The organism is Streptomyces sp. NPDC001933 (assembly GCF_042890955.1).
GTDB lineage: Bacteria > Actinomycetota > Actinomycetes > Streptomycetales > Streptomycetaceae > Streptomyces.
In genome coordinates, this window is record NZ_JBIASS010000003.1 from 398398 (window position 1) to 452572 (window position 54175).

At 71.4% G+C, this 54175-nt stretch carries 42 protein-coding genes and 2 tRNA genes (1 of these 44 cut by a window edge); 16 read left to right on the forward strand and 28 right to left on the reverse strand.

Features of this window, described 5'->3' with window-relative positions; all coding sequences use genetic code 11:
- Both hisN and ACFYY7_RS09600 read left to right on the forward strand, forming a co-directional pair.
- A protein-coding gene (gene hisN, locus ACFYY7_RS09595; protein ID WP_376311987.1) for a histidinol-phosphatase crosses the window boundary here: on the forward strand, positions 1-340 show its 3' end. It extends 461 nt beyond the left edge of the window; only the last 340 of its 801 coding nucleotides appear in the window; its start codon lies beyond the left edge, outside the window; its stop codon occupies positions 338-340.
- Positions 341-567: 227 nt separating this feature from the next.
- The gene (locus ACFYY7_RS09600; protein WP_388659122.1) at positions 568-972 is read left to right on the forward strand and encodes a cyclic nucleotide-binding/CBS domain-containing protein; all 405 of its coding nucleotides are present in this window, start codon (positions 568-570) and stop codon (positions 970-972) included.
- A gap of 75 nt (positions 973-1047) precedes the next feature.
- Here ACFYY7_RS09600 and ACFYY7_RS09605 read toward each other — a convergent pair whose 3' ends face one another.
- Positions 1048-2499, reverse strand: coding sequence for a catalase (locus ACFYY7_RS09605; RefSeq protein WP_388659125.1), 1452 nt, complete (start codon positions 2497-2499; stop codon positions 1048-1050).
- A gap of 161 nt (positions 2500-2660) precedes the next feature.
- Between ACFYY7_RS09605 and ACFYY7_RS09610 the strand changes: the two genes are divergently transcribed.
- The 4 genes from ACFYY7_RS09610 (at position 2661) to ACFYY7_RS09625 (ending at position 6217) form a co-directional block, all read left to right on the forward strand.
- On the forward strand, positions 2661-3080 hold the full coding sequence (locus tag ACFYY7_RS09610; RefSeq protein ID WP_356088433.1) for a Fur family transcriptional regulator: 420 nt from the start codon (positions 2661-2663) through the stop codon (positions 3078-3080).
- Between the two features lie 319 nt (positions 3081-3399).
- Positions 3400-4110 carry an ABC transporter ATP-binding protein gene (locus ACFYY7_RS09615; RefSeq protein WP_388659776.1) on the forward strand — a complete coding sequence of 237 codons (711 nt, stop codon included), beginning with the start codon at positions 3400-3402 and terminating at the stop codon, positions 4108-4110.
- A complete protein-coding gene (locus ACFYY7_RS09620) occupies positions 4107-4976 on the forward strand; it encodes an ABC transporter permease (protein WP_388659128.1) in 870 nt (289 codons plus the stop codon). Before ACFYY7_RS09615 ends, ACFYY7_RS09620 begins: the two co-directional genes overlap by 4 nt.
- Positions 4977-5077: 101 nt before the next feature.
- A complete protein-coding gene (locus ACFYY7_RS09625) occupies positions 5078-6217 on the forward strand; it encodes an ABC transporter substrate-binding protein (protein WP_388659131.1) in 1140 nt (379 codons plus the stop codon).
- Between the two features lie 53 nt (positions 6218-6270).
- On the opposite strand, the gene ACFYY7_RS09630 is transcribed toward ACFYY7_RS09625, so the two are convergent.
- From ACFYY7_RS09630 to ACFYY7_RS09645, 4 genes are all read right to left on the reverse strand, one after another.
- Positions 6271-6344: transfer RNA gene (locus ACFYY7_RS09630), tRNA-Met, on the reverse strand.
- A 101-nt stretch (positions 6345-6445) separates the two neighbouring features.
- A complete protein-coding gene (locus ACFYY7_RS09635) occupies positions 6446-8557 on the reverse strand; it encodes a tetratricopeptide repeat protein (protein ID WP_388659135.1) in 2112 nt (703 codons plus the stop codon).
- A gap of 213 nt (positions 8558-8770) precedes the next feature.
- A tRNA-Met gene (locus ACFYY7_RS09640) sits at positions 8771-8844 on the reverse strand.
- 52 nt (positions 8845-8896) lie between these two features.
- The gene (locus tag ACFYY7_RS09645) at positions 8897-11866 is read right to left on the reverse strand and encodes a UPF0182 family protein (RefSeq protein WP_388659779.1); all 2970 of its coding nucleotides are present in this window, start codon (positions 11864-11866) and stop codon (positions 8897-8899) included.
- A 137-nt stretch (positions 11867-12003) separates the two neighbouring features.
- Here ACFYY7_RS09645 and ACFYY7_RS09650 point away from each other — a divergent pair, with 137 nt between their 5' ends.
- A complete protein-coding gene (locus ACFYY7_RS09650; protein WP_388659138.1) occupies positions 12004-12564 on the forward strand; it encodes a PPA1309 family protein in 561 nt (186 codons plus the stop codon).
- A 40-nt stretch (positions 12565-12604) separates the two neighbouring features.
- Here the strand turns inward: ACFYY7_RS09650 and ACFYY7_RS09655 are convergent, their stop codons facing one another.
- The 4 genes from ACFYY7_RS09655 to ACFYY7_RS09670 all read right to left on the reverse strand — a co-directional run bounded on the left by ACFYY7_RS09655 (position 12605) and on the right by ACFYY7_RS09670 (position 15861).
- The gene (locus ACFYY7_RS09655; RefSeq protein ID WP_388659141.1) at positions 12605-13693 is read right to left on the reverse strand and encodes a PDZ domain-containing protein; all 1089 of its coding nucleotides are present in this window, start codon (positions 13691-13693) and stop codon (positions 12605-12607) included.
- A 143-nt stretch (positions 13694-13836) separates the two neighbouring features.
- Positions 13837-14007, reverse strand: coding sequence for a hypothetical protein (locus ACFYY7_RS09660; protein ID WP_266729825.1), 171 nt, complete (start codon positions 14005-14007; stop codon positions 13837-13839).
- A gap of 128 nt (positions 14008-14135) precedes the next feature.
- Positions 14136-14597 carry a molybdenum cofactor biosynthesis protein MoaE gene (locus ACFYY7_RS09665; RefSeq protein ID WP_388659145.1) on the reverse strand — a complete coding sequence of 154 codons (462 nt, stop codon included), beginning with the start codon at positions 14595-14597 and terminating at the stop codon, positions 14136-14138.
- A 121-nt stretch (positions 14598-14718) separates the two neighbouring features.
- The gene (locus tag ACFYY7_RS09670; protein ID WP_266729827.1) at positions 14719-15861 is read right to left on the reverse strand and encodes an SDR family oxidoreductase; all 1143 of its coding nucleotides are present in this window, start codon (positions 15859-15861) and stop codon (positions 14719-14721) included.
- Between the two features lie 192 nt (positions 15862-16053).
- Here ACFYY7_RS09670 and ACFYY7_RS09675 point away from each other — a divergent pair, with 192 nt between their 5' ends.
- Both ACFYY7_RS09675 and ACFYY7_RS09680 read left to right on the forward strand, forming a co-directional pair.
- Positions 16054-17520, forward strand: coding sequence for a zinc-dependent metalloprotease (locus ACFYY7_RS09675; RefSeq protein WP_388659146.1), 1467 nt, complete (start codon positions 16054-16056; stop codon positions 17518-17520).
- The gene (locus tag ACFYY7_RS09680; RefSeq protein WP_388659149.1) at positions 17517-18062 is read left to right on the forward strand and encodes an NUDIX hydrolase; all 546 of its coding nucleotides are present in this window, start codon (positions 17517-17519) and stop codon (positions 18060-18062) included. The genes ACFYY7_RS09675 and ACFYY7_RS09680 overlap by 4 nt, the downstream gene beginning before the upstream one ends.
- 81 nt (positions 18063-18143) lie before the next feature.
- Here ACFYY7_RS09680 and ACFYY7_RS09685 read toward each other — a convergent pair whose 3' ends face one another.
- From ACFYY7_RS09685 to ACFYY7_RS09700, 4 genes are all read right to left on the reverse strand, one after another.
- Positions 18144-18899 carry an AIM24 family protein gene (locus ACFYY7_RS09685; protein ID WP_266729830.1) on the reverse strand — a complete coding sequence of 252 codons (756 nt, stop codon included), beginning with the start codon at positions 18897-18899 and terminating at the stop codon, positions 18144-18146.
- A 19-nt stretch (positions 18900-18918) separates the two neighbouring features.
- Complete coding sequence (locus tag ACFYY7_RS09690) at positions 18919-19599, reverse strand: AIM24 family protein (protein ID WP_388659152.1); 681 nt, start codon at positions 19597-19599, stop codon at positions 18919-18921.
- An 11-nt stretch (positions 19600-19610) separates the two neighbouring features.
- Positions 19611-21248, reverse strand: a complete 1638-nt coding sequence (locus tag ACFYY7_RS09695; RefSeq protein ID WP_388659155.1) for a TerD family protein — start codon at positions 21246-21248, stop codon at positions 19611-19613.
- A gap of 107 nt (positions 21249-21355) precedes the next feature.
- The gene (locus ACFYY7_RS09700; RefSeq protein WP_388659158.1) at positions 21356-21979 is read right to left on the reverse strand and encodes a M48 family metallopeptidase; all 624 of its coding nucleotides are present in this window, start codon (positions 21977-21979) and stop codon (positions 21356-21358) included.
- 240 nt (positions 21980-22219) lie between these two features.
- Here ACFYY7_RS09700 and ACFYY7_RS09705 point away from each other — a divergent pair, with 240 nt between their 5' ends.
- Both ACFYY7_RS09705 and ACFYY7_RS09710 read left to right on the forward strand, forming a co-directional pair.
- Entirely contained in the window at positions 22220-23365 is a 1146-nt protein-coding gene (locus ACFYY7_RS09705; protein ID WP_388659160.1) for a ThiF family adenylyltransferase, read from the forward strand.
- A 41-nt stretch (positions 23366-23406) separates the two neighbouring features.
- A complete protein-coding gene (locus ACFYY7_RS09710) occupies positions 23407-24876 on the forward strand; it encodes an ABC1 kinase family protein (protein ID WP_388659161.1) in 1470 nt (489 codons plus the stop codon).
- 75 nt (positions 24877-24951) lie between these two features.
- On the opposite strand, the gene ACFYY7_RS09715 is transcribed toward ACFYY7_RS09710, so the two are convergent.
- From ACFYY7_RS09715 to ACFYY7_RS09735, 5 genes are all read right to left on the reverse strand, one after another.
- Positions 24952-25173, reverse strand: coding sequence for a hypothetical protein (locus tag ACFYY7_RS09715; protein WP_388659164.1), 222 nt, complete (start codon positions 25171-25173; stop codon positions 24952-24954).
- Positions 25174-25383: 210 nt separating this feature from the next.
- The gene (locus ACFYY7_RS09720) at positions 25384-25707 is read right to left on the reverse strand and encodes a hypothetical protein (RefSeq protein WP_124717384.1); all 324 of its coding nucleotides are present in this window, start codon (positions 25705-25707) and stop codon (positions 25384-25386) included.
- Positions 25708-25739: 32 nt separating this feature from the next.
- Positions 25740-26108: a WhiB family transcriptional regulator gene (locus tag ACFYY7_RS09725; RefSeq protein ID WP_266729837.1), complete on the reverse strand. Its 369-nt coding sequence runs from the start codon at positions 26106-26108 to the stop codon at positions 25740-25742.
- A gap of 174 nt (positions 26109-26282) precedes the next feature.
- Complete coding sequence (locus ACFYY7_RS09730; protein ID WP_388659166.1) at positions 26283-26618, reverse strand: hypothetical protein; 336 nt, start codon at positions 26616-26618, stop codon at positions 26283-26285.
- Between the two features lie 165 nt (positions 26619-26783).
- Complete coding sequence (locus ACFYY7_RS09735; protein ID WP_388659169.1) at positions 26784-28979, reverse strand: ATP-dependent DNA helicase UvrD2; 2196 nt, start codon at positions 28977-28979, stop codon at positions 26784-26786.
- Between the two features lie 305 nt (positions 28980-29284).
- Between ACFYY7_RS09735 and ACFYY7_RS09740 the strand changes: the two genes are divergently transcribed.
- Positions 29285-29539 (forward strand): mycoredoxin, encoded by a 255-nt coding sequence (locus tag ACFYY7_RS09740; RefSeq protein WP_388659172.1) that lies wholly within the window; start codon positions 29285-29287, stop codon positions 29537-29539.
- 76 nt (positions 29540-29615) lie between these two features.
- On the opposite strand, the gene nudC is transcribed toward ACFYY7_RS09740, so the two are convergent.
- Both nudC and ACFYY7_RS09750 read right to left on the reverse strand, forming a co-directional pair.
- Complete coding sequence (gene nudC, locus ACFYY7_RS09745; protein WP_266729841.1) at positions 29616-30563, reverse strand: NAD(+) diphosphatase; 948 nt, start codon at positions 30561-30563, stop codon at positions 29616-29618.
- Between the two features lie 44 nt (positions 30564-30607).
- Positions 30608-32002 carry a dipeptidase gene (locus ACFYY7_RS09750; protein ID WP_388659174.1) on the reverse strand — a complete coding sequence of 465 codons (1395 nt, stop codon included), beginning with the start codon at positions 32000-32002 and terminating at the stop codon, positions 30608-30610.
- Between the two features lie 183 nt (positions 32003-32185).
- Here ACFYY7_RS09750 and ACFYY7_RS09755 point away from each other — a divergent pair, with 183 nt between their 5' ends.
- On the forward strand, positions 32186-32935 hold the full coding sequence (locus ACFYY7_RS09755; protein ID WP_388659177.1) for a hypothetical protein: 750 nt from the start codon (positions 32186-32188) through the stop codon (positions 32933-32935).
- 9 nt (positions 32936-32944) lie between these two features.
- Here ACFYY7_RS09755 and ACFYY7_RS09760 read toward each other — a convergent pair whose 3' ends face one another.
- The 3 genes from ACFYY7_RS09760 to ACFYY7_RS09770 form a co-directional block, all read right to left on the reverse strand.
- On the reverse strand, positions 32945-36406 hold the full coding sequence (locus ACFYY7_RS09760; protein ID WP_388659180.1) for a UvrD-helicase domain-containing protein: 3462 nt from the start codon (positions 36404-36406) through the stop codon (positions 32945-32947).
- 76 nt (positions 36407-36482) lie between these two features.
- Entirely contained in the window at positions 36483-39902 is a 3420-nt protein-coding gene (locus tag ACFYY7_RS09765; protein WP_388659183.1) for an ATP-dependent helicase, read from the reverse strand.
- Between the two features lie 422 nt (positions 39903-40324).
- Positions 40325-40759, reverse strand: a complete 435-nt coding sequence (locus ACFYY7_RS09770; protein WP_388659186.1) for an MGMT family protein — start codon at positions 40757-40759, stop codon at positions 40325-40327.
- 245 nt (positions 40760-41004) lie between these two features.
- On the opposite strand from ACFYY7_RS09770, the gene ACFYY7_RS09775 reads away from it, so the two are divergent.
- The 3 genes from ACFYY7_RS09775 to ACFYY7_RS09785 all read left to right on the forward strand — a co-directional run bounded on the left by ACFYY7_RS09775 (position 41005) and on the right by ACFYY7_RS09785 (position 47198).
- Entirely contained in the window at positions 41005-43782 is a 2778-nt protein-coding gene (locus tag ACFYY7_RS09775; RefSeq protein WP_388659189.1) for a lysylphosphatidylglycerol synthase domain-containing protein, read from the forward strand.
- A 121-nt stretch (positions 43783-43903) separates the two neighbouring features.
- Entirely contained in the window at positions 43904-45508 is a 1605-nt protein-coding gene (locus tag ACFYY7_RS09780; RefSeq protein WP_388659192.1) for an alpha/beta hydrolase, read from the forward strand.
- 109 nt (positions 45509-45617) lie between these two features.
- Entirely contained in the window at positions 45618-47198 is a 1581-nt protein-coding gene (locus ACFYY7_RS09785) for an alpha/beta hydrolase (RefSeq protein ID WP_388659195.1), read from the forward strand.
- A 74-nt stretch (positions 47199-47272) separates the two neighbouring features.
- Here the strand turns inward: ACFYY7_RS09785 and moeZ are convergent, their stop codons facing one another.
- From moeZ to ACFYY7_RS09810, 5 genes are all read right to left on the reverse strand, one after another.
- Complete coding sequence (gene moeZ, locus ACFYY7_RS09790) at positions 47273-48451, reverse strand: adenylyltransferase/sulfurtransferase MoeZ (RefSeq protein WP_388659198.1); 1179 nt, start codon at positions 48449-48451, stop codon at positions 47273-47275.
- An 85-nt stretch (positions 48452-48536) separates the two neighbouring features.
- On the reverse strand, positions 48537-49367 hold the full coding sequence (locus ACFYY7_RS09795; RefSeq protein ID WP_388659200.1) for a spherulation-specific family 4 protein: 831 nt from the start codon (positions 49365-49367) through the stop codon (positions 48537-48539).
- The gene (locus tag ACFYY7_RS09800; protein WP_072483872.1) at positions 49355-50320 is read right to left on the reverse strand and encodes an NAD(P)-dependent oxidoreductase; all 966 of its coding nucleotides are present in this window, start codon (positions 50318-50320) and stop codon (positions 49355-49357) included. Before ACFYY7_RS09800 ends, ACFYY7_RS09795 begins: the two co-directional genes overlap by 13 nt.
- 151 nt (positions 50321-50471) lie before the next feature.
- Entirely contained in the window at positions 50472-51602 is a 1131-nt protein-coding gene (locus tag ACFYY7_RS09805) for a hypothetical protein (protein WP_388659203.1), read from the reverse strand.
- Positions 51603-52134: 532 nt separating this feature from the next.
- Complete coding sequence (locus ACFYY7_RS09810; protein WP_388659781.1) at positions 52135-53970, reverse strand: DUF3492 domain-containing protein; 1836 nt, start codon at positions 53968-53970, stop codon at positions 52135-52137.
- Between the last annotated feature and the right edge of the window lie 205 nt (positions 53971-54175).

A 54175-nucleotide genomic window follows, 5' to 3' on the forward strand; every position in this document is an offset into this window, starting at 1 on the left:
GGAGCGGATCGCGGACTCCTCGTTCGCGTACGCCTCGCTGAGCGGCTGGGAGGAGCAGGGCCGCCTCGACGGATTCCTGGACCTGACGCGGGCCTGCTGGCGCACGCGCGGGTACGGGGACTTCTGGCCGTACATGATGGTCGCCGAGGGGTCGGTGGACATCTGCGCGGAGCCCGAGCTCTCGCTCTGGGACATGGCCGCCAACGCGATCATCGTCCAGGAGGCGGGCGGGAGGTTCACGAGCCTGGACGGGGTCTCCGGTCCGGGCGGCGGCAACGCGGCGGCATCGAACGGGCTGCTCCACCACGAGCTGCTCGGCTACCTGAACCAGCGCTACTGAACCGGCGCGGCTGAGCCCGCACTGCTGAACCGGCTCCACCGGCCCGGATCGCATCGGATCGCATCACCGGACCGTGTTCCCGAGGGGCGTCGCGCGCTGTCGCACGCCCCTCGGTGCGCTTCACTCCCCTTGTTCCGCCCGCACATCGGTGCAACTCTGAGAGTCCCCCCGCTTGTGAATTTGTGAATCGGCTCACATGGCCGTTCACCAAGGAGGTGGCTCCCTTCATGCTCGTCCGTGACGCCATGAGCACGCTGGTCCTCACCATCGGGCCCGCCCATACACTCCGCCAGGCCGCCCGGCTGATGTCGGTCCGCCGCATCGGGGCCGCGGTCGTCCTCGACCAGGACAACAGCGGGCTCGGCATCCTCACCGAACGCGACATCCTCAACGCGGTCGGCTCCGGACAGGATCCGGACGTCGAGACCGCCGCCGCCCACACCACCACCGATGTGGTCTTCGCCTCGCCCACCTGGACCCTGGAAGAGGCCGCGGAGGCCATGACACACGGCGGGTTCCGCCACCTGATCGTGCTGGACGGCCACGGGCCCGTGGGCATCGTCTCCGTCCGCGACATCCTGCGCTGCTGGGCGCCCATCAGGCGCCACCACCACGCGGAACTCATAGGCTGACCCCGGCGTGAACGACCGGTGGGCCGGTCTCCCCCGAAGAGGAGACCGGCCCACCGCCGGCGGCAGCCGCCCGGATCAGCCGCGAAGGGCCTGGACCGCGGCCTCCAGACGCTTGCCGAAGTCGCCGTCCGCCTGGCGGAAGTTGTTGATCGCGCGCTCGGCGATGTCGTCGCGCGAGACCTTGACGATGAACCCGGCGAGGTTCTCGATCAGCCGGGCCTTCTCGTCCTCGGAGTAGAGCCGGTAGAGGTTTCCGGCCTGCACGAAGTCGTTGTCCTCGGCGTGGCTCGGGGCCGCGTGCGTGGCGACCTCACCGGTGACGGTGGTGGGCTCCCACAGCGGACGGTCGGTCTGGGCCGGACCGCCGAAGCTGTTCGGCTCGTAGTTCTTCGCGCCCTTGTGGCGGCCGTCGTACAGGTAGCCGTCCCGGCTGTTGGTACGCGCCTCGGTGGCGTGCGGACGGTTCACCGGCAGGTGGTCGGCGTTGATGCCGACGCGGTAGCGGTGGGCGTCGCCGTACGCGAAGAGACGGCCCTGGAGCATCTTGTCCGGGGACGGACCGATGCCCGGCACGAAGTGCGCGGGGCTGAAGATCGACTGCTCGGTCTCCGCGAAGATGTTCTCCGGGTTCCGGTTGAGCTCCAGCTTCCCGATCTCGATCGGCGGGTAGTCCGCGTGCGGCCACACCTTGGTGAGGTCGAAGGGGTTGAAGCGGTACGTGGCCGCCTCGGCCGCCGGCATGATCTGGACCTGCACCGTCCAGGACGGGAAGTCGCCGCGCTCGATCGCCTCGCGCAGGTCGCGCTGGTGGCTGTCCGGGTCCTCACCCGCGAGCTTGTTGGCCTCGGCCTGGGTGAGGTTCTTGATGCCCTGGTCGGTCTTGAAGTGGTACTTGACCCAGAAGACCTCGCCGGCCTCGTTGTTCCACTGGAACGTGTGCGAGCCGTACCCGTTCATGTGGCGCAGCGTGGCCGGGATGCCCCGGTCGCCGAAGAGCCAGGTCACCTGGTGGGTGGACTCGGGCGACAGACCCCAGAAGTCCCAGACGTTGTCCGCCTCCTGCGAGCCGGTGTACGGGTCGCGCTTCTGGGTGTGGATGAAGTCCGGGAACTTGATGGCGTCCTTGATGAAGAACACCGGGGTGTTGTTGCCGACGAGGTCGTAGTTGCCCTCTTCGGTGTAGAACTTCAGCGCGAAACCGCGGGGGTCGCGCACCGCGTCGGCCGAGCCGAGGTTGCCCGCGACGGTCGAGAAGCGCAGGAAGGTCTCGGTCTGCTTGCCGACCTCGGAGAGGAACTTGGCGCGCGTCCACTGCGAGACGTCACGGGTCAGCGTGAACGTGCCGTACGCGCCGGCGCCGCGGGCGTGCACGATGCGCTCCGGAATGCGCTCACGGTTGAAGTGCGCGAGCTTCTCCAGCAGCGACTGGTCCTGCACCAGGACGGGACCGCCGACGCCCGCGGTCTGGCTGTTCTGGTTGTCGGCGACCGGCGCGCCGGCCTCCGTGGTGAGCGGTCCCTGCGTCACGTGCGCCTCCTGCGTCGTTCCTGCACATTCGTCTCGAACTGCACAGCCTGTCCCTTGGCGTATGCCGTTGCCGATCCTACAATGGACTTAGTCCAAGTCAAGCGGACATCCAAAGTCACACCCGTTCGGGACCTGGTCCCCTCACTGTTAGGCTTGTTTCCATGAGTGACCTGTTGGAACGACTTCGCGGACGCGGCTGGCGCATGACTGCGCAGCGGCGCGTCGTGGCCGAGGTCCTCGACGGGGACCATGTGCACCTGACGGCCGACGAGGTCCACGCGCGGGCCGTGGCCAAGCTGCCCGAGATCTCCCGCGCCACCGTGTACAACACGCTGGGCGAGATGGTGTCGCTCGGCGAGGTCATCGAGGTCTCCACGGACCGCCGCGCCAAGCGGTACGACCCGAACGCACACCGCCCCCATCACCACCTCGTCTGCGCGAGCTGCGGCACGATCCGCGACGTGCACCCGGCCGGCGACCCGATGGCGGACCTGCCGAGCGACGAGCGCTTCGGCTTCACGGTGTCCGGCGTCGAGGTCACCTACCGAGGCATCTGCCCCAACTGCGCGGCGACCGGCTGAGCCGGACGAGCGACGGAAGGCCCCGGTGCGAGCGTCATTCGCACCGGGGCCTTCCGCGTGAATCCCCGCAGGGAACGACGCACCTCCCCGCCACCGGCACGTGCGCACCCCCTTCCCGAATCTGACGGGTAGTCATATCGTCTGCGGCGATCACCTCCGCCCCGCGGCGGATCCGCACCTCGATACGCGCGAGGAGAGACCCGTGGGAGTTCCGCACCCGCCCCCACCCGCAACCGCAGCCGAACCCGCCCCCGCAACCACCCGTCCCAAACTCCGCGCCGACGCGCTCACCCGCTCGTTCGGGCGCGGCGCCAAGGCCCTGCCCGCCCTCGGCCCGCTCGATCTCTCCGTCGCACCGGGCGAGTTCACCTGCATCGTCGGCCCGTCCGGCTGCGGCAAGTCCACGCTGCTCAGGATCGCCGCCGGACTGCTCCGCCCCAGCTCCGGCGAGCTGTCCATCCGTACGACCTCGCCCCGCCCGGCGGCGATGATCTTCCAGGACTACGGCATCTACGACTGGAAGACCGTGCTCGCCAATGTCCGGTTCGGCCTCGACATCCAGCGCGTACCGCGCAAGGAGGCCGATGCCAGGGCGCGCGACTGGCTGGCCCGGATGGGGCTCTCCGACTTCGCCGGGGCTTATCCGGCCACCCTCTCCGGTGGGATGCGGCAACGGGTCGCGATCGCCCGCGCCCTGGCCGTGGAACCCGAGATGCTGCTGATGGACGAGCCGTTCGCGGCGCTCGACGCCCAGCTGCGCACCATCCTCCAGGACGAACTGCTCGACCTCACCCAGACCACCCGCACCACCACCCTCTTCATCACCCACAGCCTCGAAGAGGCGATCGTGCTCGGGGACAGGGTGCTGGTGATGTCCGCCAGACCGGGGCGGATCATCGCCGAGCGCCGCCCGCCGTTCGGCCGGCCGCGCACCGGCGAAGTCCGGTCGGCACCCGAGTTCACCGCGCTGAAGAGCGAGTTGTGGGAGCTCCTGCGCGGCGAGGTGCGCAGGGAGGCGGTCCCGGCATGACCGTCACCGTGAACGCCACGAAGTCCGAAGACGGCATCCTGATCCGCAGACCGGGCCCGCAGGAACTGCACCCGGTACGCACCCACCGCAGGCGCCGCACCCTGGAGATCGCGCTCGCCGTCGCCGTACCGCTGCTCCTCGTGCTGCTCTGGCAACTGGCCGCCGCACAGTCCTGGATCGACGCCCGGGTCTACCCCGCCCCCTCCACCATCCTGGCGGACGGCCTGGACCGGGCGGGCGCCGGTGAACTGTGGCCGGACGTGTGGGCCACGCTCAAGCGGGTCCTGGGCGGCTATGCGATCGGCACCGTCGCTGGGTACGCCCTCGGCCTGCTGATGGGCTCGCTCTCCCTCGTACGGGCGGCGCTGGAGCCGTTGCTCGACGCCCTGTACGTCGTACCGAAACTGGCCCTGCTGCCGGTCTTCCTCAATATGTTCGGCCTCGGTGAGGGACCGCAGATCGCCCTGGTCGCCGCGACCGTCTTCTTCTTCGTCTGGATCTCCACCATGGCGGCCGTGCTCGCCGTCCCGGTCGGCCACCGTGATGCCGGTCAGGTCTTCGGAGCCTCGCCCTGGCAGATGTTCCGCCATGTGCTGCTTCCCGCCTCGCTGCCCGCGGTCCTGGTCGGGGCACGGATCGCGGCAGGAGTGGCGGTACTCGTCATCGTCGCCTCCGAACAGATCGCCGCGGCCGACGGTCTGGGCCATCTGATCTTCGACTCCCGGGCGCTGTTCCAGAACGACGTGATGTTCGTCGGCATCGTGTGTGTGGCGGTCCTCGGTGTCGTCTTCTCCGAAGTGGTGCGGATCGCCGGACGGCTGCTCACGCCGTGGGCCCCGCGCGACCGCGGCCGCGGCCGGTCCTGAACGGCTCCCCACACTCCTCAACGGCCGGTCCCGAACGGCTCTCACGCTCCTCGACGGCCGGTCCCGAACGGCTCTCTCCACGCTCCTCGTACGGAGGCACTGTGCGTACCCACACCCTTTTCACCCGCACCGCCGTGCTCGTCGCGGCATCGCTGCTCGGCGCGGCAGGCTGCGCCGGGCAGGAGTCCGGCGGCGACGGTGCCGCCGCGCCGCGCACCGTCCGGCCCGTCGCGGGCTGCGGCGCCGGCAGCTGGACCGACCCGGCCGAACTCGCCCCCGACCGGAAGGCCGCCCGCTGCGACAAGGGCGCCCCGGCGGCCCAGCCCCTGTCGAAGCGGCGGAAGATCACCGTGGCCACCGGCACCCTGAGCGCGGAGTACGTCGCTCCGCTCCAGGTCGCGTTGGCGAAGGGCGAGTTCGCGAAGGAGGGGCTGGACGTCGAGCTGAAGGTACTTCCCACCCCGGACGCCCTGCCGCTGCTCGCCAAGGGCGACGTGGACGCCCAGTGGGCGGCTCCCGAGGCAGCCGTGATGAACGGCATCAACGGCGGCTTCGACATCAAGTGGGTCGCGGGGAACTTCTCCCCCGACCCCACCTCCAAGAGCGGCCTGTGGGTGCGTCTCAAGGACGGCGAGAGCGCCGATCACGTCGAGATGGCGGGCCGGAAGCTCGGCACCATGATCGGCAAGGGCTCCGTCATCGCGTACCCGATGGACACCTCCCTGAAGAAGCACGGCGGCGGCCTCGACAGGATCAGCTTCCAGCAGCTCGGTTCCGCGGATGTGCTGACCGCGCTGCAGAACGGCGGCGTGGACTCCGCCTGGCTGCTCGACCCGATCTGGCGCAAGGTGGACGGCGACACGAAGTACGCGTTCCTGGGCGGCCAGCCCGTCGGTGAACCGCTCGGCGGCCTGCTCTTCGGCCCGACACTGCTGAACAAGGACCCGGACGCGGGTGTCGCCTTTCTCCGCGCCTACATCCGGACGGTGAACACCTACTTCGCCGGGGACTACAAGTCCGATCCCGCGTTCGTCGCCGAGCTGGCGAAGCTGATGAAGACCGACGAGGCCACGCTGCGGTCGACCCCGTCGATGCGGATGGACTGGGAGATACGGAAAGGCACGACGGACCGGCTGCAGGAGGCGTACGCCGATTCGGGCGTCTCGAAGGGCGCCCCGGTGCCGGAGTCGAAGGCCGTCGACCGGGCGATGTACTCGGAGGCGGTGGGCCACAAGCTCTGACGCAATACACAGAAGGCCGGATCCTCTGAAAGGATCCGGCCTTCTGTCTTCAGTAGCGGGGACAGGATTTGAACCTGCGACCTCTGGGTTATGAGCCCAGCGAGCTACCGAGCTGCTCCACCCCGCGTCGTTGTGTTTAGAACTGTACGTCACCGCTGCCGACCAGCGCAAATCGATTCCGGGGGCGCCGGGGGTGACCCACCCCCGGCGCCCCGGCCGGCCTCTGCCCTACGCGGTCAGCTCCTGGTGCAGCGCCTCCAGCAGCCGGGCCGCCCGCTCGGCGACCTCCGCCGGGCCCAGCTCGACCGCCCGCGCGCACCAGCGCTGCCCCTCGGTGAGCTCGCCCCGGCGGGCGGCCAGCAGGGCGAGGCGCAGGGCCGCCCGCCCGTGCCCGTCGTTCGCGGCCCGGCTCCACCACAGCGCGGCCTCGCGCTCACTGCCCTCGCGGGCGAGCAGCAGCCCGAGGTTGAAGGCGCCGTTGCGGCTGCCCGACTCGGCGGCCTCGCGGTACCAGCGGGCGGCGCTGTCCACGTCGCCCCGGGCCGCCGCGAGCATTCCGACCCGTACCTGGGCGCGGCGGTGCCCCTGCTCGGCAGCCCGCTCGTACCACTCCTCGCACTCGGTCTTCTCCGGCATCGGCTCCCCGAGCGCGGGGGGGCCGGGCGGCGGCTGCCGCGAGTCCAGCACCCCGGCCAGCCGGAAGGCGGCCTCCGCGCTGCCACCACCCGCCGCACAGCGCAGATGGCGCTCCGCCTCCTGCTCCTCGCCCTGGTGCAGCAGGGCCATGCCGACCTGGAGGGCGGCCTCGGTGTGGCCGGCCGCTGCGGCACGCTCGTACCAGACCAGTGCCGCACGGTCCTCGTCGCGCCCGGCGTACAGGATGCCGAGGTTGAACGCCGCGTCGACGCTGCCCGCCTCGGCCGCCTTGGAGAACCAGGGCTCGGCGCCGGTCGCGTCGCCCGCCTGGAGCAGGAGCACGGCCAGTGCGTTGGCGGCCTCGCGGTGGCCCGCGTACGCGGCGCGGCGGTACCACTGCTCGGCCTGCGGCGTACGGTCCTGGGCCGCGCAGAGCAGGCCGAGGTTGTAGGCGCCATTGACGTCGCCAGCGTCCATCGCGGCGCGGTACCAGCGCTCGGCGGTCTGCTGTTCGCCACGGGCCGCGTGCAGGGCGCCCAGCGCGTTGGCGGCGTTCCCGTCGCCGTCCTGGGCCGCGCGAAGCCACCACACGGCGGCGCTCTCCTCGTCGCCCGCGTCACGCAGCAGGAAGCCGAGCGCGCAGGCGGCGCGCGCCTCGCCCGCCTTCGCGGAGATGAGGTACCAGCGGCCGGCCTCCTTGGGCTCGCCGCGCTGTTCGAGGATGGCGCCGAGGTGCAGAGCGGCACGCCGGTGGCCGCGCGCGGCGGCCTGCCGGTACCACTGCTCGGCCTCGCCCACCCGTCCCGTCGCCGGACCCGCCACCGGGCCGTCGTCCCTGCGTGCCACGGGTCGGCCGGTCGCGCCGGGGCGGTCACCGGCGCCGGGGCCGAGCCCGGGGCGGCCGAAGGCGTCGTGCGGGTCGTCGGCGGCGTTGCGGTCCAGCATGCGCGCGAGGCGGTACGCGGCCTCCCGGTGCCCCTGCTCGGCGGCGGCGCGCAGCCAGCGCTCCGCGCCGACGTCGCTGCGGTGTTCCAGCAGGTCGGCCAGGGCGTACGCGCCCAGCGCGTGGCCCTGCTCGGCGGACTGCCTCAGCCAGTACTCGGCGCCGGGCTCGTCGCCGCGCTCGCGGTAGTGGCGGCCCAGCGCGTGCGCCGCGGCGGCGGAACCCGCGACGGCGGCGATGCGCCACCAGCCGGCCGCGTCGTCGATGTATCCGCGCTGGTGGAGCAGGACGCCCAGGTTGTTGGCCGCGGCCCGGTCGCCGTCCGCGGTGGCCCCGCGCAGATAGGGCTCCGCGCCGTCCAGGTCGCCGCGGCGCAGCAGCAGGGCACCGAGGACGCTCATCGACGCGGTGTCCCCGGCATCGGCGGCGCGACGGTGACGCGCCTCGCTCTCGGCGCTCTCCGGGCTCTCGGCGCTACCGGGGGCCTCCGTGGCCCCGGTGCTCCCGTCGGCCCTGGCGCTTCCCCTGTTCTCTGTGAACTCCGTGCTCTCGACGGTCGCGGCACACCCCGCAGTCTCGGCAGTCTCGGTCGCCTTGATGATCTCAGGTGTCTCGGGTGTCTCAGGTGTGTCAGTGGTCTCGTTGCCCTCCGCGAGGGAAACACCAAAAGCCGCATTCGTCGCATTATCAGACCGATGAACGCGACGTTGCACAAACCGCCCTGTCTCCAACAGAGTTGCCCTGTCCCCCATAAATACCATCGTCGCACCGCCTGCCACCCGCGTACACCTGGTATAGCGCGGCCAGTTAGGTCACTTCAGCGTTTTGTCGACATGCCCACAGAGAGATAAGTCAAACACGTCCGGAGCCAACTCGTGCCCCGCGAACCGCACTTCACGCACCTTGCACAAGAAAGTCGCCGTGACACGACGAAGGCCCGGATCCTCGAAAGGATCCGGGCCTTGGTCTTTCAGTAGCGGGGACAGGATTTGAACCTGCGACCTCTGGGTTATGAGCCCAGCGAGCTACCGAGCTGCTCCACCCCGCGTCGTTGTGGTGAAACCGTACCACGATGCGGGGGCGAGCCTTTACCGGGTTACTCAGCCGCCACTGTCAGCGCCGGATGGTTTGCCTTCCTTGTCGGCACCATCCGCCTTGTCCGCAGTGCTCGCGTTGCTCGCGCCGTTCCCGCCGCTCGCGTTGTTCGCACTGCCCGACTTGGGCTGGGCGGCCGCTGCACGCTGGAGCGCGTCCTGCAGATCCGCCTGGGCCTTGCCGTAGGCGGCCCAGTCCTGCTCCTTGAGGGCCGCCTCGCCCTCCGAGTAGGCCTTCTGCGCATCCGCGATCGCCTTCTTCAGCGCCGCGTCACCGGTGGCCGGCGGCTCCGTGGTGCCCGGGGGTCTGGTGGTGTCCGGCGGGGTGGTGCCGGAGTCCGTCACCCCGAAGACCGCGTTGAGCGCCTCCCCGAGGCTGTTCTCGAAGACGGTCTTCGACCCGTACGAGGCGGCGACCTTGCGCAGCAGCGGATAGTTCTGCGTGCCACCGCGCGTGTACACCGGCTCGATGTAGAGGAAGCCCCCCTCCAGCGGCACGGTCAGCAGGTTGCCGTACTCGATGTCGGAGTCGGTTCCCTTCAGGTTCCTCACGAACTCGGCGACGTCGTCGTTGCCGTTGAGCTCGCTCTGTACCTGGCCCGGGCCCTTCACCGTGGTGGTGACTCTCAGCAGCCTTATCGTGCCGTAGTCCTTGCTGGCCGCATCGGCGTCCACCGCCATGAACGCCCCGAGGTCGGGCCGCCCCTTCGGCGTGAAGGTCGTCGTCAGCGAGAACTTCTGAGCCGTCTGGTCCGGCATCTTTATGCTCAGGTAGTACGGCGGGACGGCACCGGACTCCTTGTTGGTCGGGTCGTCCGGGACCTGCCACGCGTCACTGCCGCTGTAGAACTGCGCGGGGCTCGTGACGTGGTAGCGGGTGAGCAGTTCGCGCTGCACCTTGAACAGGTCCTGCGGGTAGCGCAGGTGGTCCATGAGCTCCTGCGGGATGTCCGCCCTGGGCTCCACCGTCCCGGGGAACGCCTTGCGCCAGGTCTTGAGGACCGGGTCCTCGGTGTCCCACTCGTAGAGCTTGACCTTGCCGTCGTAGGCGTCGACGGTGGCCTTCACCGAGTTGCGGATGTAGTTGACCTGGTTCTGCTGGGCGACGACCGCACGCTGGTTGGTGGTCAGCGAGTCGGCCGTGGTGTCACCGAGCGTCGTACGGGAGGCGTACGGGTAGCCGTTGGTGGTGGTGTACGCGTCGACGACCCACTGGATGCGGCCGTTCACCACGGCCGGGTAGGCGTCGCCGTCGATGGTCAGCCACGGGGCGACCGCCTCGACGCGCTCCTTGGGCGTGCGGTTGTAGAGAATCCGCGAGCCCTCGCCGATGGCCCCCGAGTAGAGGATCTGCGGCTCACTGAACGAGACGGCGTACGCGGCGCGGTTGAACGCGTTGGAGAGACTGACCCCGCTGTCGCCCTTGTAGCTGGTGGTCTTCTCGCCGTCCTCCTCGTAGTCGAGCTCCTTCTGGGGCCCGCCGACGATGGAGTACTGCTCGGTCTTCTCGCCGTAGTAGATCTGCTGCTCGTACTTGCCGAGATCACCCGACGTCGGCAGGCCGGACTCAGTGAAGTCCGGGGAACCCTTCGGGTTCTTGCCCGTCGTCGTGCCCCGGGCCGCGATGGCACCGTAGCCGTGGGTGTAGGTGAAGTGGTCGTTGATCCAGTTGCGCTTGGGGATGCCGTCGAGGTTGAGCTCGCGCAGACCGATGACCGTGTCCTGGTCCTTGCCGGCGGCGTCCTTGTAGCGGTCGACGTCCAGCGTCTTGGGGAACTGGTAGTAGTTCCTCTTCTGCTGGAGCTGCTGGAAGGCCGGGGAGACGACGTTGGGGTCCATCACCCGGTAGCTGGCTGCCTCGTTCGCGCTGGCGCGCAGCTTGGCGTCGTCGTCCGTCGTGCTCTTGCCGGAGTAGTCGTCGACCTGCGCGTCGTCGATGTCGTAGGCGTCACGCGTCGCTTCGATGTTCTTCCGGATGAACGGGGCTTCCTTGGCCTGCTCGTTCGGCTGGACCTGGAACTTCTGCACGATCGCCGGGTACAGCCCGCCGATCAGGATCGCCGAGAGCACCATCAGGCCGAAGCCGATCACCGGGAGCTGCCAGGTGCGGCGCCAGAGCGTCGCGAAGAACAGCACGGCGCAGATCGCGGCGATGCAGAACAGGATGGTCTTCGCCGGCAGATAGGCGTTGGCGTCGACGTACCGCAGCCCCGTCCAGTTGTCCGTGGCCTTGAAGTCGCTGGACTTCACGGCCAGGCCGTACCGGTCGAGCCAGTACGCCACGGCCTTCAGCGAGACGAAGACGCCGAGCAGCACCGACAGATGGCCGGTGGCCGCACCGGTCGCCCGCGCTCCGGGGCTGGTGATGCGCAGCCCGCCGTACAGGTAGTGGGTCATCGCGGCGGCGATCAGCGAGAGCACCGTGGCCGCGAAGCCGAAGCCCAGCAGGAAGCGGTACCAGGGCAGATCGAAGGCGTAGAAGGACACGTCCAGATGGAACTGGGGGTCCTTCTGGCCGAACGCCACGCCGTTCACATACATCAGCCAGGTACGCCACTGGCCGGAGGCGGATGCTCCGGCGATCAGACCGACGAGCGCGGTGATCGCGAGCAGCACCCACTTCTTGTGCGGGGCGAGGCTCATCCGGTAGCGGTCCAGGCTCTGCTGTTCCAGGGACATCGCGCTCAGCGGCGGCCGGAGCCGGTGCGCGAGCCAGATGTTCAGGCCGACGGCGAAAGCCATCAGCAGTCCGAAGACGAGGAACAGCCCGATCTTGGTCCACAGAGTGGTGGTGAAGACGGACGAATAATCGACCGACCGGTACCACAGCCAGTCAGTCCAGAACCCGGCGAACATGACGAACGCCATGGCGAGAACCGCCAGGACGCCCAGTGTCATGAGCAGGGTACGGGCACGCCGGGACGGGCGGCCGACTCTGATCCGTGGCCCGGTCGGGCCTCCGCCGCGGTCCGGCATCTGGAAAGCCAACGTGCGCACCTCGAAGTTCGCGGGTCGTGTGAAGCGGGCCCAGCGATCGTAGAGCCCACCTATGCAACTTACTGAGGCTTTACCTAGTTCCCGTTCCCGGGGCGGAAGGAGGCAGGATATTGACCATGCCCAACGTTTCCCCCTCAGGCCCTCCGATGGCCGCCAGCCCGCTCACCGTCGCCGTGCTCGAGATCGACGAGTACATCTCCGGCCTCGGCTGGGACCAGCCGGCCCGGCTCTTCGCCCTGGTCGACACCGCCAAGCTGCGGGTCCAGGAGCCTGGTCTCGCCGCCCAGCTCGGGCTGGACAGCGCCGAATCCCCGACTTCCTCCTTCACCCCCATCGAGCAGGACGAGCTGCCGCCGGGCACCGCCCTGGACGAGTTCCTCGCCACGATCGCCTGGCCCGACGCGGTGATCGGATGCGCGATGACGGTGGAGCGGCTGATGCTCCCGCCGTCCGCCGAGTCCTCCGTGCCCGAGGGGCTGAGCGACGCGCAGCTGACCAAGTGGGTCGCCAAGCACCCGGAGCGCCAGGAGGTCCGGATGACCGTGGCGGTCCTGCGGGACGGTACGCGTGAGTCGGCCGTACGGCTGCGTGCGAAGGACACCCCGAGCGAGGTGCGGACCGGCGCCGGTCTGGTGCCCGGCCTGGCCGACGCCCTGGCCGCGACCTTCGAGGCCTGACCGAGCGGCCCTGATCGCGTCTCCCCCGCGGGGGGCGCGGTCAGCCTGCCGAGCAGCTCGGCAGCCCGGCCGTGTCCCCCGCCTTGATCTTCTCGAGCGACTTCTTCGCGTCGTCGATCGTCTTCACCCTCACCAGCGTGAGTCCGCTCGGGGCGTCGGAGGCGGCGGCCCTGCAGTTCTCGTCCGGCGTCAGGAAGTACCTGGCGCCGGCGTCGCGCGCGCCGACCAGCTTCATGTTGATGCCGCCGATCGGGCCGACCTTGCCCTTGTCGTCGATCGTGCCGGTGCCCGCGATGAACTTGCCGCCCGTGAGCTTGCCGGGCGTCAGCTTGTCGATGATGCCCAGCGAGAACATGAGACCGGCGCTCGGGCCGCCGACATCGGCGAGCTTGATGTCGATCCGGAACGGGAACGTGTGGTCCGTCCCGGCCTGGATGCCGACGATCGCGCGGTCCTCCTTGGGCGCCTTCGCGGTGGTGATGACGATCTTCCGGCTGCCCTCGGGCTCCTTGCCCGCCTTCTCGGCCGCCAGTGCCGTCCGGGCCGGGATGATCGTGAAGGTGACCTTCTCGCCGGGGTCGTGGCGGGTGACGAGCTTCGCGACGTCCTCGGGCTGCTCGACGGGCGCGCCGTCGACCTGCTTGATCACGTCGCCCGCGTGCAGCTTGCCCTGGGCGGGGCTGCCCTTGACGACCGTGGAGACCACGACGCGCGACGCCACCGGGATCTTCAGCTCGGTCAGCGCGGCGACCTTGGCGCTCTCCTGGGACTGGCTGAACTCCTCGGCGTTCTCCTGCGTCGACTCCTGCTCGGTCTTGCCGTCGGGGTAGAGCGTGTCGTGCGGTACGACCACGCTGTCGTGGGCCAGCCAGCCGTAGACGGACTCGACGAGATTCATGTTGTAGTCGGCACCGGTGACTCTGACCGTCGTCATATTGAGGTTGCCGGACGTCGGGTACGTCTTGTGCCCGGAAATCTGCAGGACGGGTTCGCCGCCGACCTCGCCGAGGGTGTTCACCGTCGGCCCGGGAGACATCTCCGAATACGGCACTTTGATCAGCACGCCTGCGCAGAGCAGCGCGATGAGGATCAGGGTTGAGGCGAGCATCGTCGCGGTGCGGCGTGGCATGGAACGACAGTACGGGAAGGGTCTGTCAGTGCACTGCCGGGGCCGGTCCGTACGGGGCGGGGAGCCGGGCGCGGGCTGCGCCGGAGGGCGTCGGCAGTCGGAGCCGCGATGCGGATTGGCAACTGCGTACGCGCGAGAAGATGTCAGGCGACATCGGAACCGGAGTGCGGCTTTTCCATCGCCTCACGGAACCTGGCATAGCCGGCGAGTTCGGAGACATCGCCGGTCGTTCGATTACGGGCGGCCCAGCTTCCCCATATCGCAGCGCCGAGCGCAGCGAAAAGCGGAATCAGCAACCAGGCAAGTGCTGCCATTACGACCTCCCTACCCCATGAGCGACCGCAACTGACCGATCAGCAGATTAACCGTCTGGACAATCAACGCTCACGGCAGGGGTGGAGTTACGCAAATCGGTCCGGACGGCCTCCTGGCCGACTTGCGCTCAGCAGGCTCCGACCCATTCCTCGGTGCCGTCCGAGAAGCGCTGGTGCTTCCAGATCGGGACCTCGTGCTTGAGGTCGTCGATGAGCTGCCGGCAGGCCGCGAACGCCTCGGCGCGATGCGGGCAGGAGACGGCGACGACCACCGCGATGTCCCCCACTTGGAGGTCACCCACCCGGTGGACCGCGGCCAGCGCCCGGACCGGGAAGTTCGCGACGACCTTCTCGGCCACCCGGCGCATCTCGTCCTGCGCCGAGGGGTGGCAGGAGTACCCGAGCGCGCCGACGTCCTGACCGCCGTCGTGGTTGCGCACCGTGCCGACGAAGAGCGCCGTGCCGCCCGCGGCGTCGTCCCCGACGGCCCGGAAGACCTCGTCGACCGAGAGCGGGGTGTCGCGGATCTCCAGCAGCCGGACGGGGTCGTCCGCCGTCCGCTCGCCGGGGTGGTCGTAGGTGGGTGCCATGGGGCCCATGGTGCCGTACGGCGCCGACAAGCCGGAATAGCGCTTTCCACCGGCGGGCCGCCCCCGGCCTTGGAGCCTTCTACAGAAGGCACCGCTCGGACGGGCTCCCGCCGGGCGGCCCTCAGATGCGGCGGCGGGCCTTGCGGGCGCGGCGGACCAGGGCGGCGGTGCCGAGCAGTGCCACTGTCGCACCGGCGGCACCCGCTGCGGTGGCGTCCTTGCGGCCGAGCCGGCGTCCGGCGACGGTGTGCCTGCCCTCGACCTCTTCGAGGAGGGCGGCGAGCACCTCCTCGTTGGTCCAGCCGGGGCGCCATCCCACGTCGTGCAGCCGGCTCACACTGACCACCCAGGGGTGCATCGTGTACGCCAGATCGCCCGCCGGCGACGGGGTGAGGCCGATCCGGTGCAGCCGGGCGGCGGCCCCCAGGGCCACGGCGGAGGGCAGCTCCATCCGGCGGACGCCGCTGAGCTCCTCGACCTCCTCCTGCTCCAGCCAGCCGTCGCAGCCGACCGCGAACTCGCCGTCGATCTTCTCCAGCGCGGCGTACTCCAGGGCCGTGACCAGGTCGTCGACATGGCAGAACTGCCAGGTCGGACGCGATCCCGCGACGACCAGGAGGCGCGGCGACTCGAAGTAGCGGGTCAGCGCGGTGTCCGTACCGCCGACCAGGACGGTGGGCCGGACCACGGTCACGTTGAGTCCGGGGTGGGCACGCGGCGCGCGGCGGCCGAGCCGTTCGATCTCCAGGAGGTCGCCGACGCCGGTGGCCTCGGCCGTGGCGCGCAGCTCGGCGTCCTCGGCGAGCGGGACGTCGTTGTCGGGCAGCGCCCCGTAGACCATGGCCGACGTGCACAGCACGACCCGGTGCACGCCGACAGCGGCGGCGGCCGTCAGCACGGTCTGGGTGCCGCGCACGTTGTAGGCGGTGCGGGCGGCGGGGTCGGTCTCCAGGTCGAGATCGAGTGCGAGATGCACCACGACATCTGCGCCGCGCAGCTTCTCCGCGATGGCGGGGTCGCGTACGTCGAGGATGTGCCAGGTCGCCTCGGAGACCTCTCCGCGGCGTTCATCGATGGCGATGACCTGCTTGATCTCCTCGGAGGCCGCGAGGCGTGCGGTGAGCAGCTCGCCCACGCCGCTCGCCGCTCCGGTGACCGCGACGACGGGGCCACGGTTCCTTGAGCGGCTCTTTTCTGGTTTGTTCTCGGTCGAGGGAGCGGGCAGGTTTCGCGCTGCGCGAACCTGAGGATCTGGGGAACTCACCGGGCGTCTCCAGCGGTTGTCTTCAGTACGTACCCGAATGACGCGTGCGTACCAGGTGGCGTCCATCCTGCCGCAGGCCGGGAGCCGGCGGAGCACTGAGGCCCTGCGCGGGGTTTTGGTGTCTACGCTGGATGGTGATGTCGGGCAGTCGCCGTCGGTTCGAGCCGGCGGCCCTACGAGCCGAGGAAACCCGTGAGTGACACCCCATTCGGATTCGGCCTTCCGCCGGAGGAGCCGGAGAACGGCGACGAGGGCAAGAAGAAGGACCCCACCGGAGGTGGGCAGGGCTCGGGCGGGCCGGCGAACCCGTTCGGCTTCGGCCCCGGCGCGGGCGGGGACAACCCGTTCGCGGCGATGTTCGGCTCGATGAACCCCAATGACCTGGGCGCCGCCTTCCAGCAGCTCGGCCAGATGCTGAGCTACGAGGGCGGTCCCGTGAACTGGGACATGGCCAAGCAGATCGCCCGCCAGACGGTCTCGCAGGGCACGCCGGACGGCACGAAGGACGCCAGCGTCGGCCCGACCGAGCGGTCCGCGGTCGACGAGGCGCTGCGCCTGGCCGACCACTGGCTGGACGGTGTGACGTCGTTGCCCTCCGGTTCGGTCTCGACCGTGGCGTGGAGCCGTGCGGAGTGGGTGGAGGCATCCCTTCCGGCCTGGCAGAAGCTGGTCGACCCGGTGGCGGAGCGCGTCGGTCTCGCGATGGGCGACGTGCTGCCCGAGGAGATGCAGGCGATGGCCGGCCCGCTGATCGGCATGATGCGGTCGATGGGCGGCGCCATGTTCGGCCAGCAGATCGGGCAGGCCGTGGGCGTGCTGGCGGGCGAGGTGGTCGGTTCGACCGACATCGGCCTGCCGCTGGGCCCTGCGGGCAAGGCCGCCCTGCTGCCGCTGAACGTGGAGCGGTTCGGCAAGGACCTCAGCGTGCCGCAGGACGAGGTGCGGCTGTATCTCGCCCTGCGCGAGGCCGCGCACCAGCGCCTCTTCGCCCACGTCCCGTGGCTGCGCTCGCATCTGTTCGGCGCCGTCGAGGGGTATGCGCGCGGCATCAAGGTCGACACCAGCAAGCTGGAGGACGTGGTCGGCCAGTTCGACCCGTCGCAGCCCGAGCAGCTCCAGGACGCCCTTCAGCAGGGCATGTTCCAGCCGGAGGACACACCGGAGCAGAAGGCCGCCCTGGCCCGGCTGGAGACGGCTCTCGCGCTGGTGGAGGGCTGGGTGGACGCAGTGGTCCACGAGGCCGCGAAATCCCGTCTGACCTCGGCGGACGCGCTGCGCGAGACGATGCGCAGGCGCCGCGCCTCCGGCGGCCCCGCCGAGCAGACGTTCGCCACGCTCATCGGTCTGCAGCTGCGCCCGCGGCGGCTGCGTGACGCCTCGCGCCTGTGGGCCTCGCTCACCGACGCGCGAGGTCTGGACGGGCGCGACGCCCTGTGGGAGCACCCCGACATGCTGCCCACGGCCCAGGACCTGGACGATCCGGACGGCTTCGTGCACCACGAGCAGCTGGACTTCTCCGAGCTGGACAAGATGCTCGGCGAGGCCGCGAAGGGCCCGCAGAGCCCCACCGCGGACGGCAAGGACGCGCCCGGCACCGGTGGGACCGAGAGCCGTGAGGACGACGGCAAGGGCGATGACAAGGGCGACACCGACCAGTGAGCCTGCACGACGACGCCGTTCTCGTACTGAAGGGGTACGAGAACCCGGACCCGGTCCAGGGTGAGCTGCGACAGGGCTATCTCGACCACCTGGCACAGCACCCCGACGGCATGTGGAAGGCCTGCGAGGCGGGCCATCTGACGGCCAGCGCGCTGGTCGTCGACCCGGAGCGCGGCCGGGTGCTGCTCACCCTCCACCGCAAGCTGCGGATGTGGCTCCAGATGGGCGGTCACTGCGAGCCGCAGGACGTGTCGCTCGCCGCGGCTGCGCTGCGGGAGGCGACCGAGGAGTCCGGCATCACCGGCCTGACCCTGCTCGCGGGCGGCCCGGTCACGCTGGACCGCCACCCGATCCCCGCGCCCTGCCACTGGCACCTGGACGTGCAGTACGCGGCGCTGGCGCCCTCGGGCGCGACGGAGCAGATCAGCGAGGAGTCGCTGGACCTGCGCTGGTTCCCCTACGACGAGGTCGCGTCGGTGGCCGACGCATCGGTCGTAAGGCTGATGGAGCGGACCCGCGCCGAGCTGGAGCGGCGCCGGTAGGCACCGCCTGCCGCACGGGTGAGGGGCGGTCTCCGCGGAGACCGCCCCTCACCCGTGTCGCGCGTGCCGGTGCGCGGTGGCTCAGTTCCAGGAGTTGTTCTGGTTCTGACCGTGGGCGCCCTGCTGGCCCATGCCGTACTGGGCCCGGATGCCCTGGCCGATCTCGTGGTTCTGCGGGGGCAGCACCTCGCTCGGCTGCACCAGGGCGAAGCCCTGGCCGAGGAAGCTGAGCTCCCAGCCCTCGCCGGTGTTGCCGCGCCGCCGCCAGACGCCCGAGGAGTGCGTCTGGGCCTGCATCTGCACCCGCAGCGAGCTGGACCAGGCGACGATCGCGTCGGCGTCGGCGTTCACGTACTTGTCCGGCGTGACCTGCATCATCAGCGGCTGGCCCGAGGTCATCAGAGCGACCTTGCCGGTGCCGGAGATGTTGAGCTGGTACTTCCCGGTGCCCGAGATGCCGTACTGGCTGTCCACCGCGATGACCTCGGTGTGCAGCGAGGAGTCCAGTGCCAGGACATAGGCGCTGTCCACCGTGATGCCGTCGTGGTCGACGTCCACGACGTGGATGTACTGCGCGAGGTTGGCGAGGTAGACGGTGCCCTGCCCGGAGCAGCGCATCAGGTCGAGGCCCTCACCGGTGTTCGCGCGGGCGCGGCGCTGTCCGTGCGACTGGTACTCGCCGTCGAACTCCATCAGACCCTGGTACGCGACCATGGCGCCCTTGCGGGCGAGGACGTCGTCGTGGCCGGTCAGCGAGACCCGCAGGAGCTGCGGGTTCTGGATGGTGTACCGGTCCTGGGACTGCTGTTCCGTGTAGCTGAAAAGCGGACTCTGCATGGTGTGTTCTCCTCCCCCGTCAGTTCCGGATTCGCAGGCGGTCGGTACTGTCCTCGCTCGGCTGTACGACGACGATGCCCTGGCCGGCGAACGCCATCTGATACGCCTCGCCGCTGCCCCGCCCGATGAGCGAGGAGGCCTTGAAGCTGCGCTTGCCCTTCACCTTGAGGTTCGGGGACCACGCCACGAGGGCGTCCGGGTCGACGTAGGTCTCGTCCTCGCCGCGTCCGCAGTCGACGACGATCGGTGTGCCGCGCGAGGTGATGGCGACCCACCCGGTGCCCGAGATGCAGACGTTCCACAGGCCCTGGCCGGCGAACTTGGCGAGGCCCTTGACCCGCTCCACGCCCCAGGTGAGATGACCGTCGAAGGCGAGGACATTGGTGCCGTTGACCGAGAGGGAGTCGTTGTTGAGGTTGATGACGACCACATCGGCGCCGTAGTCGGCGAGGTAGAGCAGCCCGTCGCCGGAGCACTTCATGATCGGTGCGCCCTCGCCGGTGACCCACTGGGAGGCGATCTGGCGGACGGCGGGCGGGTTGGGTTCGTACTGGATGAAGCCCTCGTACGCGACCATCGAGCCGGTACGTGCGTAGAGGTCCTGGCCGGTGGCCATGGCGACCTTGAGCATCGTGCGGCCGTGGTTCTCCATACGGGCCGTGACGGGGGTCGGGGCGAAGCCCGCGAGCTGCTGGTTCATGACGGGCTCCCTCAGACCTCGTAGGGCTGGACGACGATGAAGTTGCCGGGAGCGCCCCGGAACTGGAGGTTCACGGTCTCCCCGCTGTGTCCCGGGTACGCGTTGCGGCGCAGCCGGACCTGGCTGGAGATGATCACCTGGGACGCTGCCGACCAGGCCACGACGGCGTTGCAGTCGGCGAAGGTGGTCGGTGTCACGGGCAGGACGACGGGGACGCCGTGGGTCTTGACGATGACCGTGCCGGTGCCCTGGAACTGCATGGTGAACAGCGCGCCGCCGGGGATGCCGTGGCCCTCGATCCTGCGGACCTCGTACTGCAGCGACTCGTCGAAGGCGAGGACGTTCTCCGCCGAGACGCAGATACCGTCGCCCTGGAGCTCGATGGCGTGCAGATGGGAGCCGTCCTCGGCGAGGAAGACCTGGCCGCGGCCGGTACAGCGCATCAGCTGCATTTCCTGGCCGGTGGCGTTGCCCACCATGCGGCCGGCGAAACCCGCGCCCTTGTAGCTGAAGTCGACCTTGCCCTGGTACATCACCATGCTGCCCTGGCGGGCGAGCACGGGCGTACCGCCCATGGTGAGGTCGACCCGCATGAGCTGCTGGTTCTGCGGGGTCCAGCGCTGACCGGTGGGCGTCTCCTTGTACGGCTGGAGCGCCGCCTGGAGACCGGCACCGGCCTGCGGAACGCCTTGCGGCACGCCCTGGGGCATACCGGGCGGCTGCATTCCGGGCGGCTGCTGCCCGTACGGGGCCGGGGCCTGCTGGCCGAACGGGGCAGGGGGCTGCTGGCCGTACGGGGCGGCGGGGGGCACCTGGCCGGGGATCTGGCCGAACTGCGGCTGCTGGGGCGGCTGCCCGTACGGAGCGGGGGCGGGAGCGGGCGGCGGCACCGTGCCGCCCTGCGGTGCCAGCGGCGCCGCCATGGTCGGCGCGGTGTGCATCTGCTGCTGCGGCGCGGGGGCCGGCGCCGGGGCCGGCGGGGTGCCGAAGGACGGGGCCGGCTGCGTTGCCTGGGGCGCGGACGGGGCGCCGAAGGACGGGGCGGGGGCCGGTGCGGCAGCCTGGGCGGGCGGGGCGAACGACGGTGCCGCCGCCTGCGGCTGAGGCGCGGCGGGCTCCTCCTCGGCGACCTCGCCGCCGAAGTTCTTCAGCAGCGCTTCGAGGCCGCCGTCGAAGCCCTGGCCGACTGCGGCGAACCGCCAGACGTCCTTCAGATAGAAGTCGCCCAGCATCACCGCACGCTCGGTGGTGAACTCCGAACCGTTGAAGGCGTACCTGACGACTTCCTCGCCACCCGCGACGATCCGGATGTATCCGGGGCCGATCTGGGACATCTGTCCGGCCCCGTCGACCGTCGCGGTGAACGACAGCTTGTGGATGTTCGCCGGAATGCGGTCCAGGGTGACGCGGAACGACTCGGTGTCGCCGGCCTGGGCACCGAGGAGCTGAATGGACTCCTCGGGTGATTTAGGCTGATTGAAGAAGATGAAATACCGGTCGTCGGAGAGCTGCTCATTGGCATCGAGGCCGAAGCAGCTGATGTCAAAGGTCAGTCCCTGACCGGCGATCTGCACACCTACGTACAGATCCGTCCCCGGCGTGAGATCGCTGATCTTGGCCTTGTGGCCGCGTTGGAATTCCCTGGCCATGCGTAACGACCGTCCCCCATCCCGAATGTGAATGCGTCGCGCCAGGCTAACCGCAAAGTCCGGCATCGGGCTAAGTCGGTACACACCCGGTACAGAATCGGTGGACGTCACTCACCGCGCGCGGCGGGCAGATGGGGCAGCCGGTCCGCCGCCACCACGCCCTCCAAGTATCCGCGCGCCCGCTCGGTACGGGGATACGCCTCCAGCAGCCGCCAGAAGCGCGGACCGTGACCGGGCACCAGCAGATGGGCCAGCTCGTGGACCAGTACGTAGTCGACGACGTACTCGGGCATGCCCTGCAAGCGGTGCGACAGACGGATGCTGCCCTCCGCCGGGGTGCAGGACCCCCAGCGGGTGTTCTGATTGGTCACCCACCGCACCGAAACGGGCCTGGCCCGGCCCTCGAAGTACTGGGCGGACAACCGCTGGGCCCGCTCGGCGAGTTCGCTGTCACCGAAGACGCGTCTGCTCTCCTGCGCCGCGAGCTTGTCGAGCATCACGCCCACCCAGCGCCGCTCCTCGGCCTCCGACATCCGGGCCGGGATGAGCACGATCGTGCGGTCGCCCTCCCGGTACGCGGAGACCGTTCTGCTGCGGCGATTGCTCCTGCGGACCTCGACCGCGCTCGTTGCCGAGGCGCGGGGCGGACGGTCCGCCGCGCTGCGCTGCTGGGTTCCGGCGCTGCGCGTGGGGGTCTCCCCGGCGATTCCGGGTGACGGGTCGGCGGGCACGCCACGACGTTACCCGGTGACGGTGCGGGAAGTCCCGCCTCCGGGACGGTTCACACCTGATCCACTCCACTCACACTTGATCCACTCCACGGCGTGCACCATTTGAACGACTAATACCCCATGCCTGTGGATAACTTTCCGCACGCTTCGACGCCTGCCTGCATTCTGTGAACGGATCTCGCGAAGATCCCGTGCAGCGGTCCGCGCACAGGGATCAAGGAACACAGACCGGGGGTAGCCGTGCATCCGATGTTGAAGCCCGCACTGCGCCGCGCATGGCGCGGCCGGGGCACCGTGCAATTCGGCGTGACTCACGCCCATGCCGTGAAGTTCGGCCCGCTGGATATCGCCACGGGCAGTTTTCTGGAACTGCTCGACGGAACACGTGGCCTGCCACTGCTGCGCGAGGAGGCCCGCACGCTGGATCTGTCGGATCACCAAGTGGACACCTTGGTACGTCGATTGGCGAACGCGGGTCTGATCGACGATGTGCGCGCCGCCGGCCCGGAGGCCGATGCGTTACGGAACCGGCCCGGCGCCCTGGACCGGCACCGCCCCGATCTGGCGTCGCTCTCCGTCGTCCATCCCGAACCGGGCGGTGGGATGCGGCGGCTGGCGGCCCGTCGGGCGATGCGGGTCCAGGTACGGGGTGCCGGGCGGGTCGGTGCCGCGATCGCGGCGGTGCTGTCCGGGTCGGGGGTCGGCCGGGTGGAGGTCCTGGACGGCGGGCACACCGAGCCGTGCGACGTGTCGCCCGGCGGGCTTCCGCCGGCGTCCGTCGGGGAGCGCAGGGACACCGCCGCCCGGCAGTTGGTGCGCAGATCCGCCGCGGGTCCGGCTCCCCGCACGGCGGAGACGGCGGGGTCCCCGGCCGGTGGCGAGCCGGGACTGTCGCTGATCGTGGTGGCCCCTCGCGACGGCTTCTCGGCATACGTCCCCGACCCTCGTACGGCCGAGCCATGGATCGCTTCGGGGACTCCTCATCTCTACGCCGGAGTGCTGGAGGCGACGGGGGTCGTCGGGCCCCTGGTCCTGCCCGGGGGTACGGCCTGCGCCGGGTGCCTGGCGCTGGACCGCGCGGACCGGGATACGGACTGGACCAGGATGCTGTCCCAGTGGCAGTCCGGGCGGCGCACCGCCGTTCAGGCCTGTGACCTGGGGCTGGCGACGGCGGTCGCGGGGCTCGCGGCCGCCCACGCACTGTCCTTCCTGGACGGGGAACTGCCCGCGAGCACGGGGACCCGCTGGGAGGCCGCGCTGCCGCTGTTGGACTGGCGGGCCGAGCGGTTGGGCGCACACCTCGGCTGTTCCTGTGGAGCGGCTGGGCACACTGACCGGGAGGGCTCCTCCGGGACCGAAGCGATGCAGGACACAATGGCCGGGTAACCGCCGCACGCGGTACGGCAGTCTGGGATTTGGAGGGGCTCATGTCTGATCTACCCCGGAAAGCGGTCACCCGTACCGCCAAGTTGGCCGCCCTGCCTCTGGGCTTCGCCGGCCGTGCGACGTGGGGTCTGGGCAAGCGGATCGGGGGGAGATCGGCGGAGCTGGTCGCCCGGGAGGTGCAGCAACGCACCGCGGACCAGTTGTTCAAGGTTCTGGGCGAGTTGAAGGGCGGGGCGATGAAACTGGGACAGGCCCTGTCCGTCTTCGAGTCGGCGCTGCCCGAGGAGGTCGCCGGACCGTACCGGGCGGCGCTCACCAAGCTGCAGGAAGCCGCGCCGCCCATGCCCAGCGATACGGTCCACGCGGTGCTGGAGGAGCGGCTCGGAGAGGACTGGCGGGAGTTGTTCCTCGAATTCGAGGACAAGCCGTCGGCCGCCGCCTCGATCGGCCAGGTGCACCGGGCGGTGTGGCACGACGGACGGAACGTCGCGGTGAAGGTGCAGTATCCGGGCGCCGGTCAGGCGCTGCTCTCGGATCTGACCCAGCTCAGCCGGTTCGCCCGCCTGCTCGGCCCGTTGGTTCCCGGAATGGACATCAAACCGCTCATCACGGAGCTGCGTGACCGGGTCTCGGAGGAGCTGGACTACGAGCAGGAGGCGCGGTCGCAGCAGGACCACGCCGAGGAGTTCGCGAACGACCCGGATGTCGTGATTCCCAGTGTGGTGCACCAGTCGGACCAGGTGCTGGTGACGGAGTGGATGGACGGTGTTCCGCTGTCCGACGTGATCGCGGAGGGTACTCCGGAGCAGCGGGACCGGGCGGGGCAGTTGCTGGCCCGCTTCCTCTTCTCGGGGCCCGCGCGCACCGGTCTGCTGCACGCGGACCCTCATCCGGGAAACTTCCGGTTGCTGCCGCCGGACGAGGGGACCGGCGAGGACGGGCAGTGGCGGCTCGGAGTGCTGGACTTCGGGACGGTGGACCGGCTGCCGGGCGGTCTGCCTCAGACCATCGGGGAATCCCTGCAGCTGACGCTGGCGGGCGAGGCGGAGTCGGTTTACGAGCTGTTGCGCGAGGAGGGGTTCGTCAAGGACACGATCGACCTCGACCCGGACGCGGTGCTCGACTATCTCCTCCCGATCATCGAGCCGGCTCAGGTGGAGGAGTTCACGTTCAGCCGGAGCTGGATGCGCAATCAGGCGGCGCGGATCGCGGATCCCCGCTCCCCCGCTCATCAGCTCGGCAAGCAGCTGAATCTGCCGCCCGCCTATCTGCTGATACACCGGGTGACGTTGAGCACGATCGGGGTGCTGTGCCAACTGGGTGCCACGGTGCGGCTGCGCGACGAGCTCGAATCCTGGCTGCCGGGTTTCCTCCTGGAGTACGAGGAGGAGACCGTATTGCAAGAACCCGAGGTCCAAGAACCCGAGGCGCAGGAGACCCAGGTGCAGGAGACCCAGGTGCAGGAGACCGAGGTGCAGGAGTTGGCGGGCGACGCGCCCTTGGGGGCGTAGGCCGGGGCGTCGCGGCCGGCTGCGTTGCCGCTGGTGGGGGCCTTGTCGGCGGTGAATGCGTGGCCGCCGGGCGGGTCACCACCAGGCCGAGTCCAGCCGGCTCTCGATCGCCCGGATGTTGGTGCGGGCGCACTCGTCGCAGAAGTACTGGCGCCTGCCGTTCTCCACGGAGCAAATCCAGGTCGGCGGTGCGGTGTCACCGTCGGCGGAGGTACCGCACAGGGCGCAGGTGACGACCGCGGCATCGCTCTCGTTCTGCGCGGGTCGCTGAATCCGGTGATGGGTCTCCTCGTCCACCTCGTGACGATAACTCCGTCGCCGCCGTGCCGCGCGGCACCACACAGCACCGCTGCACAGCACCACCGCACGGCACGACCATCGCAGCACGACCGCGGGGCCGGTCCGTTGCGGACCGGCCCCGCGGAAGGGGTGGTACTGACTGTGGGTACTGGTCGCTGCCGGGCAGAGCGGCTGCCCGGCAGCGGGTGTTGCTGGTGTGCGGCCCGACTAGTGCATGACGGCCATGGCCAGCGCGCGGCGGGCGCGCATCGAAGCGCGCTCGGCCCGGCGCTGCATACGGCGCGCGTTGACCAGGCGTACCGCCTGGCGCTCCGTATCGGCCTCCCTCATGCGGTCATGCATATGAGCACGAGCCAGGGCTTCTGGGATGAGTTGCATTTCGCGGGTCCTGTTCTGACGCGAGTCGTTCGCGCCAATGATCGTGACGTTCGGTGTTGCGGAGCCGACGGGCTCATTGGTGGGGACGGACATTGCTGCCTGATTTCGGGGATCGTGGGTGTGGGGACGGTCGATGGTTCCGATGCGCTTCATGGGCTTGGGGGCCGTGACCCCCAGTCCGGCGATCACGCCGCGACCGGGTTCTTGCGCGGACGGCCACGCGGCCGCTTGCGAGCGACGACGACGCCCTGGATGAAGAGCTCACCGCCCCAGACGCCCCACGGCTCGCGACGCTCCTTGGCGCCGGCGAGGCAGGCCTCGACGAGCGGGCAGGTGCGGCAGAGAGACTTGGCGTACTCGACGTCGGCGGGCGACTCCGCGAAGAAGACCTCCGGGTCGTAGGAGCGGCACGGGACGGGCACGCCGAGGTTCTCGATGGCGTCGTCGAGCGCGGTGAGCGTGGTGAGGGGGAACAAGGTGGAGTCCTCCGTGAGGCCGGGCGGCGGGATCGTTTCGGAAGGCGGTACGGACGGGGCGTGCGCTTCGAGTTGCACGGTGGGTGGTGTCCTCGTCTGGTCGTTCCGGCCTGGTTGGCCGGGTGGCGGCTGGTACCGGGTGTTGCTTGTCCCGAGGCTCCTTCGCGCTGTCTCGTCCGTTTGGACAAAACAAAAGGGCCGCGGATCCCGAGTGGGGTTCCGCGGCCCTGAAGGCGCCGGCCTGATGGTGAATCAGGCTGGATCACTCCAGGGTTCAGGCCCACGGAAGGCCCACATCGTGTGGTGGTGCATCGTCTGCTTCTTGGCGCCGGATTCCACTCCCGCACCGACGGCCGCAAAGGCATAGGCCTGGGCCTGTCCCTTCGCTACTGCTGCTGCCGGTGCCTGAGCCGGTCGCTCATTGCGCTCCCGCACGGGGAGGCTCGCAGGGGACAGCGGACGGGCGACAGAAATGCCGGACAGACCGGTGCCACGGAGCGAGGACTCGGAAGAGCAGGCGAGGCCGAGCGAGCAGGCGGAGACGACCGAAAGATCGGTCATTTTGTTGGTCTCGATGATGCTGATCACTTCAATCGCCTCCTCTCGGCGTCTCGGGCGGACCGGCGGGCCGGTCCTACGTATTCGGATAAGTACAGCACAGGGCCAGGGCTTCAGAGAAGTCGCTGTTCCCGTGGTTAAGAACCTATGGTGATGACTGGGGCAGGCGCAAACTATTTTTTCGACGAGTTTTTCTCACCTCTCGTCAGCCGCCTCCGCGAGCACTTCCTCTACCGTCTCACCTGCGCAAATGGCCAGGACGGCGGTCCCGAACCGGCCCAGCTTCCGCGCGCCGACGCCGGAGATCACCGCCAGTTCGCCCTCGCTGCCCGGTACGGCCTCGGCGATCGCCATCAGCGTCTTGTCCGTGAACACGCAGAACGCGGGCTGACCGATCTCCTTCGCCCTGACCGCCCGCCAGTCGTGCAACCGCTCGTACAGCGCCTCGTCCATGTCGGAGGGGCAGTCCTCGCAGCGCATCAGTTTCATCTCGCCGGCGTCGGTGAGGGTCTTGCCGCAGACCCGGCACCGGGCGGGGCCGCGACGGCTGCGCTTGGCGACCGGTCCCGCCGGGCCACGCTCGATCCCGCCGCCACCGGCCGTGCCGCGTGTGCCGAGCGGCACCGAGCCCGGACGCATGCCGTTGAGGAACCGGCTCGGGCGCCGTCCGGCACGTCCGCCGGGCGAGCGGGAGAGCGACCATGACAGCGAGAGGTGGAGGCGGGCCCGGGTGACGCCGACGTACAGCAGCCTGCGCTCCTCCTCGATCTGCTCGTCGGTCTTGGCGTAGGTGATCGGCATCATGCCCTCGGTCAGGCCGACCAGGAACACGGCGTCCCACTCAAGGCCCTTCGCGGAGTGGAGCGAGGCGAGGGTGACCCCCTGGACCGTGGGGGCGTGCTGGGCGGCGGCCCGCTCGTCGAGCTCCGCCACCAGGTCGGAGAGGGTGGCACCCGGCCTGGCCCGTTCGAAGTCCTCGGCGAGCCGGACCAGGGCTGCCAGCGACTCCCAGCGGTCGCGCACCGCTCCCGAACCCGCGGGGGGCTCCTGGGTCCATCCCTTGGTGGAGAGCACCGCGCGCACCTCGGCTGGCAGCCCCTCCGCGTCGTCGAGCAGGGAGTCGTTGCCCCCGGCGCGGGCGGCGCCGCGCAGGGCGACTCCGGCCTCCCGCACCTCCGCCCGTTCGAAGAACCGCTCCGCGCCCCGCAGCTGGTACGGCACGCCCGCGTCCGCCAGGGCCTGCTCGTAGACCTCGGACTGGGAGTTGACCCGGTAGAGCACGGCGATCTCGCCGGCCGGGACTCCCGCGGTAATCAGATCGCGGATCCGGCGGGCGGTGCCCTCTGCCTCCGAGGGCTCGTCCGCGTACTCCGTGTAGGCGGGCTCGACGCCGGGCTCGCGCTGCGAGACCAGTTCGAGCCGGTGCTCGGCGGCGCGGCCGCGAGCCTGGCTGAGCAGTCCGTTGGCCAGATGGACGACCTGGGGGGTGGAGCGGTAGTCCCGGACCAGCTTGACCACCGTCGCGTTGGGGTGGCGGGTACGGAAGTTCAGCAGGTGGTCGGGGGTGGCTCCGGTGAAGGAGTAGATCGTCTGGCTGGCGTCGCCGACGACGCACAGGGTGTCCCGGTCGCCGAGCCAGAGGTCCAGCAGCCGCTGCTGCAGCGGGCTGACGTCCTGGTACTCGTCGACGACGAAGTGCTGGTACTGGCGGCGGACGTGGTCGGCGATGTCGTGGCGGTCCTGGAGGATGGCGACGGTGAGGAGCAGCACGTCCTCGAAGTCGATCACCGAGCGGTCGCGCTTCAGCTCCTCGTACGTCGCGTAGATCTGGGAGATCTCGGCCGGATCGCGCGGGGCGTCGCGCTGGGTCTTCGCGACCACGGCCGGGTAGTCGCCGGGCACGGTCTGGGTGACCTTGGACCACTCGATCTCGCTGGTGACGTCCCGCAGTTCGTTGCGGTCGAGCCGGATGCGGCAGCGGGCCGCGGCCTCGGCGACCAGCTGGACCTTCCGCTCCAGCAGCCGGGGCAGGTCGCCACCGACCGCTTTCGGCCAGAAGTACTGGAGCTGACGCCGGGCGGCGGAGTGGAACGTCCGGGCCTGGACTCCTCCCGCGCCGAGCTGGCGCAGCCGTCCGCGCATCTCGCCGGCGGCTCTGTTGGTGAACGTGACGGCAAGCACACTCGTCGGCTGAAGTATCCCGGCGCGCACCCCGTAGGCGATGCGATGGGTGATCGCACGCGTCTTGCCCGTACCGGCTCCGGCCAGCACACACACCGGGCCGTGCAGGGCCGTGGCGACCTCGCGCTGCTCGGGGTCCAGGCCGTCGAGCACGGCGTCGGCCGACTCGGGGACCTGTGGGAAGAGGGAGGAATGCGTTGCTGATGTCACCCCGCCATGCTGCCAGGTCGGGAGAGGCGGACGCGGAGGTTGTCCACAGGGGAGCTGTATCCGTCGTACTAATGCGCCCCGGCTGGTCTGGTGCGGTCAGGCTGGTCTGGTGCGGTCCGGCCGGTCTGGTGCGGTCAGGCTGATGCGGCCCGGCCGGTCGCGCGGCCGCCCCGGCCCGGCTGCGGGAATGGTGGTTGCCTCGCGTACGTTCCCCTTCCGTGCGGTGACGCACGGTCCAGCTTCTCCGCATGAGGGACATGACGGATGAGACGGATGAGACAGACGAGACAGAGGAGCGCCAAGACATGTCGGGCACTGTGACGATGTACAGCACCACGTGGTGCGGCTACTGCCGCCGGCTCAAGAGCCAGATGGACCGTGAGGGCATCGCGTACACCGAGATCAACATCGAGCAGGACCCGCAGTCCGCGGCCTTCGTCGAGAAGGCCAACGGGGGCAACCAGACCGTTCCCACCGTCCTCGTGGTCGGTTCCACGGGTGCCGAGGCCGTCATGACGAACCCGTCCCTGGCTCAGGTGAAGCAGGCGCTCGCCGTCTGATCCCGCCTCTCCCGCCGTGCGGGGACGCCCCCTTCGGTCCGGCACCGGAGGGGGCGTTCTCGTTCGAATCCCGGGGTCAGCCGACGCTGCCCGGCTTCGGGAGCGGCTTGCCGTACCAGAGCTCGATCAGGCGCGCCGCGATCGAGATGCCGAACGGGGGCAGGATCTCGCCCGATTCGAAGGCGGCCTTCAGGTCCTCGCGGGAGAACCAGCGGGCCTCCTCGATCTCCTCGCCGTCCACATTGATCTCGGACGAGGTGGCCCGTGCCATGAAACCGAGCATCAGGCTCGACGGGAACGGCCAGGGCTGGCTGGCGATGTACTCGACCTCGCCGACCGTGACCCCAGCCTCCTCGAACACCTCGCGCGCCACCGACTGCTCGATCGACTCGCCCGGCTCGACGAATCCCGCGAGCGTCGAGAAGCGGCCCTCGGGCCAGTGCACCTGGCGGCCCAGCAGGGCGCGGTCCTGGTCATCGGTCACCAGCATGATCACCGCGGGGTCCGTACGCGGGTAGTGCTCGGCGCCGCAGGCCGGGCAGCGGCGGATGTGGCCGGCCGCCGCGATGACCGTGCGTTCACCGCAGCGGGAGCAGAAGCGGTGCAGGCGCTGCCAGTTCTCCAGGGCCACCGCGTGCACCATCAGGCCCGCGTCGCGCGGGCCGAGCAGCAGACCGGCCTCGCGCAGCCCGGCCGGGCGGGCCGGCTGGTCCATGCGGCCGGGCAGGGAGTCCTTCTGGAGCGCGAAGTAGCTGACGCCGTCCTCGTCGGTGCCGAGGAAGTAGCGGTGGGTCTCGGTGACCGGGGCCTCGAAGGCCGGGGTCATGACGATCTCCGTACCGCCGTCGGCGGTGTCGTCGATCAGCACCTGGCCGCCGGAGACGACGAACACGCGGGTGGTCGGGTGGCTCCACGCGGCGGACAGCCATGCCTCGTCGAGGCGGTGGTGCGCGGCGCGGTCGATGCCGCTGGGCGCGGTGAGACCGATGGGCCGGTCTGCGGTGGCGTTGTCGAAGGTGCTCACAGGTGCTTCCTACTCCCCCGGGATGGATCGGGTGTTCAGAGGATTCAGCGGAGTGCGGCGGCCAACTCGCCCCAGAGGTGCGCGGTCGTCTCCACACCCTTGAACAGAAGGCCGAGCTCGACCTTCTCGTTGGGGGCGTGCCAGCCGTCGGACGGTACGGAGATGCCCAGGAAGAGGACGGGTGCGCCGAGCACGTCCTGGAGGTCGGCGGCGGGTCCCGAGCCCCCTTCGCGGGTGAAGAGGATCTTCTGACCGAAGGCCCGTCCCATGGCGCGGGCCACGGCCTGCAGGGCGGGGTGGTCCAGCGGCGTCAGGCAGGGGCGGGTGGCCGGGGCGAAGGTGATCCGGTGCCGGACACCGGCCGGGACCCGGGCCTCGGCCCAGGCCCGGACCACCTGCTGGATACGGTCGGGGTCCTGGCCCGCGACCAGCCGGAAGCTGAGCTTCACGAGGGCGGAGGACGGGATGATGGTCTTGCTTCCGGCGCCCTGGTAGCCGCCGCCGATGCCGTTGACCTCGGCGGTGGGGCGGGCCCAGATGCGTTCGAGCGTGGAGTAGCCGGCCTCGCCGGACGCCGCGCGAGATTTGGCGGTGCGCAGCCAGGTGGCCTCGTCGAAGGGCAGCTCCGCGAAGAGCGCGCGCTCGGTCTCGGTGAGTTCTGCCACACCGTCGTAGAAGCCGGGGATCGCAACCCGGCCGTCCGCGTCGTGCAGCGCTGCGACGAGCCGGGCGACGGCGGTCGCCGGGTTGGGGACCGCGCCGCCGAACGAACCGGAGTGGATGTCCTGCTCGGGGCCGTACAGCTCGATCTCGCACTCGGCGAGGCCGCGCATGCCGGTGCAGACCGTGGGGGTCGACTCGTCCCACATGCCGGTGTCGGAGACGATCACCGCGTCGGCGGCGAGCCGCTCGGCCCGCTCCTCGACCAGGGCGCGGAAGTTCGGCGAGCCGGACTCCTCCTCCCCCTCGATCAGGAGCTTGAGGTTGACGGCAGGGGCGGTGCGGCCGGTGGCGGCGAGGTGGGCCCGGACGCCGAGGGTGTGGAAGAACACCTGCCCCTTGTCGTCGGCGGCGCCCCGCCCGTACATGCGGCCGTCGCGGATCACCGGCTCGAACGGGTCGGTGTCCCAGCCGTCCTCGCGGGCGGCGGGCTGCACGTCGTGGTGGCCGTAGACGAGGACGGTCGGGGCGTCCGGGTCCTCGGACGGCCAGTGGGCGTAGACCGCGGGGGCGCCGGGCGTCTCCCAGATCTCGGCGACCGGGAAGCCGGTCTCCTCGAGCTTGGCGGACAGCCACTCGGCGCTGCGCCGTACGTCTCCGTCGTGCTCCGGCTGGGCGGATACGGACGGGATGCGCAGCCAGGCGGCGAGGTCGTCCAGGAAGGCTGTGCGGTGCTGCTCGGTGTACGTACGGACGGCGCTGTCCGGGGTGTCGCTCATGGCCTTGAGCCTAGTGCCTCGCCCAGGGGCGTCTTCCCGCCCGCGGTACGGGGGCCTCGCCCCGCGCTGCAGGGCGCCGTCGCAGCCGCTTTGGCCGGATGCCTGCCGGCGTTGTTCCTCCTCCAGTTGAATGGCTCCGCCGGGCAGCGCCCGATGCTCGGCCGCGAGAGGGGAGAGAGGGAGTTGAGCGCTTCAGGTGAGGGAACGCCGCCGAGTCGGCGGACCGGGGAAATCGCGGCGTGGGTCTCGGCGATCACCGCCGTCGTCGGTCTGCTGCTGGCGGTGTTCGGGGTCCCGCTCGTCGGCGGCTCCTCCCTCGGTAGGACCATCGCCGGCAATGCCGGCGCCCCGGACGCAACCGTCGGCCCCGACACCACGCCCTCGGCGTCGTCACAGGCCTCCCCTCCGTCGCAGGCCTCCCCTCCGTCACAGCCTTCTCCGCCGTCACAGCCCGCTCCTCCGGCCGTGCCCAAGGGCTGGCACCGTGTCGGCGAACCCGGCCTCACCGTCGTCTTCGCCCTGCCGGACGGCTGGACCCGGAACAGGCGGAACAGCATCCAGAGCAACTGGAACTCCCCGGACGGCGCCCATGACATGAGCGTCAAAAGGGACACGTCGTACGGAGCGACCGCCCAGGCAGCCTCCGCGGGGCAGCTCGCCTGGTACCGGGACACGGCCAAGTCGTCGATGGCCGATCTCAAGGCCGTCTCGCACACCACCCGGCAGAACGGCCGCGACGCCCTCTGGCTGGAGATCGACTACCACTGGGCGGGCCAGAGCGAACCCCGCAAGCGTGTCGAAGTCTTCGTCGCGGGCAGGGCGGGCCACGTCTACCAGCTGCTCTTCGACACCACCGCCCGTCCCGAGAAGCTCGCCGCGCAGCAGCGGCTGTTCGCGATCGCCCGCGCCCAGCTGCTGATCGACCGGGGTTGAGGCCGGGGGCTAAGGACTCTCGTCCAGCAGGATCCGTTCCAGCTCCGCCCGGCCCGGGAGGCGGGTGGGGTGGACGGTCTCGCCGCTGCGCACGTACAGGAACGTGGCGGTGACGTCGGTGAGCGGCAGGTCGTGCAGTTCCGCCCAGGCCAGGCGGTAGATCGCGAGCTGGAGGGGATCGGCGGTATTGGTGCGGGTGGTCTTCCAGTCGACGATCTCGTAGGTGTCCCCGGTGCGGTACACCGCGTCGATGCGGCCCCGGACGATCCGGCCGGCCAGGGTGATCTGGAACGGCGTCTCGACGCGGTACGGGGTGCGGCGGGCGTACGGGGTGCGCTCGAAGGCCTCCTTGAGTGCGGCGAGGTCGCGCTCGTCGGCGATCTCGGCGTCGCTCTCGTCGCCGCCGGGCAGCTCGTCGGGGCCGAGCATGGGCAGCGGCAGCTCCTCGAAGCGGGACTCCACCCAGGCGTGGAAACGGGTGCCCCGGCGGGCCGCCGGCTGCGGGGCCCGCGGCATCGGGCGGGCCAGCTCCTGGGCGAAGCCGTCGGGGTCGTCGGCCAGCCGCAGCAGCTGGGTGGCGGAGAGCGAGGCGGGTACGAGGACGTCGCGCACGGTGGCGCGGGCGCGGCGCAGCTCGCCGGCGAGGGCGTCGAGGTCGCGGTCCCAGGAGGCGAGGGTGCGGGCTTCCTCGGGGGTGAGACGGTGCGCCCCGGGGTGGTGTTCCTCGGGGTGGTGCTCCCCGGCGGGCTCGGGGGCACGGGCCGCGGGGATGTGCGGTGCTGGGGCGTGCTGCACCGGGGCCGGGGGGCGCTCCGTGGACAGTGCGTCCCAGTCGTCGGCTTCGTCGGGGAACGCCTCGTCGTCGTACCCGTCTTCGTACCCGCCGTCGAAAGGCTCGTCGTACGGCTCAGGGGCAACGGACGGCGCCTCGTACGCGTCCGGCACGCCCCCTGCCGTGGCCAGGGCCTCCAGGTGCGCCATCACCGTGTCCGCGGCGGCTCTGCGGCGGGTCAGCGCGGTGTCGTCGAGAGGGAGCGGCCACGCCTGGTCGGCGGACTTCCCGTCGAGCGCCGGGTTCTCCTCGTCCTCGGCCGGTTCGTCGGCCCAGACCTCGATCTCGCCGTGCCCGGCCGCGCAGTGCTCGTACAGCGCGTGCAGGAAGCCGGACGGTCCGCGCGGCTTCTTCTGGGACGGGCCCCACCAGTGGCCGGAGCCGAGCAGCAGGGTGCGGGGTCTGGTGAAGGTGACGTACCCCAGGCGGAGCTCCTCGGTGTGCTGGTGCTCCTTCATCTCCTCCTTGAACGCCTTGAGCCCCTTGGCGTCCCAGGAGGGGACGTCGGGGAGGGTCGCCCGGTCCCCGCGCAGGGCGTGCGGGAGGACCTTCGGCTGGGCGGTCCAGGCGTCGCGGGACTGGCCGCTGGGGAACTGGCCGGCGACCAGGCCGGGCACGGCGACGACGTCCCACTCCAGGCCCTTGGACTTGTGGGCGGTGAGGACCTTGACGGTGTTCTCGCCGCCGGGCAGCGCGTTGTCCAGGCCCTTCTCGTACTGGACGGCGGTGCGCAGGAAGCCGAGGAAGGCGAGGAGGGTGGCGTCGCCGTCGACGGCTGCGAAGCGGGCCGCGACGTCGAGGAAATTGGCGAGGGTCTCGCGGCGGCGGGCGGCCAGGGCCTGCGGCGACGCGGAGAGCTCGACCTCCAGGCCGGTGTTGGCGAGGACCCGGTGCAGCACGTCCATCAGCGGGTCGGCCAGCGAGCGGCGCAGGTCGCGCAGTTCGGCGGCGAGGCGGGCGAAGCGGATGCGGGCCTCGGTGGAGAACGGCAGCCCGTCGTCCTCCTCGCCGCCCGATTCGAGGAAGGTGTCCAGTGCGTCGGCGAGCGAGATCACCTCGGCCGGGTCGATGCCCTCGACGGCCTCGGCGAGCCGCCGGTCGGGGTCGAAGTCCTCGTCGTCGCCGTGGGCCGCGCGGTGGACCAGGAGCCGGGCCCGGCGGCCGAGCAGGGCCAGGTCGCGGGGGCCGATCCGCCAGCGGGGGCCGGTGAGCAGCCGGACCAGGGAGGCGTTGGCGCCGGGGTCCTGGAGCACCTCGCAGACCGCGACGAGGTCGGCGACCTCGGGCAGGTGCAGCAGCCCGGACAGGCCGACGACCTCTACCGGGATGTCGCGGGCCACCAGCGCGGCCTGGATCTCCGGGAAGTCGCCCGCGGTGCGGCACAGGACGGCGATCTCGCCGGGTGCCTTGCCGGTCCGCACCAGGTGGGCGATCGAGTCGGCGAGCCAGTCGATCTCCTCGGCGTGGGTACGCAGCAGCGCGCAGCGGACGATGCCGTCGCGCTCGGCGCCGGGGGCCGGGCGCAGTGCCTCGACGCCCTCGTGCATGGCGCGCAGGGGTGCGGCGAGGCCGTTGGCGAGGTGCAGGAGCCGGCCGCCGCTGCGGCGGTTCTCGCTGAGGGAGTAGCGGGTCGCGGGGGCGCCGTCGGCGTGCGGGAAGTGGAGCGGGAAGTCGTCGAGGTTGGCGACGGAGGCGCCGCGCCAGCCGTAGATCGCCTGGCAGGGGTCGCCGACGGCGGTGACGGCGTGCCCGGTCCGGTCCTCGGGGCCGCTGCCGAAGAGGGCGGAGAGCAGCAGCCGCTGGGCGACGGAGGTGTCCTGGTACTCGTCGAGCAGCACGACGCGGAACTCGTCGCGCAGGATCGCGCCGACCTCGGGGCGGGTGAGCGCCAGCTCGGCGGAGAGCGCGATCTGGTCGCCGAAGTCGAGGAGGTCGCGGCTCTTCTTGGCCTCGCGGTAGCGCCGGGTCAGCTGGAGCAGCTCGCGGCGGGCCTCGGCGGTCTCGGGGATCCTGCGCAGCTCGGCGTTGCTGAGCCGGGCCGATTCGAGCGCGTGCAGGAGGCCGGTGTCGTACTCGGCGAGCTGTTCGGGGCGTACGAGGTGTTCGGCGAGCTCGGCGTCGAGTGCCAGCAGGTCGCTGACGAGGGTGGGGAACGACCTGGTCAGGGCCGGGTAGGGGCCGGGGGCCTCGCGCAGTACGCGGGCGGCGAGCTGGTAGCGGGTGGCGTCGGCGAGGAGGCGGGTGGTGGGTTCGAGGCCGATGCGCAACCCGTGCTCGGTGAGGAGCCGGCCGGCGAACGCGTGGTACGTGGAGATGCTGGGCTCGCCCGGGGGGTTGTCCGGGTCGATGGCGTCGGGATCGGTGACCCCGGCCGCGATCAGGGCCTTGCGGACGCGCTCGGCGAGCTCACCGGCCGCCTTGTTGGTGAACGTGAGCCCGAGGACCTGCTCGGGGGCTACCTGGCCGGTGCCCACCAGCCACACCACGCGGGCCGCCATCACCGTGGTCTTCCCCGACCCGGCTCCGGCCACGATCACCTGCGGGGCGGGCGGCGCGGTGATGCAGGCCGTCTGCTCCGGGGTGAACGGGATCCCGAGGAGCTCCTTGAGCTGCTCGGGATCGGTGATACGTGAGGACACCCCAGAAAGGCTAACCGGACGCACTGACAACCGGCGGCGCCGAAGAACCCCCGCCCCCGCTCACTCGCTCACCCGCTCACTCCAGGACGTGGCGGCCCTCCGGCTGGGCGCTGCACGAGGCCCGGAAGGCGCAGTGCGTGCAGTGCTGGCCGGTCGTGGGGGTGAAGCGTTCGTCCAGGACCCGGCCGGCGGCGGTGGCCAGCAGGTCGGAGACCCATTCACCGGCGAGCGGTTCCTGCGCCTGCACCTTGGGCAGCGCGTCACCGCCCTCCTTCTTGGGGGCGGGCTGGCGCAGCTGTACGAGTTCGGCGCCGCCGGGCTCGGGGCGCCTGCCGTCGAAGACCTCGTCGACCGCGCCTTCCCGGACGGCCAGCTGGTACACGGCGAGCTGGGGGTGGCGGGCCACCTCGTCCTTGGTCGGGGACTGTTTGCCGGTCTTGAAGTCGACGACGTAGGCCCTGCCCTCGGCGTCCTGTTCGACGCGGTCCATGGAGCCCCGGATGCGCACCTCGTACTCCCCCGCCCCCAGCGTCACGTCGAAATCGTGCTCGCTCGCGGCGGGGGTGCGGCCGGTGCGGTCCATGACGTGCCAGCGCAGGAAGCGTTCGAGGGCGGCCCGTGCCTGTTCCTTCTCCTGCCGGGACTTCCAGGGGGCGTCGAAGACGAGCCCGTCCCAGACCGAGTCCAGCCGCTCCATCAGGACGGCGAGATCGGCGGGGGTACGTCCGGAGGCCACCTCGTCGGCGAGTACGTGGACCACGTTGCCGAAGCCCTGCGCCGCCGTCGCCGGGGCGTCCGCCTTCACCTCGCGGCCGAGGAACCACTGGAGCGCGCAGGTGTTGGCGAGCTGGTCGAGCGCGCTGCCGGAGAGGGCCACGGGCTGGTCCCGGTCGCGGAGCGGGACGGCGGAGCGGGTCGGTTCGTACAGGCCCCACCAGCGGTAGGGATGGGCCGCGGGTACGAGCGGCTGGCCCTCGTCGTCGGTGAGGGCGGCGAGGCGGGCGAGGCGGCGGGCGGCCTCCTCGCGCAGGGCGTCGGAGGCTTCGGGATCGACGGTGGTGGCGCGGAGTTCGGCGACCAGCGCGGCGACGGCGAGCGGGCGGCGCGGCCGGCCGGTGACGTCGCGCGGCTCGGCGCCGAGCTCGGTGAGGAAGCGGGACGGCTGGTCGCCGTCGTCGGCGGGTGCCTTCACCGCGGTGACGACGAGCCGTTCGCGGGCACGGGTCGCCGCGACGTAGAAGAGCCTGCGTTCCTCGGCGAGGAGGGCGCCGGGGGTGAGCGGTTCGGCCAGGCCGTCGCGGCCGATCCGGTCCGCCTCCAGCAGCGAACCCCGGCGGCGCAGGTCCGGCCAGAGCCCCTCCTGGACGCCCGCGACGACGACGAGGTGCCACTCCAGGCCCTTGGAGCGGTGCGCGGTCATCAGCCGTACGGCGTCGGGGCGCACCGCGCGCCTGGAGAGGGTGTCGGCGGCGATGTCCTGGGCGTCGACCTCCTCCAGGAAGTTGAGCGCCCCGCGCCCGCCGGTGCGTTCCTCGGCGCGGGCCGCGGTGTCGAAGAGCGCGCAGACGGCGTCGAGGTCGCGGTCGGCGTTGCGGCCGCCCGCGCCGCCGCGCAGCGCGGCGCGCTCCAGCCGGCCCGGCCACGGGGTGCCGGACCACAGTGTCCACAGGGCCTCCTCCGCGGTGCCGCCGCCTTCGAGGAGCTCGCGCGCCTTGCGCAGCAGTGCGCCGAGGCGCTGGGCGCCGCGGGCGTACGCCGGATCGTGCGCGACGAGCCGCTCGGGCTCGGCGAGCGCTCGGGCCAGCAGGTCGCCGGAGGGCGCCGGTACGCGGTTCCCGGCGGCCCGTTCCTCGTCGCGCAGGGCCCGGCCGAGTCGGCGCAGGTCGGCCGCGTCCATGGAGCCGAGGGGGGAGGCGAGGAGGGTCAGGGCGGTCTCGGTGTCCAGCCAGGAGGACGTCTCCGCCGCTGGGTCTTCCGCCGCCGCTCCCTCGGCCGCCGGAGCGTCCGCCTCCGGAGCCTCCGCCTCTGCACCCTCTGCAGGCGAAGCCTCCTCCGCGCCCGGCGCACTCCCGCGCAGGGCCGCCGTGGCGACCGCGCGCAGGGCTGTCAGGAGTGGGGCCACCGCCGGTTCGTGACGCAGGGGAAGGTCGTCCCCGTCGACCTCCAGGGGCACGCCCGCCGACGTGAGGGCCCGGCGCAGCGAGGGAAGGGTGCGGCCGCCGGCCCGTACGAGCACCGCCATCTCCTTCCACGGGACGCCGTCCTCCAGATGTGCCCGGCGCAGCAGATCGGCGATGTTCTCCAGCTCGGTGGAGGCGGTCGGGTAGGTGTACGCCTCCACGCTGCCGCCCTCGCGGACCGCGGTGAGCTCGCGGTGGGCGCGGACCTTCGCCGCAGGCAGCCGGGTCAGCGGCATCCGGCGGGTGAGCAGCCGGGTGGCGGCCAGCAGCTGTCCGCCGGAACGCCGCGAGGTGGTGAGCACGCCGACCGGGGCCGGGGCGCCGTCCGCCCGCCGGAACGTCTCCGGGAAGTCGAGGATGCCGTTCACGTCGGCGCCCCGGAACGCGTAGATCGACTGGTCCGGGTCACCGAAGGCGATCAGGTCCCGGCCGCCCCCCGCGCCCGGGGCGCTCCCCCGGTTGCCGGCCAGCGCGTGCAGCAGCCGCACCTGCGCCGGGTCCGTGTCCTGGTACTCGTCGACGAACACCGCGTCATACTGCCCCGCGAGCAGCGCCGACACCTCGGGGCGCTCCGCGAGCAGCACGGCCCGGTGCACCAGCTCCGCGTAGTCCAGCACCCCCTGCGCGTCCAGCACGTCCAGGTACTCGGCGAGGAACTCGGCGGCGGCCCCCCAGTCGGGGCGGCCGGTGCGGCGGGCGAAGGCGGCCAGCGCGTCCGGCCCCAGGCCCAGCTCGCGGCTGCGGGCCAGCACCGCTCGTACCTCGTCGGCGAAGCCACGGGTGGTCAGGCAGGCCCGCAGCTCGTCGGGCCAGCGGATGTGCGCGAAGCCGTCCCGCTCCAGTTCGAGCTGGCCGGCGAGCAGGTCGCGGACGGTGACGTCCTGCTCCGGCCCGGAGAGCAGCCGCATCGGTTCCGCGAAGAGGTCGGCGTCCTGGTGGGCGCGGACCAGCGCGTAACAGAAGGAGTGGAACGTGGTGGCCTGCGGGCCGCGCGCGGCGCCCAGCCGGGCGGCCATCCGGTCGCGCAGCTCCACGGCGGCCTTGCGGCTGAAGGTGAGCACCAGGACGCGGGCCGGGTCGCCGCCCCGCGCGATGCGTGCGGCGACCGCCTCGACGAGCGTGGTCGTCTTGCCGGTGCCGGGTCCGGCGAGCACCAGGAGCGGGCCGCCGGGGTGATCAACCACCGCACGCTGTGCCGCGTCCAGGAGAGGAGGGTCCACGGAGCCCGGCGGCGTGCGCACCAGCCGGTACGCGCCCCCGGCCCGCTGCCGTGTCTGGCGGTGCGGACTGTGCCGGGTGAAGGAGGAGGAGCTCACGTGGTTCGCCGGTCCTGGTGGGTGTGCTGATGCCGAGGGTTCCGAGGGTGTGGTGCGTCCGGTGCGTGCGATGCGTGCCGAGGGTGCGGTGCGCGCCGCGAACTTACGAAGCTACGCCAGCGAAGGCGCTGTGCGGGACGAGTGCGCTGCGTGCCTCATCACGTTCCGGGGCGCGGACGCCGTCGCGTGCCGGGGCGCGGACGCCGCCGCGAGCCCGGTCCGGCGTCCGGCCGTGCTTTTCGTCACTCCGCGCGTCACTCCGCGCGGCCACGATCCCGTCGCGTCACATGCCACAGGTCTTGCCGCCGGTCACATTTCATGCACTCCCGATCACCGCCTGCGCACCCTGGGTCACTTCCCGGAAGTCGGGGACGTCGTACGGCCCCGGTGCCGCCCGCTGTGCCGCCGGATGGCGGAAGCTGTCAGGTGTGAGCACCTCCGCCCTTGTCCCGGTCCGCGCCCCCGACCGCGGTGACGCCGTCCCACCGCGCCCGCTTCATGTCGAGGCGCGGCAGGTGGCCCTCCGCGCCTCGCGACGCCTCGCGCAGCGGGGTGCCCTCCGCGCGGTAGTGGTCCAGCGCCCGCAGTTCGTGTCCGGGGAGGAGTGCCCCGTCGGCGCGGACCACGCGCCACCACGGCACCGCGGCCCCGTACAGCGACATGGCCCGGCCGACCTGGCGCGGCCCGCCCTCGTCCAGCCACTCGGCGACATCGCCGTACGTCATGACGCGGCCGGGCGGGATCAGCTCGGCGACGTCGAGCACGCGCTCCACGTAATCCGGCAGTGCGTGGCTCGTGCGGTCGTCGCCCGTCCCGTCGTCGCCCGCCCCGTCGCCGCTCGTGCGGTGTTGGCTCATCCGACCCATCCTGCCGTACGCCACCGACATCCCGGCCCGGTCCGTGTGCGTCCGGTCACAGGACCTGCGGGCGGAAGCGAAGGGGCGTATCTTGCGCTTCCCATGTCCGTTCGTGTGTCCGTTCCCATGCCCGTGCAGTGCACCCTGATGCCCCCCTGCGTCGTCGGGCCGTGCCACCATCGTGCGGGCGGTGACCGGTGATACGAGAACACGAAGACCAATCAGAGGCGACGAAGGAGCAGGGCGTGCAGCCACCGAAGGCGGCGGACGCCCCTGACGCCGAGCCGCGGCCGGACGCTTCCCGCGCGCCCGCCGCGAAGCCCGGCACCGAGCCCGGAAAGCCGGTGTCCGTGCCCGCAAAGCGCGATGCCGAGCAGGCGGAGCTTCCCGGACATCTGACCGGCTCGACGCTCTCGTCCGCCACGGAGGAGCAGGCCGAACGCGTCTCCGGCGACGAACCGCTGCTCCCCGCCCGTGTGCACCGCCCCTCCGATCTGATGCGGCTCCTCATCGGGGTCCTGGCGATCGTCGTCCTGCTCTCGATCGCCGCGTTCGCCCACGGCACGACCACCGGTCTCGAACAGGACATCAACAAGGGCACCGGTCAGGCGCCCGACGTCCTGATCAAGACGGCCGGTCTCGTCTCCAGCATCGCCGTGCTGCTCGTCCCGGTCGCCTTCGCCATCGAGCGGCTGATCAAACGCGACGGGCTGCGGATCGCCGACGGGGTGCTCGCCGCCGTACTGGCGCACGGCGTGACGCTCGCCACCGACCTCTGGGTCGCCAATTCGGCCCCCGGCACCATCCAGGACGCGCTGACCCAGCCGCAGCCCGGTGACGCGCTCACCGATCCCGTACACGGCTATCTCGCGCCGGTGATCGCGTACATGACGGCGGTCGGCATGGCGAGACGGCCGCGCTGGCGGGTCGTGCTGTGGGTGGTGCTGCTGCTCGACGCGTTCGCGATGCTGGTCGGCGGCTACACGACCCCGTTCTCGATCATCCTCACCGTGCTGATCGGCTGGACCGTCGCGTACGGCACGCTGTACGCGGTCGGCTCGCCGAACGTACGGCCGACCGGTCAGCACCTCATGGCCGGTCTGCGCCATGTCGGCTTCCGCCCGGTCAGCGCGATGCGCGCCGACGACACCCCGGACTCGGCCGACCAGAGCGACCGGGGGCGCCGCTATCTGGTCTCCCTGGAGGACGGGCCACCGCTCGACGTCACGGTCGTCGACCGTGAGCAGCAGGCCCAGGGCTTCTTCTACCGGCTGTGGCGCAGGCTCACCCTGCGCGGCATCACCCAGCGCCGCTCCATCCAGTCGCTGCGCCAGGCCCTGGAGCAGGAGGCGCTGCTCGCCTACGCGGCGATCGCCGCCGGGGCCAACGCGCCCAAGCTGATCGCCACGTCCGAGCTCGGACCCGACGCCGTGATGCTGGTGTACGAGCACATCGGCGGCCGTTCGCTGGACGCGCTGGAGGACTCGGAGATCACCGACGAGCTGCTGCACGGCTCGTGGCGTCAGGTGAAGGCGCTCCAGTCGCGGCGGATCGCGCACCGCAGGCTCACCGGCGACGCCATCCTGGTGGATCGTTCCGGCAAGGTGTTCGTCACCGATCTGCGCGGTGGCGAGATCGCGGCCGGTGATCTGGTGCTGCGGATGGACGTCGCCCAGCTGCTGACCACGACCGGTCTGCGGGTGGGTGCCGAGCGGGCCGTCGCCGGTGCGCTGGAAGTGCTCGGTCCGGACGCGGTCGCCGACTGTCTGCCGCTGCTCCAGCCGATCGCGCTGAGCCGCTCCACCCGGGCGGCGCTGCGCCGGCTCGCGCGGGAGCGCTCGCAGCGGGAGCGCGAGGCGGTGCTGGAGGCGTCGGACGCGGCCAAGCGGGCCAGGGCGCACGAAAACGGGGCGGCCGACGCCGACCGCAGGAGCGACCGCAAGGCGCTGCGCAACCAGAAGCAGGCCGAGAAGCGCGCCCTGGACGACGCCCTGGAGGAGGCCCGCGAGGAGGACCTGCTCGCCCAGATGCGGCAGCAGGTGCTGCTGATCCGGCCGCAGGCCCCGGTCGAGCCGGTGCGGCTGGAACGCATCAAGGCCCGCACCCTGCTCAGCTGCATCGCCGGTGCGATCGCCGCGTACTTCCTCATCTCGCAGGTCACCCAGGCCGATTTCGGCGCGGTCGTCGAGCAGGCGGAGTGGGGCTGGGTGGCGGCCGCGGTCGGCTTCTCGGCCCTCAGTTACGTGGCCGCGGCGATGAGCCTGCTGGGTTTCGTGCCCGAGCGGGTGCCGTTCGGCAAGACGGTGCTGGCCCAGGTCGCCGGCTCCTTCGTGAAGATCGTCGCCCCGGCCGCGGTCGGCGGTGTGGCGCTGAACACCCGCTTCCTCCAGCGGGCCGGGGTACGTCCGGGGCTCGCCGTGGCGAGCGTCGGCGCCTCGCAGCTGTTCGGCCTCGGCTGCCACATCCTGCTGCTGGCGGCCTTCGGCTATCTGACCGGCACCGAGCGGACGCCGTCCTCGCTCACCCCGTCCAGGACGGTGATCGCCGGGCTGCTGACCGTCGCCGTGCTGGTGCTGGTGGTGACGGCGGTCCCGTTCCTGCGGAAGTTCGTGGTGACGCGGGTGCGCTCGCTGTTCGCCGGGGTCGTGCCGCGCATGCTCGACGTGGTGCAGCGGCCGCAGAAACTGCTGACCGGCATCGGCGGGATGCTGCTGCTGACCGGCATGTTCGTGATGTGCCTGGACGCCTCGGTCCGGGCGTTCAGCGGTCCGGACGTGCCGCACCTCAGCTACGCCAGCATCGCGGTGGTCTTCCTTGCGGGCAACGCGCTGGGGTCGGCGGCGCCCACACCGGGCGGCATGGGTGCGGTCGAGGGTGCGCTGACACTGGGTCTGATCGCGGTCGGCCTGCCGAAGGAGGTCGCGGCACCCGCCGTGCTGCTGTTCCGGCTGCTGACGCTGTGGCTGCCGGTGCTTCCCGGCTGGCTCTGCTTCAACCATCTGACCCGCAAGGGCGAGCTCTGACACCTCCTCAGCCGCCGTGCGGGACGACCCGCACGGCCGGTCGGGGGACGGCCCGGCCGCCCGCCACCCGCTTGGACCGGTGCTCCGTGCAGCGTCCCGGTTCCCGCCGCACCATGGGGCCATGAGGACCTCCCCTGCCCTGCGTGCCGCCGCGCTGGCCGCCGCCGTGACCGTGCTCCTGCCCATCACCGCCTGCTCGAAGAGCGGCGACAAGGAAGGCCCGGACGGGCCGCAGAGCTCGCCGCTCGCGGCGAACGCCGCCGACGCGAGCAGCTCCGGCGACCTCGCCTCCCAGAAGCTGGCGTGGAAGCCCTGCCCCGCCCCGTCCGCCGCGCAGGGCGGCGGGGCGGCGCCGACCCCGCTGCCCGGCGGCACCCCCTGGGAGTGCTCGTTCATGAGGGCCCCGCTCGACTACGCGAAGCCTGAGGGCGCGACGATCGAGCTGGCCCTGATCCGGGCCAGAGCCAAGAACCCGGACAAGCGGATCGGTTCCCTCATCTTCAACTTCGGCGGCCCCGGCGCCTCCGGTGTCGCCACCCTGCCCGCCTTCGGTGCCGACTACGACAAGCTCCGCGCCGGCTACGACCTGGTCAGCTTCGACCCGCGCGGCGTGGGCCGCAGCGACGGGGTGGAGTGCGAGACCGACAAGCAGCTCGACGCCCGTTTCGAGATCGACGGCACCCCGGACACCCCCGCGGAGGTGAACACCCTCGTCAAGAGCACCAAGAACTTCGCCGCGGCCTGCGAGAAGAACTCCGGCAAGCAGCTCCCGTACGTCGGAACCACCGACGCCGCCCGCGACATGGATCTGATGCGCAAGGTGCTCGGCGACAAGAAGCTGTACTACTTCGGCATCTCGTACGGCACCGAACTGGGCGGCGTCTACGCCCACTTGTTCCCGAAGAACGTAGGCCGGTCGGTGCTGGACGCGGTGATCGACCCGACACAGGACTTCGAGCAGTCCTCGCTCGGCCAGGCCCGGGGCTTCCAGCTCGCGCTGGACAACTTCACCCAGGACTGCGTCGACCGCGGCGAGGCGTGCAGGCTTCCCGGTGCCACCTCGAAGGAGGTCGAGCAGGGGATCTCCGGCCTTCTCACGGGCCTGGAGAAGAAGCCGGTCCCGGGGCTCGGCTCGCGTCAGCTGACGGAGACCCTGGCGACGACCGGGATCGCGGCCGCCCTCTACTCCAAGCAGACCTGGCCGCTGCTGGAGCAGGGGATCGACGAGGCCGACGGCGGCGACGGCGCGCTGCTGCTCGCCCTCGCCGACTCGCTGAACGGCCGTTCCCAGAACGGCCAGTACGACAACTCGACGGCCGCCAACACCGCCATCAACTGCGCCGACTCGAAGCAGCGGTTCAACGCGGACCAGACCGAGGCCAAGCTCCCCGAGTTCCGGTCCGCCTCGAAGATCTTCGGCAACTATCTGGGCTGGTCCCTGATGTTCTGCACCGGATGGCCGGTACCGGGCGCCTGGAACACCCCGGACGTCAGCGCCCCGGGCGCGGCCCCCATCCTCGTCATCGGCAACACCGGCGACCCGGCGACGCCGTACGAGGGCGCGAGGGCGATGGCCGACGCGCTGGGCGAGGGCGTCGGTGTGGAGATGACGTACAAGGGCCAGGGGCACGGCGCGTACAACAGCGGCAACGCCTGCGTGCAGAGGGAAGTGGGCGGCTACCTGCTGGACGGAAAGGTTCCGGCCGCCGGGACCGTCTGCAAGTAACGGCGCGTCCCCGCCAGGCAACACCTAGCATGGGCGGACTTTCTGTACGTCGCAGGTACGGGCACATCTGTACGCCGCGAGTACAGGCAACATCGGGGAGGACGCACACGTGGTCGCACACGCACGCGCCGGGGCTCTGGCCGGCGCCGCACTTCTGCTGACGGGTCTGCTCGCGGGCTGCGGCGGGGGTACGGACGACAAGGCGGCCGACCGGACGGACCGCGATCCCGCGTCCTCGGCCGGCCGTCCGTCCACCGCTTCGGACGGGCAGCCGGGCACCCCCCGGCTGCCCGCCGCCCTCACCTCCCAGCGGCTGGACTGGAAGGGCTGCGAGGCCCGCGCGGGCGAGAGCGCCCCCGGATCCGACTGGCGCTGCTCGACGGTCCGGGTGCCGCTGGACTACGCGAAGCCCGACGGCGAGACGATCGGGATCGCGCTGATCCGCAAGAAGGCCCAGAACACCGGCCGGCGCCTCGGCTCGATGCTGTTCAACTTCGGTGGCCCCGGCGGTTCGGGCGTCTCGATACTGCCGCGCGCCGCCGGCTCGTACGAGAACCTCAACTCCCGCTACGACCTGGTGGGCTTCGACCCGCGCGGGGTCGCCGGCAGCGAAGGGGTGAGCTGCCGCACCGACAAGGAGCAGGAGACCGCGTACCGGAAGGTCGACATGACCCCGGACACGGCGGCCGAGGAGACGGCGTTCATGAAGGACGGCGCGGACTTCGGCGCCGGCTGCGAGCGCCGCTCCGGCAAGGTCCTGCCGTACGTCGGTACGACGAACGCCGCCCGGGACATGGACCTGATCCGTGCGGTGCTCGGCGACAAGAAGCTCACGTACTTCGGGATGTCGTACGGCACCGAGCTCGGCGGCACCTACGCGCACCTCTTCCCCCCGAACGTCGGACGCACCGTGCTGGACGCCGTCGTCGACCCGACCGCGGACACGATCGGGCACGCCCGCAACCAGGCGACCGGCTTCCAGCGGGCGCTGGAGAACTACCTCAAGGACCGCGGCCAGGACCCGAAGGCGGGCACGCAGCGGATCACGAAGCTGCTGGAGCGGATCGACCGGAAGCCGCTGCCGACCCGTTCGGGCCGCGAGCTCAACGAGTCGCTGGCCATCACCGGCATCGTCACGCCGCTCTACGCCAAGAGCAACTGGCCGTTCCTGACGCAGGCGCTGGACGAGGCCGAGAAGAGCGGCACCGGCAACATGCTGCTCCAGCTGGCCGACTCGTACAACGGCCGTGACAAGAAGGGCCACTACGACACCCAGAACCACTCGCAGCGCGCCATCTCCTGCGCGGACAGCAAGCTCCGGCCCACGGCGGCCGAGGCCAGGGCGCTGCTGCCGGAGTTCCGGAAGCTGTCCCCGGTGTTCGGCCCGTTCCTGGCGTGGGACACGGCCGGCTGGTGCGCGCAGTGGCCGGTGGAGGGTGAGCACGACAACCCGGAGGCGAGCGCTCCGGGCGCCGGTCCGGTGCTGGTCGTCGGCACGACCGGTGACCCGGCGACGCCGTACGAGGGTGCCCGGAAGATGGCGGACGAGCTGGGCAAGGGCGTGGGCATCATGCTCACCAACAAGGGCGAGGGGCACGGCGCGTACGGCCAGAACTCCTGCGTGACGTCGACGGTGGACGCGTACTTCCTCGACGGGATGGTCCCGGACGACGGAAAGACCTGCTCGTAGCACCGATCCGGAGCACGACGAAGGGGCCGGTCCGCAGCTGCGGACCGGCCCCTTCGATGCGTTCGTACCAGTGCCTAGTACACCGGCTTCTCGGGCTCGATCTGGTTGACCCAGCCGATCACGCCGCCACCCACGTGCACCGCGTCGGCGAAGCCCGCCGACTTGAGGACCGCGAGGACCTCGGCGCTGCGGACGCCCGTCTTGCAGTGCAGGACGATGCGCTTGTCCTGCGGGAGGTCCTGGAGGGCGTTGCCCATCAGGAACTCGTTCTTCGGGATCAGCTTCGCGCCCGGGATCGAGACGATCTCGAACTCGTTCGGCTCACGGACGTCGATGATCTCGATCTTCTCGTCCGCGTCGATCCACTCCTTGAGCTGCTTGGGAGTGATCGTGGAGCCGAGCGCCGCCTCCTGGGCCTCCTCGGACACGACGCCGCAGAAGGCCTCGTAGTCGATGAGCTCGGTGACGGTGGGGTTCTCGCCGCAGACCGCGCAGTCGGGGTCCTTGCGGACCTTGACCTGGCGGTACTGCATCTCCAGGGCGTCGTAGATCATCAGCCGGCCGACCAGCGGGTCGCCGATACCGGCGAGCAGCTTGATGGCCTCGTTGACCTGGATGGAACCGATGGAAGCACAGAGCACCCCGAGCACGCCGCCCTCGGCGCAGGAGGGGACCATGCCCGGCGGGGGCGGCTCCGGGTAGAGGCAGCGGTAGCAGGGGCCGTGCTCGGACCAGAAGACGGACGCCTGGCCGTCGAACCGGTAGATCGAGCCCCAGATGTACGGCTTGTTCAGCAGTACGGCCGCGTCGTTGACCAGATAGCGGGTGGCGAAGTTGTCCGTGCCGTCCACGATCAGGTCGTACTGGGCGAAGATGTCCATCACGTTGTCGGCTTCGAGCCGCTCCTCGTGAAGGACCACGTTGACGTACGGGTTGATGCCCAGCACCGAGTCCCTGGCGGACTCGGCCTTGGAGCGCCCGATGTCGGACTGACTGTGGATGATCTGGCGCTGCAGGTTCGACTCGTCGACCTCGTCGAACTCCACGATGCCGAGCGTTCCGACACCGGCCGCGGCCAGGTACATCAGGGCCGGCGAACCGAGACCGCCGGCGCCGACACAGAGCACCTTCGCGTTCTTCAGCCGCTTCTGTCCGTCCATCCCGACATCCGGGATGATCAGGTGGCGGGAGTACCTGCGGACCTCGTCGACGGTGAGCTCAGCAGCTGGCTCGACCAGGGGTGGCAGCGACACAGGAACCTCAACAATGCAGGTGGTCGGTTTCTACGTACTTCATCTACGTACGGTTGTTCTTGCCGTAACACTGCCACGCTCCTCCTCATTCCGAGATACCAGGTCCGATCCGCGAGACGATTTCGTCCCAGTACCTGGGCAGCGCCGCGAATGGATCGATTTGCCCCTGTTGTCCGTCTCGGTCCGTGAAGAAGATCGTGCCCGCGCCCTGCCAGCGGGCGATGCGCATGGCCTCGTCGAGGTGGGTGCGCGGAACGCCGTGGACGAAGTGCGCGAACCGCTCCGGCGGATAGGAGGCGGTCCACTCCGCCACCTGCGACCAGCGGTAGTCCGTCCACGGTCCGCAGAAGGTGACCAGCTGGTCGGCGGCCTCCGCGTAGCCGGGGTGGGGATGGGTGCCCAGCCCGAGCACCAGTGGCCCGCTCCCCTCCCCGTACGGCGGGTCGCCGTGTTCCAGGAGCGTGGCGAGTGTGCTGGTGAGACGGCGCACCGCCGGCAGCTCGGCGCGCCCGGCCGGGCAGCGGCCGAGATAGAAGCCGTCGACGCGGTACCAGTCGAGGAACGACTGCGCGTCGGCGATCAGTTCCCCGAAGGGGCGGCTGCCGAAGGCCAGATCGAGATGGCCGAGCAGCCGGCCGCCCGCCGCACGGACCGAGTCGCGCGGATCCTCGCCGTGCACGGCCCGCTCGCGCGCGTTGCGGAGCCGGCCCGCGGCCTCCAGGCAGTGCGGATCGGGGCGGGCGCCCGGGCCGTCGTCGATGTTGAGGACGGCCCAGTGCAGCGGGGTTCCGGGGCGGGCCAGTTCGGCCCACTCGGCCGGTGCGAGCAGCGGGTGCGCGTAGCCGGGCACGCCGAAACCGAACTGCTCGGCGCCGCCGGTCCGGCGAGCCGTTCCGGTACTGGTCAGATACGGCACGCCGCCTCCATCCAGATGTCGGCGAGGGACTCCTCCAGGTTGATCCTGGGGCGCCAGCCGAGCCGGTCCCTGGCAGTGCGGACGTCGGCCTGCTGCCAGGCGCCGCAGCCGTCCGGGTAGGGGGACGGGGTCGCCGAGAGGTGCTCGATGACCGACTCGGTCGAGGTGCGCGGGGCACCGATGGGCAGCCGGGGCGGGGGCGCGTCGAGCTCGTGGAGTGCGCCCGCGTACCCGGCGACCCTGGCGAGGACGGCCGCCGCGTCCCGCAGGCGCACGGCGCGGCCGGTGCCGATGTTGACGACGCCCTGGGCGGCGGAGAGCGAGGCGGCGTGCACGGCGCGGGCGACATCTCGTACGTCCACGAAGTCGCGCTGCACGCCGAGGCCGCTGAGTTTCAGCTCGCCGTCGCCGGACTGCATGGCCCGGCGCATCGCCTCGGCGAGCCTGCCGAGCGGGGAACCGGCCGGGGTGCCCGGACCGACCGGGGAGAAGACCCGCAGCACCACCGCGTCGAGGCCGGAGCCGAGGACGAGTTCGGTGGCGGCGAGCTTGCTGACGCCGTACGGGCCGCCGGGGCGCGGAATCGCGTCCTCGGCGGTGGACGAGCCGGGCTGCGAGGGCCCGTACTCCGAGGAGCAGCCGACCTGGACGAGCCGGGCCGTGCAGCCGCTGCGCCGCATCGCCTCGCAGACCGTGGCGACGGCGACGGTGTTGTGGCGGGTGAGATCGCGGGCCCCGCCGCGGGTGGCGCCCGCGCAGTTGACGACCACTCCGGGGTGGACGGCGTCCAGAAAACGGGTCAGCGCGCCGGGGCTCCCGCTGGCGAGGTCGAACCGTACGTCGGCGTCGTCGCCGCGGCCGAGCGCCGTGAGGTGCACGGCAGGGTCGGCGAGCAGGCGGTCGGCCACGAACCGGCCGAGGAATCCGTTGGCTCCGAGCAGCAGCACCCTCATCGCGCGCCCCCTCGGCGCCGACGGCGAGCTGCCGGTGAAGGGGATTGGGGGGTCATGTCCGGTGTCTCCTTGAGAAGTGAGGTGTGTTTGTGGGGCAATGACCCGCGGCGTCGGCTCCGCGGGGCGTGCAATGGCAGTGGTGCGGCTGTGGTTAAGCGGCGGCCGGGCCTTCGTCGACCGGCCGGCCGGTGGTGGTGGTGTGGGCGGACGCCCGGGAGAGGACGACGGTGGCGGCGATCAGCAGCCCGAGCGCTGCTCCCCCGCACGCGATGGCGGGTACGGATCCGGTGCCGGACGTCATGACGAGGAGGTCGACGGGGCGGGCGAGGAAGTGCAGATGGGGCAGCCGCCCGGCCAGGACCAGCGCGGGAGCGAGCGCCTCGACCACGCAGGCGAAGGCGAGTCCGCCGGCGGCGAGCTCGGGGAACCCGTGCACGGTCAGCAGCCGGGCCAGCAGGAGGAGCACCCCGAGAGCGGCCGCCCCGACGAACGCCCCGCCGCCCCCGTACGCCAGGTGCGCGAGGTACAGCAGACCGGCGACGGCGCAGAGATGAAGTGCGACGGCCCCGAACAGCAGGGGGCGCACACCCGCGGCGAACTCCTCCAGCGCACGGCTGCCGATGAGCCGGCGGTGCGCGTGTACGTCAAAGAGGTGGGCGCACCAGGTGGCCGGGGCGAGGGCGAGGGCCAGGCCCAGCAGCGGTGCGGGGGTGACCTCCCAGGGGCCTTCGGGGCCGCCGCTGAGCACCTGGTCGAGCAGCGGTTCGCCGTACATGACGTAGCCGAGGAGCCAGCAGCCGTACACGTTGGCCGTGCCCGAGGAGCGGCCTTCGGCGTGCAGGGGGCCGCTGCGCAGGCTGAACGCGAGCCCGGTGAGTGCGAGGAGCGCCCCGGCGAGGGCGATCGCGAGCCGGGCCCGGCCGTCGAGCGCCCCCTCGGTGAGTCCGAGTGCGCCGACGGTCGCGATGCAGGCGGCGCCCGGCAGCAGCGCGCGAAGCGACCAGGCGGCGCGCGTCGCGATGTCGCGCTCCGGCGCGTCGGGGCCGGTCGTGGCCTGTGCCGCCACGCCGGGCACCCGTGCGAACAGCTCCTCGGCGAGCGAGAAGACATCGCGGTGCCGGTAGCGGGCGGCTGAGCGGTCGGTGACGCCATTGGCTTCGAGCCCGGCGGCGACTTCCAGCGGATCGACGGCCCGTTCGCACAGCTCGCGGTGGCGGTGCATCAGCGATTTCACGGGGTCGGCGGGGCCACGGCGCGAGGCGTTGAGCCGACGCGCGGGCACGGGGCGCGCAATCTCGGGGGCGCGGGCGGGGCGGGGGTCACCGGTGGCTACGGGGGTCGCGGAGATCTCCGGGGCCGCAGGGGTCTCAGAAGCCGCAGGGGTCTCAGAAGCTGCGGGGGGCTCAGAAGCTGCGGGAGTCCCGGGGGTCCCCGCAAGCGCCGCAGACTCGGATGACACCGCAGGCTCGGAAAGCCCCGCAGGCTCGGACGGCACCGCAGGCACGCCCGGCCCCGGCGCCGCCGCCGGCCCAGCCGTCCCCGCTGCCCCCGCTGGATCCGATTCCGGCTCCGTGCCCCCGCCCGCGTCCTCGCCCGCGTCCCCGGCCAGGGACGGCTCGGAGACCAGGGCCCGGGAGCGGAGGTCCCAGCTTCCGCCGGTGGTCGGAGCGGCAGGTGCGTCGGACGCCTCGGTCGGGCGGCCCATGGTGATTCCTCCGTGATCGTCGTCGGCCGCGCCGGACCCCTGCGGTCCGCCTCGTCCCGGCCCGGCAGGCTCCTGCCCCTGCCCCTGTCCTTGCGGACGTTGTTCACGTTCACGCATCGCCGCCACCCGCTCCCCGCGCTCCCGCGCAGACGGTCCGGGGCCCGGCGGCGGCCCAGCTGGGCGTGCGGCCGGCCGGGGCGGCGCCCGAGACCGTCCACGGACCCGGGACCCGCGCCTCCGGCGGGGTGGCGAACGGGCGCGGTTCGCCGTCGGCGTCCACTGCCTCGGCCTCCCTGCGCACCGGGGCGTGCGAGATCAGCTCCAGGTAGATGCCGCGGAATGCCGCGAGGTTCTGGTCGACGGTGAAGAGTTCGAGCGCGCGGGCGCGCGCCGCCGCTCCGAGCCGTGCACGGCGCTCGGGGTCGCGCAGCAGCGCGATACAGGCGTCGGCCAGAGCCCGGGGGTTGCGCGGGGGCACCACGAGCCCGGTGCCGCCGATGACCTCGACGACCGCGCCGACATCCGTCGACACCGTGGCCCGGCCGCAGAACATCGCCTCGACGAGACCGGTCGGGAAGCCCTCCGTCACGCTGGACAGGACGACGACCCCGCCCGCCGCGTAGGCGTCCGTCAGCTCGGGTACCTCTGCCTCGCCGAGCTCCTCGAAGGAGACCGGGTTGTCCCCGATGGCGTGCGCGTCCGTGGCCTCGTCGGGGAACAGCTGGGCGGCGAGCGCCCGGCAGTGCGCGAGATAGGCCCCACCCTCCGCGCCCTCCGCACCCTCCGTGCCCCGGGCCGGGGCGCCGATGATCCTCAGCCGGGCGTCCGGCTCGGCCTTCCGTACCTCCGCGAAGGCGTGCAGCAGTGCGATCAGGTCCTTGGCCGGCTCGATCGGCCCGACCCAGACCAGGGTGTCGTCGGGACCGCTGTCGCCGCTCTCCCCCAGCGCCGTGAAGCGGTCGGACTCCATGCCGGGGTGGACGGTGCGCAGCTTCTCCCGCTCCGCGCCGCACCGCTCCTGCCAGCGGCGGGCGTGGGTGTTGCCCGGGGTGATGATCGCGGCCTGCCGGTACACCTCGGTGGCCAGCCGCCCGTGCAGGTTGGCGAGCAGGGCGCGCACCGGCGCGTTCAGCATGGTGTCGGTCGCCGCGAGGTAGTGCGCCCGCAGCCGCACGCCGTGTTCGGTGACCAGCAGCGGCACCCCGAAGAAGCGTTTGGCCAGCAGTCCTGGCAGTGCGCCGGCGCCACCGGACGTCGCATGACAGAGGTCGACCGCGCCGAGGCCCTCCTCGTCGTACCAGTCGAGCGAGAGGGGGCGGAGCACCCGGTCGAGCTCCCGGGCGAAGGCGAGGAGGTCGGGGACGGTGGCGGTCTGGACGGTGCGCCCGGTGCCCGGGGCGCGGCAGGCCGCTTCGAGTACCCGCACGGCGGTTTCGGAGCGGAGGGCCGCGGTGAGTCCGCCGTGTTCGCGGGCCAGTTCGGCGAGTCCGTACAGGCCGTCCGTGAACTGCGCGTCCGCAACGGACGTACGCCCTTCGCCGCCCGGTTCCCCCGTACTCGCGGCACCGTCCTCGCCGCTCCCCGAGCCCCCCGCGCCCGCCGCACAGACCGAGGCCGCGAGCGCCGCGAAGTGCGCCTCGAAGCGCCGCCGTTCGCGCCGTCCGTACGGGCGGGCGCCGCCGCCGGTCACCATCCGGGCGAGCAGCCCCCTGGGGGCCCGGGTGCCCCGTACGTCTTCGTCGGCCGTCCAGAGCGGTGCCGTCCGTACCCGGCCGACCTGCGCCGGGAGCGGGACCCAGCCGCGCTCCTCCTGTTCGGCGGAGCGGCCGAGCGCGAAGAGATCGAACTCGTGCTGCGTGAGCCCGCGCACCAGACGGTCGCACCAGAGTCCGGACTCACCGCCGGCATACGGGTAACCACCGTCGGTGAGGAGTCCGATCCGCACGAGCACACCCCCGATCTCCCTTGTGGGCGGCCGCCGTTGGAATGGCGGCTCACAGCGGGACGACCGTAAGCGGATACGCCGGTGGTGGGGGGGGGGGGGGGGGGGGGGGGCCCCCCCCCGGGGGGGGGGGGGCGGGGCGCCCCGCCCCCCCCCCCCGGGGGGGGGGGCGGGGGGGGGGGGGGGCGGCCCGGGGGGGGGGGGGGGC

What these genes read in the sequence shown, in the direction of transcription:
- ACFYY7_RS09600 (WP_388659122.1), top strand. Translation starts at nt 568, where the DNA reads ATGCTCGTCCGTGACGCCATGAGCACGCTGGTCCTCACCATCGGGCCC.
- ACFYY7_RS09610 (WP_356088433.1), top strand. Translation starts at nt 2,661, where the DNA reads ATGAGTGACCTGTTGGAACGACTTCGCGGACGCGGCTGGCGCATGACT.
- ACFYY7_RS09620 (WP_388659128.1), top strand. Translation starts at nt 4,107, where the DNA reads ATGACCGTCACCGTGAACGCCACGAAGTCCGAAGACGGCATCCTGATC.
- ACFYY7_RS09635 (WP_388659135.1), bottom strand. Translation starts at nt 8,557, where the DNA reads ATGGTATTTATGGGGGACAGGGCAACTCTGTTGGAGACAGGGCGGTTT.
- ACFYY7_RS09645 (WP_388659779.1), bottom strand. Translation starts at nt 11,866, where the DNA reads ATGCCGGACCGCGGCGGAGGCCCGACCGGGCCACGGATCAGAGTCGGC.
- ACFYY7_RS09650 (WP_388659138.1), top strand. Translation starts at nt 12,004, where the DNA reads ATGCCCAACGTTTCCCCCTCAGGCCCTCCGATGGCCGCCAGCCCGCTC.
- ACFYY7_RS09655 (WP_388659141.1), bottom strand. Translation starts at nt 13,693, where the DNA reads ATGCCACGCCGCACCGCGACGATGCTCGCCTCAACCCTGATCCTCATC.
- ACFYY7_RS09660 (WP_266729825.1), bottom strand. Translation starts at nt 14,007, where the DNA reads ATGGCAGCACTTGCCTGGTTGCTGATTCCGCTTTTCGCTGCGCTCGGC.
- ACFYY7_RS09665 (WP_388659145.1), bottom strand. Translation starts at nt 14,597, where the DNA reads ATGGCACCCACCTACGACCACCCCGGCGAGCGGACGGCGGACGACCCC.
- ACFYY7_RS09685 (WP_266729830.1), bottom strand. Translation starts at nt 18,899, where the DNA reads ATGCAGAGTCCGCTTTTCAGCTACACGGAACAGCAGTCCCAGGACCGG.
- ACFYY7_RS09690 (WP_388659152.1), bottom strand. Translation starts at nt 19,599, where the DNA reads ATGAACCAGCAGCTCGCGGGCTTCGCCCCGACCCCCGTCACGGCCCGT.
- ACFYY7_RS09695 (WP_388659155.1), bottom strand. Translation starts at nt 21,248, where the DNA reads ATGGCCAGGGAATTCCAACGCGGCCACAAGGCCAAGATCAGCGATCTC.
- ACFYY7_RS09710 (WP_388659161.1), top strand. Translation starts at nt 23,407, where the DNA reads ATGTCTGATCTACCCCGGAAAGCGGTCACCCGTACCGCCAAGTTGGCC.
- ACFYY7_RS09720 (WP_124717384.1), bottom strand. Translation starts at nt 25,707, where the DNA reads ATGAAGCGCATCGGAACCATCGACCGTCCCCACACCCACGATCCCCGA.
- ACFYY7_RS09740 (WP_388659172.1), top strand. Translation starts at nt 29,285, where the DNA reads ATGTCGGGCACTGTGACGATGTACAGCACCACGTGGTGCGGCTACTGC.
- ACFYY7_RS09750 (WP_388659174.1), bottom strand. Translation starts at nt 32,002, where the DNA reads ATGAGCGACACCCCGGACAGCGCCGTCCGTACGTACACCGAGCAGCAC.
- ACFYY7_RS09770 (WP_388659186.1), bottom strand. Translation starts at nt 40,759, where the DNA reads ATGAGCCAACACCGCACGAGCGGCGACGGGGCGGGCGACGACGGGACG.
- ACFYY7_RS09780 (WP_388659192.1), top strand. Translation starts at nt 43,904, where the DNA reads ATGAGGACCTCCCCTGCCCTGCGTGCCGCCGCGCTGGCCGCCGCCGTG.
- ACFYY7_RS09800 (WP_072483872.1), bottom strand. Translation starts at nt 50,320, where the DNA reads ATGAGGGTGCTGCTGCTCGGAGCCAACGGATTCCTCGGCCGGTTCGTG.